A 40,844-nucleotide genomic window follows, 5' to 3' on the forward strand; every position below is an offset into this window, starting at 1 on the left:
CGGTGCGGACCACGTCGTGTTTGATGCGTTCGCGGTTGATCACCCGCTCGACTCCGGCGATGAAGCCGCCCTCTTCGGGGGACAGCTTGGCGATGACGCTGCCATTGGCGTCGAGCACGGTGGCGCGGCCACCCATGTCGCCGGAGAGGAACATCTGCCGTTCCAGCACCACCGGGCTTTGGGGCGGGGTGGAGACGAGCGGCGCGTCGGTGAAGCGCGCGTAGCTGACGATGGCCAGTACCGACAGCACCAGCACCAGCATCGCGCGGACCATCATCCGGGGGACAAGGTCGCGGTCCTGCGGGGTCTTGTATCTCGGGGCGCTTGCGTCAGTCATCGTCTGGGCCTCCTCGTGTTATTCCGCCGCCATCGCGGGTTGCGGCGCGGTGCGCTCAACGCGCGGCGTGGCGATGCGGGTCTCGGCCGCCTCGGCGATCAGCGCGGCGATCTTGTCGGCCTCGGGAATGCAGCGCAGCGCGGGCTGCGTGCGGCGCATCACCCAGGGACGCACATGTGGCCAGCACACCAGATACGACAGGCGCGTGTCGCCCATCAGATCAAAGGTAATGGTGCCGGTGCCGCGCTTGCCGGGTTTGAAATCGGCACGTCCGATCTGGGTGTAGGGCAGGTTGAGCGTCACCGTGAGCGCCGCCCCGATCCGCATCGCCACGCGGCGATTGGTGATCGTGTAGACGGTGGCGCGGGCCTGCACATAGCCCACGACCATCAGGATCGCGCAGACCACCGCGCCCATGATCAAGAGCGGCGCGGAGGCGGCAAAGGCCCCTGTCAGCGGCATCTGGTCGATGAGTGTGATGAATCGCCAGGCCGCGAGGAAGACGAAATAGCCCGCGATCCAAGTCAGGCTCAGCGACTCGACGCTGAGCCGCCACCAATCGGGTTTGCCCTGCCAGAGGATATGTTCGCCCTCGGGCGGTCTCTCGGGCAGGCCGGGTACGGGTTCAACGGCAAAGTCGTCATGGCTCATGGTCTTGGTCCTTATCCCAGTTGCGGCTCGAGCCGCGCCTCGGAGGCGTAAAGCGTGCCGCCACCGTAGTAGCCCGCGATCTTGTCCTCTTCGAGCAGTGTCACCTGACGTGGTGAGGCATGCACCGGCACGCCCGCGAAATGCTTGCCGAAGATCGAGCGGATCTGCACGCGGTCAGACCGGATGCGCGCGAAGGTCATCGGCACCAGCCGCTTGCCCTCGCCCCAGGGGGCCTGCAATTCGATCTCGAGATAGCGCACCAGCTGCTCGGGTTCGTCGATCCACATGTCGCTGACGGTGCCCACGACCTCGTGATCGCCGCCCTGCACCTCAAGCCCGCGCGGATCACGCCCTGCGGCCACCACGAAATGCTCGGTCGCCGACATCGGCACGATCTTGGGGTGGCCGTGGCCGTCCAGCTCGGGGATGTCGCGGCGCGGCGCCCAGGAGGCGGGGCCGACACCGTCGGCCATCGCATCGCCCGTTGGCACAAAGGGAAAGCCGTTGCCATGGGCGGTTTTCTCCAGCGCGAGATCGGTGCGGTCGGGGTTCTGGCCCGAGGGCACGGTGACCTCGCCACGGCCATGCGGCAGTTTGAAGGTCTTGTCGCCTGGCACCGGGAACAGGCCCTGATTGGCCGACGGGTTGCCGTCGTCATCCTCGAGCGGGTAGCCCTCGCGCATGTTCTCGCGCTGAATGTAGAAGATCAGCACCACGAAGAAGCCGTAGAACAGCCAGAGCGAGAGGCTCGCGAGGTCGAAATTTCCAAAGAATGGCTCGGTCATGTCAGACTCCTTTCGAGCGAACATTGGTCATGAGGGGAACTCGGCCAGCCCGATGCGGCCGCCCTCCGATTGCGATATGCTGCCGCGCGGGGTCAGCCGAACGAGCGGCCCCAGCACGACAAGGGTGAGAAAGAGAAGCGCGATTTCCGCGTGATAGACGAGGGAATAGCCGGTGGCGTTGGTCGCGAGCGCCTCGCCCCAGGCACCCGAGAGCGCGACGTGATTGACCACATCGCGCAAGGCTCCGCCGATGGCGATCGAGAGGCCCGCCGCCGTGGCCTGTGCGGCACCCCATGCGCCGAGCGCGAGGCCATGGCCGCTGCCGCCCTCACGCGCCAGCCCCATCGCGGCGGTGAGGGTCGAGACCGCAAAAAGCCCGCCGCCCAGGCCGATGAGGCCCGCCCCGGCAAAGAACAGCACCGGCGATTGCATGGGGGCGGCAAAGATCACCGTGGCGAAGGCCACGATCCCGACCAGAAGCCCCGTGCCCGCCATGCGGTAGGTGTTGGCCCCTTTCAGTAGCGCACGCCCGGCAAGGACAAAGCCCGCGAGCGCGCCTGCGGCCCAGATCGCCGTCAGCACCGTGGTGGCCGAGACCGAGAGGCCCAGCACCTCGCCGCCGTACGGCTCGAGCAGCACGTCCTGCATGTTGAAGGCCATGGTACCGAGGAAGACCACCGCCAGCAGCCGCCCCGCCGTACCGCCCTTCATCAGGTCAGCCCACGCGTCGCGGAACTGCGGGCGCGGGGCCTCGCGTTCGGCGCGGCTCATCGGGTTGAGCTTTTCCTGCTTCCAGAGTGCGATCAGGTTGAGGATGATGCCGACCGAGGCCGCGCCCTGCACCACGCGCACCAGCGTGAAGGGGGCGAAATCGCGCAAGAGCCAGCCGATCACGATGGCCGAGAGCGCCATGCCCAGAAGGAACATCACGTAGAGCAGCGCCACGACGCGGGGGCGGGTCTCATCGGTGGCCCGATCAGAGGCGAGTGCCAGACCGGCGGTCTGGGTCATGTGCAGCCCGAGGCCGGTCATCAGAAAGGCGATGGCGGCCAAAACTTCGCCCGCCCATGTCGGGCCGACCTGTTGCTGCCCGCTCAGCACCAGAAGGGCGAAGGGCATGACCGCAAGGCCGCCCATTTGCCAAAGCGAGCCGAACCAGAGATAGGGGATGCGCTTCCACCCCAAGGCGGAGCGGTAGGTGTCGGACCGGAACCCCAGAAGGGCGCGGAAGGGGGCGATGAGGACGGGTAGGGCGATCATCACTGCGACGATGACGGCAGGAACAGACAGTTCGACGATCATCACGCGGTTGAGCGTGCCCAGAAGCAGCACCGTGGCCATGCCGACCGAGACCTGGAAGAGCGACAGGCGCAGAAGTTGACCGAGCGGCAGGCCCTCGCTTGCCGCATCGGCAAAGGGAAGCCAGCGGGTGGTGACCGCCATCAACTGCGCGTTGGTGCGTTTCCAGGCCGGTCCGATCATCCCCGCACCTCCATCGCCTGTGAGATGTAGAAGCCGCGTGCGACCCGGGTCAGGGGCGTGAGCCGTGCCGTGCTGCCTGCCGCGCGCAGGCCCTGTGCCAGCCGTGCTGCCGAATGCGGCACCATGACCGGTGAGCGGTCGGCGCGCGGGAAGAGCTTGCCCACCCGCCACATCGCCATCAGAAGCGGCGTGCGCGGGGCGACGGTAAAGATGATCCCGCCACTGGTGCGCGCTGCGAGGCCGGTGAGCGCGCGGCTGAGGTCGGCGACCCCGTAATAGATCAGGCTGTCCATCGCGAGGACATGATCGAAGCGCCCGAGGTTTTGTGCCAACATGTCGCCGGAGTGAAAGGAAACACGTCTCTTGAGCCGCTCATCAACACGTTTTCGCGCGATGTCGACAAGCGCGGGAGAGATATCCACCGCCACCACATCGGCCCCGCGCGCCGCGAGTTCCGCGGTCATCTGCCCCGCGCCGCAGCCTGCATCGAGGATGCGCGCGCCGCGCAGATCGTCGGGCAGTCGCGCCAGCATCTGTGCGCGCATGACATCGCGCCCCTCGCGCACCGTCTGGCGGATCTTCGACACCGGCGCATCGCTGGTCAGCGCCTCCCAGGCCCGGGTGGCGGTGCGGTCGAAATAGGTCTCGACCCGCGCGAGTGTCTGGTCATAGGACATCAATCGAACCCCAGAAGCTCGAATATATCGCGGTCTTCCATCGGCGAGGGGGCCAGCGGATCGGTGCCGTTCCACAGATGCTGGGCAAGGCCGGTATAGATGTCGCGGACCATCTGCACCTCGTCGTCGGTTTCCATCTCGAAGAGTGTCTTCTTCTTGAGGCGCGAGCGGCGGATGGCGTCGATGTCGGGCATATGCGCGATCCGGTTGAAGCCCACGACATCGCAGTAGCGGTCGACCTCGTCGGTGTCCTTGGAGCGGTTCGCCACGCAGCCCGCAAGCCGCACCTTGTAATTGGCCGATTTCGCCTGCACGGCGGCGATGATCCGGTTCATCGCGTAGATGCTGTCGAAATCATTGGCGGTGACGATCAGCGCCCGGTCGGCATGCTGCAGGGGCGCGGCAAAGCCGCCGCAGACCACGTCGCCCAGCACGTCGAAGATCACCACATCGGCATCATCCAGCATGTGGTGCTGTTTCAAGAGCTTCACCGTCTGGCCGACAACGTAACCGCCGCAGCCGGTTCCGGCGGGCGGGCCGCCGGCCTCGACGCATTGCACGCCGCCCCAGCCTGTCGTGACGAAATCCTCGGGGCGCAGTTCTTCGGAGTGGAAGTCCACATCCTTGAGAATGTCGATCACCGTGGGCTGCAACTGACCCGTCAGCGTAAAGGTGCTGTCATGCTTGGGGTCGCAGCCGATCTGCAACACCCGCTTGCCCATGGCCGCAAAGGCCGCCGAGAGGTTCGACGAGGTGGTCGATTTGCCGATCCCGCCCTTGCCATAGACCGAAAACACCTTGGCGCCCTCGATCTTCATCGAGGCATCCTGATGCACTTGCACCGATCCCTCGCCGTCCTGTCCCCGAAGGTTCGGGATATCGTCGCGCGGGCTCATATAGTCCTCCAATCGGTGGGCCTCATGGCCCCCTGTTTCTTCTGGCCGTAAATATCCCGGGGGTGTGGGGGCTGGCCCCCACGTGCGCCTTGGCCATATGCGCTCCGGTTCGTCATTCTGCCGCCACCCCTTCCATCCGGTCTTCGATCGCGTCGGCGGCGGCGCGCAGGGCGTCGAGCGTGGCCGCATCCGGGCTCCAATAGGCGCGCTCATGCGCCTCGATCAGCCGGTTCGCCATGCGCGAGGAGGCGGCGGGGTTGAGCGCGCTCATCCGCTCGCGCATCGCCTCATCCAGCACAAAGGTCTCGGAGAGGCGCTGGTAGACCCAAGGCTCCACCTGACCGGTGGTCGCGGACCAGCCCATCGTATTGGTCACATGCGCCTCGATCTGGCGCACGCCCTCGGCCCCATGCCCCAGGAGGGCCTCGTGGAATTTTGGATTGAGCGAGCGCGAGCGGGTTTCGAGCGCCACCTGATCGGCCAGCGTGCGAACCTTGCCCGCGCCGCGCGTGGTGTCGGAGATGTAGAGCGCGGCCTCCTGCCCGCCGCGGGCGCGTTTCACCGCGCGGGCGATGCCGCCGAGCGTGTCGAAATAGTGGTCGACCGTGGTGACGCCCAGTTCGATCGATTCGAGGTTCTGATAGGCGAGATCGACGGTGCGCAGCGTTTCCTGCAAGAGGGCTGTCTGCTGTTGCGCCTTGCCGTTGACGCCGTAGGCAAAGCTCTTGCGCGCCTCGTAGGCATCGGCGAGCTCGTCCTCTTCGCCAAAGGCGGAGCTATCGACCATCTGGTTGACGTTCGAGCCATAGGCACCTTCGGCATTGGAAAAGACGCGCAGCGCGGCCTCGTCCATCGTGCAACCGGTGCGCTCGATATGCGCCAGCGCATGGGCGCGGATGAAGTTCATCTCGACCGGCTCGTCGGCTGAGGCGGCCTTGAGCGCGGCCTCGGCCAGCAGGCGGGTTTGCAGGGGCAGCAGGTCGCGGAAGATGCCCGAGAGGGTCATCACCACGTCGATGCGGGGGCGGCCCAGGGTTTCCAGCGGGATCAGGTCCGCACCGCAGAGCCGCCCGAAGGCGTCGAAGCGTGGCGTTGCGCCGATCAGGGCCAGCGCTTGTGCCAGTGGCGCGCCGTCGGATTTGATATTGTCCGAGCCCCAGAGCACCAGCGCCACGCTGCGCGGCAGGCTGTGATGGGTGTCGAGCAGAAGCTGCGCCTGTTTCGCGCCCTCACGGCAGGCGAATTCCGAGGGCATGCGGAACGGGTCAAACGCGTGGATATTGCGCCCGGTGGGCAGGATATCGGGCGAGCGGATCAAATCACCGCCATGCACCGGCGGGGTAAAGCGGCCCTCGAGCGCGTTGAGGAGCGCGGGGATCTCCGTCTCCTGCTGCAGATGCGCGTCGGCTGTCGCACGGGTCTCCGCGTCGGCATCGGCCATCAGGTCGAGATACTCGGCGCGGGCCTCGGCGGTCATCGGGCGGCCCAGAACGTGCAGGCCTTCGGGAATGAGCGCCGCTTCGGTTTCCAGCAGGCGCAGCCAGAGCGCCGCGATATCGCTGCCGTCGAGATCGACCGCTGCCGCCTGCTCAACGATCAGCGCCTCGAGCTCGGCGCGTTCGGGGGCGTCGCCCGCCATCTCGCGCCAGCGGGTCAGGCTGTCTTTCAACTCCGTCAGCCCCTTGTAGAGCCCGGCCACCGCCAGCGGCGGGGTGAGGTGGGTGACGGTGACCGCCCCCGTGCGCCGCTTGGCCAGTGTCGCCTCGGAGGGGTTGTTGGCGGCATAGAGATAGACGTTGGGCATGTCGCCGATCAGGCGATCCGGCCAGCAGGCATTGCCCGGCCCCGCCTGTTTGCCGGGCATGAATTCGAGCGCGCCATGCATGCCGAAATGCAGCAGCGCATCGGCGCGGAAAGCGTTTTTCAGCCACAGATAGAACTGGGTGAAGGCGTGGGTCGGGGCAAAGCCGCCCTCGAAGAGAAGGCGCATCGGGTCGCCCTCATAGCCAAAGGCCGGTTGCAGACCGACAAACACATTGCCGAACTGACAGCCCAGGATATAGACGCCGCGCCCGTCGGATTGCACCTTGCCGGGGGCGGCGCCCCATTGCGCCTCGATCTCGGTCAGCCAGGGCGTGCCGCGGACGATTTCGTCGGCGCTGACATGGGCGGCGATATTGGCCTCCTGCCCGTATTGCGCGGCATTGCCGCCGAGCACCTCGGCGCGCAGATCCTCGACCGTTTCCGGCGGAGTGAGGTCATAGCCGCGCGCGGCCATGGCGTGCAGCGTGTTGTGCAGCGATTGGAACACGTCGAGATAGGCCGCCGTGCCAGCCGCGCCCGCATTCGGTGGAAAGCCGAACAGGATGATGCCGACGCGCCGTTCTGCCACGCGCGAGCGGCGCAGTGCGACCTGCTTTTCGACGCGGGCCGCCAGCACCTCGATGCGCTCGGGGCAGGGGGCCATTTCCTTGACGGTGGACTGCGGCGCGCAGTTGCGCGCGCAGCCCCGGCAGCCCTGTGCGCCGTGGCGACCGGCAAAGACGGTCGGATTGGTCGCGCCGTCAAGCTCGGGCAGGGCGATGAGCATGGTGGTCTCGATGGGCCCGAGACCCTGCTTGGAGCCTGCCCATTGATCGAGGGTCTGGAATTCCAGCGGGTGCGCCGCGACATAGGGAATGTCGAGCCCGGTCAGCGTGTCGAGCGCGGCGGCGTTGTCGTTATAGGCCGGGCCGCCCACGAGGCTGAAGCCGGTCAGCGACAGCAGCGTGTCGATCTTCGGGCCGGTCTCATCGGTGAAGAACGCCTCGATTGCGGGGCGACCGTCGAGCCCACCGGCAAAGGCGGGCAAGACGCGCAGCCCGCGCGCCTCGAGCGTGCGGATGACGGTGTCGTAATGCGCGGTATCGCCCGCCAGCACATAGCTGCGCATCATCAGGAGGCCCACGGTGCCCTTGGCCCCCTCGGGGCTTGGCAGGTCGGCGGGGTCGGTGGTGATGCGCTCGGGCAGGTCGGGGTGATAGAGGCCGGTATCGGGATATTCGATCGGGGCTGGGGCGGTGACACCGCGCCAATCGGCGCGACGGCAGTAGCGCGACAGCAGGAACCGCACCATCGCCTCGATATTGTCGTCCGAGCCACCGAGCCAGTATTGCATGATCAGGAACCAGGCGCGCAGGTCCTGGCTCTTGCCGGGGATGAGGCGCAGGATCTTGGGCAGGCGGCGCAGCATGCGCATTTTCTTGGCGCCGGATTCGGTCGAGGGCTTGCCGGAGCCGCGCAGTTTCTTGAGCAGCTTCATCGCGCCCGAGGCGGGGGCACCCATGTCGAGCGTGCCCATGCGGGTGAGCTTCACGATCTGCGCATCGGCGATGACGCCCGCCATCGCGTCGCAGTCAGCGCGGCGCGCCTTGAGGTCGGGGAGGATGGCGTTGATATGCTCTTCGAGGAACAGCAGGTTGGCGATGACGATATCGCCCTTGGCAATCGCCGCCTTGGCCTCGGCCAGGGCCTCGGGGCTTTCGCCCCATTCGGCGGCGGCGTGGACGCTGAGTTCCAGCCCCGGGAAATCATCCGCCAGACGTTCGGCGACACGTGCGCAGGGGCCTGCCGCATGGGCATCGAGCGTGAGGATCACGACGCGGTAGGGCGCAGGGGCGGATATGTCGCGATCAACGTGCATAATGCGCCTTTGCCTCGTATAGCGTGTCGATGCCGATCTCGTGGACGCCCTGATTGGCGGCGAAGGTTTCGGTGTTGCGCCGGGCCTTGCCGCGCACGAAGAAGGGGATCTTCTTCAATTCACGCTCGGCCTCGTCGAGCCAGATGACGGTGCCGGGTGCCGACTCTCCGGTCGTTTCCGGCTGCTGCGTCTCGGGCGCGGGCGTGGTGTGGTGGCCGCCGTGATGGCTGGCCCCGGCGGCATCGTTGAATTCGAAATCGTCGCGGAACATGTGCAGCAGGTGCTCTTCCAGCCCCATGACCAGCGGATGCACCCATGTGTCGAAGATCACGTTCGCGCCCTCGATCCCCATCTGCGGGGAGTAGCGGGCGGGGTAGTCCTGCACGTGGACGGGGGCCGAGATCACGGCGCAGGGGATGTTAAGGCGCTTGCCGATCATCCGCTCCATCTGGGTGCCGAGGATCATTTCGGGGGCGAGTCCTTCGATGGCGGCCTCGACCTCCAGGTAATCGTCGGTAACGAGCGCCTCGACGCCGTACTCCTTGGCCAGCTTGCGGATGGGGCGGGCCATTTCGCGGTTGTAGCAACCCATGCCCACCACCTCGAAGCCCATCTCGTCGCGGGCGATGCGCGCCGCAGCCGCCACATGGGTGCCGTCGCCGAAGAGGAAGACGCGCTTGCCGGTCAGATAGGTGCTGTCGACGCTGGCCGAATACCATGGCAGGCGCAGGCGGCTCTCGTCGATCTGCGGGGTGAGGCCGGTGAGGGCCGCCACCTCGGCCATGAAGTCGCGGGTGGCACCGACGCCGATGGGGACGGTCTTGGTGAACGGCAGGTCGAGTTCGCGCTCCATCCAGCGGCAGGCGGCCTCGCCGGTTTCGGGATACATCAGCACGTTGAAATGCGCGGCCCCCAGACGGGAGATGTCGGAGGGCGAGGCCCCATAGGGCGCGCAGACATTCACTGCCACGCCCATATCGGCCAGCATCCCCGTCAGTTCGGTGATGTCGTCGCGATGGCGGAAGCCAAGCGCCGTCGGCCCGATCAGGTTGCAGCTGACATGGGCGGTCTTCTCGACTGGTTTTGCGATGGCGCGGGTGATCTGAAAGAACGTCTCATCCGCGCCGAAATTTTCCTTGCGCTGGTAGCTGGGCAGTTCGAGCGCGATGACCGGGACGGGCAGGCCCATCATCTCGGCCATGCCGCCGGGGTCGTCCTGGATAAGTTCGGCGGTGCAGGAGGCGCCGACGATCATCGCTTGCGGTTTGAACCGCTCATAGGCGTTCTGGCAGGCGGTCTTGAAGAGGTTGGCGGTGTCCGAGCCCAGATCGCGCGCCTGAAAGGTGGTGTAGGTCACCGGCGGGCGGTGGTTGCGGCGCTCGATCATCGTAAAGAGCAGATCGGCATAGGTGTCGCCCTGCGGCGCGTGTAGCACGTAATGCAGGCCGGTCATCGCGGTGGCGACGCGCATCGCGCCGACATGGGGCGGGCCTTCATATGTCCAGAGCGTCAGCTTCATTCCGCCGCCTCCAGATGCAGGGCCGCGCGGCGGCGCAGGGGGCGCGAGAAGAGCCCGGCAAGATCGCCCGCCTGTTCGTAGAAATGCACCGGGGTGAAGACCAGCTCGATGGCCCATTTGGTGGTGAGCCCTTCGGCCTCGAGCGGGTTGGCGAGGCCAAGGCCGCAGACCGTGAGATCGGGGCGCGCGGCGCGGCAGCGTTCGAGTTGCAGGTCCACGTCCTGACCTTCGGCGATCTGCGGGCCTTCGGCCAGAAGATCGAGATCGGGGCCGAGGATGGCCTTGTGCAGGTAGGGCGTGCCGACCTCGAGCGCCTCCATGCCGCATTCGCGGGTGAGAAAGCGCGCCAGCGGGATCTCAAGCTGGCTGTCGGGGAAGAAGAAGACGGTCTTGCCGGCGAGCGTTTCGGCGGCTTGCTTGACCGCACGGCGGGCGCGGGCGCGGGGCGCGTCAGTGACGGCATCAAAACGCGCCCGTTCGACACCGAATTCCTGCGCGAGAGCGGCCAACCACGCGGTCGTGCCCTCCTCGCCGAAAGGTAGCGGTGCAGGAACATGACGCGCCCCGCGCCGTTCAAGGGCGGCATGGGTGCCCCCCAGGAACGGCTGGGTGAGGGCGAACACGGTGTTCGGGCCCACAGCAACCGGGTCATCTGCATGGCGCGCAGGCAGGACCGTGACCTTGTCGATCCCCATCTGCGCCAGAAGGTCAAGCGCCTGATCCTCGACCACGTCGGGCAGCGCGCCCACCAGCATCAGCTGGCGTTCATCGGTCTGCGGCAGGGCGGGGACCATCGAGGCGAGGCAGGCATCCTCGCCTTCGGTAAAGGTCGTCTCGATGCCCGAGCCGGAATAGTTGAGCACCCGCACCTTGGGGGCGTGGCGCATGGTCAGCCGTTCGGCGGCGCGGGCGAGATCGAGCTTGATCACCTCGGAGGGGCAGGAGCCGACGAGGAAAAGCTGCCGGATGTCGGGGCGGCGGGCGAGCAGGCGCTCGACCTCGCGCTCCAGCTCCTCCTGCGCGTCCTTGAGGCCCGCGAGATCGGTCTCTTCGAGAATCGCGGTGCCGAATCGGGGCTCGGCGAAGATCATCACGCCAGCCGCGGATTGCAGCAAATGCGCGCAGGTGCGGGATCCGACGACCAAAAAGAAGGCATCCTGCATTTTGCGGTGCAGCCAGATGATGCCGGTGAGACCGCAGAACACCTCGTGCTGTCCGCGCTGTTTGAGGACCGGTGCGTCACGGCAGCCGCGGGTCGGCGGGGGGGCGTCGTGGCGGGTCATACGGCACCCTCCATCTGCCGACGGGCGGCGCGCAGCTTGAGCAGGAACTGCCCGGCATTGATGACGTAGGCGGTGTAGGCGGCAAGCGCGAGGGCCATCAGTTCCACGGGCGGGAGCGCTCCTGTGTAGAGCGCCCAGACATAGGCGGTGTGCAGCGCGATCACCGCGAAGCTGAACACGTCCTCCCAGAAAAAGGCCGGGGCGAAGAGGTATTGGCCGAACACCACCTTTTCCCAGATCGCGCCGGTCACCATGATGAGATAGAGCAAGCCGGTCTTGGCGAGGATCGACAATGTCGCGGCCTCGTAGCCGGTTCCTGTCAGCAGGTAGCGGATAACCAGCACAAGCGACACGAGAAACACCAGGAATTGCAGCGGCGCAAGAATGCCCTGCACCAGTGTCCAGACACTCGCGTCGCGGCGCGCGCGCTGTTCCTCGGTGTAAAGCGCGCCTGAAGCGTTGGTGGTCTGCGCGTGCTGCGCCATTTGTCCCCCCTCACAGGCAAGTTTGTCTGGATTCATGCTAAGTGCGGGACGGGCAAAGTGTCAATTATAATTTACACCTGTAATTTAGCGCATGTCATCCGTTCTGGACGCATCTTCGGGAATCGACCTGTGGCCGCGACCCGTTGAAATTGCCTTGTTACATGTCAGGAAAGAGAAAAGAATGAAGCGCGAATTCAGTGCGCTAGAAGATTTGATTTCAGATATGTCAGAAAATTTTGACATTTGACCTTCTCGCGCGCAAACTAAATTCATCCTAATAGCGTAGGTGCGTGCCATTGCATGCGAGGTCGCTGCGACGGGCTTGGAGGAGGGGACAACATGCGAGATGAGGGACAAGAGGAACAGCCCGGAATATCCGGCGGGCAAGGCAAGGGTATTCGCTTTTTGGTTGAGTCCGCACTGCGATCCGTCGCCTCGGCGAGCCACAGCACCGAACCCAAGACACGCGACGAATGGATCACGCAGCTTTGCGCCGCGCTTGTGTCGGAATCAGAGACCAGCCACAAGGCAGTGATCTCGTCGCTGATCGCCAAGGGTGTGACGCAGCGCGAGGTGTTCCAGTCCTATATCCCCGACGCCGCCCGTGTGCTGGGCGAGATGTGGGTGCAGGATCGCGCCAGCTTTGTCGATGTCACGCTTGGCGCGTCGCGATTGCAGGCGCTGTTCCGCAGCTATGGCGAGGACGGTTTCGATCGCTGGCTCGATCGCAGCATTCCGCTTGGCCAGTCGGTTCTGATGATCATTCCCGAGTTCGAGCAGCATTCGCTTGGGGCCTTCGTCGCGGCGGATCAATTCCGTCGGCACGGGCTCTGGGTTCACATGGGGATCGGGCTTAATCGCGAGGAATTGACCAAGCTTATCTCGAGTGGGCGCTTTTCCATGCTGGGCTTGAGTGTGGCGACGCGGAAAACGGTTGAAAAGGTGACGGAATTAATAGATTACATCCGGGCTGACAATCCTGACTGTCCGCCGATCGTCATTGGTGGCCGCGTCGTGGACGACGCGCGGATGATAGAACGCCGCACCGGGGCGGATCATGCCGTGAAGTCGATCCGCGAAGCGATCGAACGATGCGGTCTGGCTGCGGTCGGACAAGAACTGCCGTTCGACTCGGCTCTGTGAGAGCGGGAGGGCGCGTAAAACCGGAGTATTGGTGTGACCAAGCAGGAACGGACATCGGAACGACTGTGCGCTGGTGCTCTTCCTGATCCGGGGGCTGTCGATAATATCATTGAGCAGGCCTCGGATATCGCCGTGATGGTGGATGAGGCCGGTGTCGTGTCGGGCATTTCGGTCAGCCCGGAATGCCCGTCCCTGGGCTGTCTTGACCATTGGGTCGGGCGCGAGTTCATCAGTTTCCTCACCTCTGAGAGCGAAGAGAAGTTCGCCGCGCGCCGACGTGAGATGCTGGGCGATCCCAAGGCCGTGCCGCGCCCGGTCGAACTCAATCACATCGACAATGCCACATGGGAATTTCCCGTACGCTACACGCTGCACCGGGTCACCGGGCAGGGCGTGCTGTTGTTGGGGCGCGACATGCAACCGGTCGCCGAGGTGCAGCAGCGCCTGTTGCGTGAGCAGCAGGCCCGCGAGCGCGACCAGCAGCGTCTGCGTGGTGGCGAGACCTACTACCGCGTCGTGCTGGAGGCCTCCGAGACGCCGATGGCGCTGGTCGATCCCGAGAGCGGGCGCATTCGCGACATCAACAGTGCGGCGGCGCATCTGCTGGGGTCGAAACCCGACACGTTGGCCGGCACCGCGTTTGCGCAGGCCTTTGAGGGCCGTCGTCGCGGCGAGTTCATGGAGGCGGTGCATGGTGCCGCTCAGGCCAGTGAGACCAAGGGGGTCGAGGTGGTGGCGCGGCGCAACGGCCGCGTGGTCATGGTGTTTCCGGAGTTTTTCCGCGCGTCGGGCGATCTGGTGCTGTTGTGCCGGATCAACCTGGTCGATGAAAAGGATGCCAGCGGACCGGAATTCACCCAAGCCCTTGCGGCGCTCTTTGCGGCGTCCAGCGATGCCATCGTGCTGACCGATGCCAAGGGCATGATCCGCGATGCCAACGAGGCGTTCCTGATCATGGCCGATGCCGCGCAACTGCGCGACGTGAAGGAGCAGTCGCTGTCGGAATTCCTGTCGCGCGGCGCGGTCGATCTCAAGCTGATCCTGGAGACCGCAGCCAAGTCGGGGCGCATGCGCAGCTATGCCGCACAGGTCAAGAGCATCGTCGGCACGCGCGCGCCGGTGGCGATATCCGCCGCCCGGCTGCGCCATCGCGGCGGCGATCTGGGCTTTGGCCTGATCCTGCGCGAGCAGACGCCGAGCGATTACCAGGCCGCCGAAGGTGCGGTCGCGGTCAGTGACGAGGCAATGAAGAACGTCATGGATCTGGTCGGCACAGCGTCTTTGAAAGAGCTGGTCTCGGCCACATCCGATGTGGTCGAGAAGATGTGCATCGAGACGGCGGTGCAACTGACCGGTAACAACCGGGTCGCAGCGGCGGAAATGCTCGGCCTGTCGCGCCAGAGCCTTTATGTGAAGCTGCGCAAGTACGGGATGCTGAACTCCGACAGTGAGGGGTGAGGTTTAGCTCTGGGGGGATGGTTCGGGCTGGGTGTGGCCTGAATCAGTCGTTGCCGTGAGCCGCGCATCGTCGTGCCGCGGTGTGGCGATCCAACGTCAGTTTTGTAGCGCTTTATACCAGCCAAGGCCGAAAAACATCCGGGCGCAGAGCAGGTTGCAGCCAAATCGCCGCGCCGGGGGGCGGCACGGCGATGCGCGGCGGCCTTGGGCCGAGTTTCGCGCAGAGTGCTTCAATCGGATGGCAGCAACAGCCCAAAACTGACAGGCCATATCCCCCGTCACCACAACAAAACCCTTTATCCGACTCGCAATGTATAGTTTAGTTGACACTATGAGTGTCACATATTCATTACGCGACGCGCGCCGCCTGCCGAAACCGCGCGCCATGCTCACGCTGATCAAGCCGATCACGTGGTTTCCGCCGATCTGGGCCTATCTTTGCGGCGTCGTCTCGTCGGGAGTGCCTCTGAGTTCCGCGCCTTGGTTGGTGCTGATCGGGATGGTTCTGGCGGGGCCCGTGGTTTGCGGCATGAGTCAGGCGGCGAATGACTGGTGCGACCGGCATGTGGACGCGATCAACGAGCCTGACCGGCCGATCCCCTCGGGGGCGATTCCGGGCCGGTGGGGGTTGTGGATCGCGCTGGCGATGAGCGGTCTGGCGCTGGTGCTTGGCTCCACGCTGGGGCCGTGGGGCTTTGGTGCGACCGTCTTTGGCGTGCTTGCAGCCTGGGCCTATTCGGCGGAGCCCGTGCGGCTCAAGCGGTCGGGCGTCTGGGGTCCGGGCCTCGTGGGGCTGTGCTATGAGGGTTTACCGTGGTTCACCGGGGCCGCCGTGCTGGCCGCCGGTGCGCCTGCGGCCGAGGTCGTGATCGTCGCGGCGCTCTATGCGCTTGGCGCGCATGGCATCATGACACTCAACGATTTCAAGGCGCTCGAGGGCGACCGGCAGACCGGGGTCAACTCGCTGCCCGTCACGCTCGGGCCCGAGCGCGCGGCGCGGGTGGCCTGCGTGGTGATGGCGCTGCCGCAACTGGCGGTGATCGGCCTCTTGCTGGGCTGGGACCGTCCATATCATGCCGCCGCGATCGGTTTGCTTGTTTTGGCGCAACTCTGGGCGATGCGAATTCTGTTATCCGATCCCAAGGGCCGCGCGCCCTGGTATAACGGCACGGGCGTCACCGCATATGTCTCCGGCATGATGATCGCCGCCTTTGCCATTCGCACGATCGGAGGGGCGGGATGAACCTGAGCTGGCTGCAAATCTTTCGCATGGGGCTGGTGCAGATGTGCCTTGGCGCGGTGGTGGTGCTCACGACCTCGACGCTGAACCGGCTGATGGTGGTGGAACTGGCGTTACCCGCGGTGCTGCCGGGGCTGCTGGTGGGACTGCATTACGGGATTCAGATCACCCGGCCGAATTGGGGCTTTCTGTCGGATACCTCGGGCAACCGCACCCGCTGGATCATCGGCGGCATGGCTGTGCTGGCGGCGGGCGGCTGGCTGGCGGCGCTCGGTGTGGTGATGATGGAGACGCAGTTCGGCGCGGGGCTGGCGCTGTCGATCCTGGCCTATGCGCTGATCGGTCTGGGGGCAGGGGCCTCGGGCACGTCGCTTCTGGCGCTTCTGGCCACGGCCTGTGCGGCACGCCGCCGGGCGGCGGCGGCAACGATCACCTGGCTGATGATGATCGCGGGGATTGCGATCACGGCGGGCACGGTGGGTGCGTTTCTCGATCCCTATACACCTGCGCTGCTGCTGCGGATCGTGGGCATCGTGAGCCTTGGTGCGGTGGTGCTGACCGCGCTGGCGATCTGGGGCATCGAGGCGCGCACCGGTGCGCAGCCGCTCAAGGCGGATGGGCCGGTGCGGTTCCGCGAGGGGCTGGCAGAGATCTGGGCCGAGCCCGAGGCGCGCAATTTCACGATTTTCGTGTTTCTCTCGATGACCGCCTATTTCATGCAGGAACTGATCCTCGAGCCTTATGCCGGGCTGGTCTTTGGCATGACGCCGGGACAGTCGACGCAACTGTCGGGCGCGCAGAACGGGGGGGTTTTTCTTGGCATGCTGACGGTGGGCATCGCGGCCACAGGGCTGCGGCTCGGCTCCATCCGGCATTGGGTGGTGGCGGGCTGTCTTGGCTCGGCGATGTCCTTGGGGCTGATCACTGCCCTCGGGGCGTCGGGCGTGGCGGCGGCGCTGGTTCCGGCGGTTGTGTTGCTGGGGTTCTTCAACGGCATGTTCGCGGTCGCCGCCATCGGCGCGATGATGGCGCTTGCGGGGCAGGGGCGCGGATCGCGCGAGGGCACGCGCATGGGCCTGTGGGGCGCGGCGCAGGCCATGGCCGCAGGTTTTGGCGGGCTCGTTGGTGCGGCGGCGGTCGATGTGATGCGCCGGGTGATGGTGGCGGATGCCCCCGCCTTCGGCGCGGTCTTTACCTTCGAGGCCGCTCTTTTCGTGCTCTCGGCGCTTCTGGCGCTCAGGGTGATTGATCACGGTCGTGACCGCGGTGCTGCGACCCTCGTTCCGGGAGAATGAGCATGTATGATGTTGTTGTCGTTGGCGGTGGCCCCTCGGGGGCTACGGCAGCCGAGGATCTGGCGCGCTCGGGTCACAGCGTGGCGCTCTTGGATCGGGACGGGCGGATCAAGCCCTGTGGCGGGGCGATCCCGCCACGCCTGATTGCCGATTTCGATTTGCCCGATGAACAGCTTGTGGCCAAGATCAGCACCGCGCGGATGATTTCGCCCACCGGGCGACATGTGGATATCCCCATCGAGAACGGCTTTGTCGGGATGGTGGACCGCGAGCATTTCGACGAGTTTCTGCGCGCCCGCGCGGCATCGGCGGGGGCCAAGCGGGTCACTGGCACCTATCTGCGGATCGACCGCGCGGGCGCCGCGCCCGCCGTGATCTACCGTGACAAGGCGAGCGGCGAAGAGCGCCGCCTTGAGACCCGTTTGATCATCGGTGCAGATGGTGCGCGTTCGAACGTGGCGCGGGACGAGGTGCCGGGCGGCGACAAGATACCCTATGTCATCGCCTATCACGAGATCATCGAGGCACCGCAGGCCACCGGGGCCTATGACCCGGCGCGCTGTGACGTGATCTATGACGGCGCGATCTCGCCCGATTTCTATGGCTGGGTGTTCCCGCATGGCAAATCGGCGAGCGTCGGTATGGGGTCGATGGTCAAGGGGGTGGATCTGAAGCAGGCGACGGCGGCGCTGCGCGTTTCCAGCGGGCTGGCCGATTGTCCGACCATTCGCCGCGAGGGTGCGCCGATCCCGCTGAAGCCGCTCGATTGCTGGGACAATGGCCGCGACGTGGTGCTGGCGGGCGATGCGGCGGGGGTGGTGGCCCCGTCCTCTGGCGAGGGGATTTACTACGCGATGGTCGGTGGACGGGTGGCGGCGACGGCGGCGGCCGCGTGCCTTACGTCGGGGCGGGTCAAGGATCTGCGGCTGGCCCGGCAGCTTTTCATGCGCGAGCATAAAACCGTGTTTCGGGTGCTGGCCTCGATGCAGAATGCCTATTACAAGTCGGATGAGCGGCGTGAGCGTTTCGTCTCGCTCTGCCATGATATCGACGTGCAGCGCCTTACTTTCGAGGCCTATATGAACAAGAAACTGGTGAAGGCCCGCCCGATGGCGCATCTCAGGATCGGATTGAAGAACCTCGCGCATCTGACCCGGCTGGTTCCGGCGGTCTATACATGAGCGTGATGATCCCGACATGGGTGGGCGGCGATCTGGTCGCTGTCGAGAAGCTGGAGGTGCATCGGCGCGGGCTGCGGCACAAGGCGGTGTCGGTCTTCGTGATGTGTGGCGAGCGGGTGTTGTTGCAGCGCCGGGCCCTGGGCAAGTATCACACGCCGGGTCTCTGGGCGAATACCTGTTGCACGCATCCGCATTGGGGCGAAGAGCCTGCGGAGTGCGCCCGCCGTCGGCTGGATGAGGAATTGGGGATCAGCGGGCTGCGGCTGAGCTATCGCGACCGGGTGGAATACCGCGCCGATGTGGGCGGTGGTCTGATCGAGCATGAGGTGGTCGATATCTTTACCGCCGATGTTGCGTCGCCCATCCCCGTGCAGCCTGATCCGGATGAGGTGATGGAGGTGGAGTGGTGCGCCATGGACGATCTGCGCGCGCGGATCGCGGATGATCCGTCGCGGTTTACGCCGTGGCTGCGGATCTATCTCGAAGAGCACCGGGCGCAGATTTTCGCGTGACGCCGGGTGGGGTTACTGCCGCGCCTTTTCGATCGCGGGGAGGATGGTTTTTTCCATCACGCGGTCGGTGATCGGCCCGGCAAAGCGCAGCACAATCTTCCCGTCGCCGTCGATCACGTAGGTCTCGGGCACGCCGTAGACGCCCCAATCGAGCGCCATGCGACCCTGAGCATCGGCCCCAAGCGCCGTGTAGGGATTGCCCAGTTCTTCCAAAAAGCCGAGCGCATTGCCGGGCTTGTCCTTGTAATTCACCCCGTAGACCGTGAGGCCGCTTTCGGCCAGATCCTCGAGGTTGGGATGTTCGACCCGGCAGGGCGCGCACCAGCTGGCCCAGTAATTCACCAGCGTAACATCGCCCGCGCGCAGATCGGCATCGGTGAAGGGCGCGCCCTCGCCCAACGGGGTGACCGCCACCGCCGGTGCCGTCTTGCCCTGCAAGGCAGAGGGCAACTCATTGGGGTTGTCGCGCCCCAGCCCGACGAGGGCCAACCCCGCGAAACCGGCGAAAATCACCAGCGGTGCGATCATCAGAGGTGACAGCTTAGCCATTGGATTTCACCTTGGTTTCAACCTCTTCCAGCTCTTTCTTGATGCGTTTGGAGCGGCGCAGGCTGAGCCAGACGATCAGCGCCAGCAGCGCCAATGAAACGGCATAGGACGACAGCACCGCGTCGGCGTATTTTCCCAGGTCCGGCATCATGCGCTCATCCTTTCACGGGCCAGCAGCGCGCGCATCCGGCGGGCGCGAATTTCCGTGCGGGTGCGCATCAGCACCAGTGCGATGAACAGCAGCACAAACCCCGCCATCGCAACCAAGAGCGGATACCAGAACACGTCGGCCACGTTCTCTTCCTTGTCGAGGCTGAGTGATGCCCCCTGATGCAGCCCCTGATTCCAGAAATTCACCGCGTAGCGGCTCAGGAGCGCAAAGACCGAGCCCACCAGGCACAGGATCGAGGTGAGATCGGCGGCGGTGTCGTCATTCTCGATCGCCTCCCACAGGGCGATATAGCCGAGATAGAACAGGAACAGGATTAAAAAGCTTGTGAGGCGCGGGTCCCAGGCCCACCATGTGCCCCACATCGGCTGACCCCAGATCGCTCCGGTCAGCAGCGCGATCACCGTCATAATCATACCCACAGGGGCGGCGGCGCGGGCGGCAAGCGCGCTGACATGATGACGGCGCACGATCCAGACCAGCGAGGTGACCAGCATCATCAGCCAGGCATTGATCGCCATCAGCGCCGCAGGCACGTGCAGGTAGATGATCTTGACGGTGGACCCCTGCCGGTAGTCATCCGGCGTGAAGAAAAAGCCCCAGACCAGGCCCACCACAAGCGTCAGCGCCGCAGACCAAGCAAACCACGGCAAGACGCGGTCGGTGGTCTTGATGAATTTCTTGGGATTGGCATATTCCCAGAGCGCATTCAGGCTCATCCCGTTTCCTTTGTTCATCGCAGGTTGACCCTCAATACCGCAGCCGAGGCGAAAGGCAAAAGCGCGATGGTGCCGCAGGTGATCCCCGCGAGTAACAGCAGCGGCGTGGTGTTTTCAAACCCTTCCGCGCCGCGCCGGGCCATCTCGGCTCCGAAAATCAATGTAGGCACGTAAAGCGGCAGCACAAGCAGGCTGAGAAGCAAGCCGCCGCGTTTGAGGCCCACGGTCAGCGCCGCGCCGAACGTGCCGATCACGCTGAGCGCGGGGGTGCCGAGGGCGAGCGAGAGCGTGAGCCAGAGAAAGCCAGCCTCGGGCAGGTTCAGCAGCACGCCCAAGACCGGCGCCACCAGCACCAGCGGCAACCCGGTCGTGAGCCAGTGGGCGAGCGCCTTGACGCTCACGATCCCCTCCATCGGCAGGGGCGACGTGGCGAGCAGGTCGAGGCTGCCATCCTCCCAATCGAGCGCGAAGATGCGGTCGAGCGACAGCAGGCAGGCCAGAAGCGCGCCAAGCCACAGGATGCCCGGTGCAATCTTGGAGAGAAGCGCGCTTTGCGGGCCGACGCCGAAGGGCACAAGCACCACGACGATCAGGAAGAACGACAGGCCAAGGCCAAAGCCGCCCCCGGCGCGCATCGCCAGCCGGATATCCCGCATCAGCAGCGCAATCACAGGAAGGCCCCGTCGAAATCTTCGATATCGAGCGGCTTGGCCCGAAACGGGCCGACATCGAGCACCTGCGCCTCGGAGAGGCCAAGGTCGATATGCGTGGCGATCAGCGTGGCGCCGCCCTGTGCCAGATGGGCGCGCACGGCGGCGGCGAACATTGCCACGGCATCGGTGTCGAGCGACACGGTCGGCTCGTCCAGCACCCAGATCGCGCGGCCCGTCACCAGAAGCCGCGCCAGCCCCAGCCTGCGTTTCTGCCCGGCCGAGAGCGCACCTGCGGGACGCGCGGCGAGGGGCCCGAGGGCGAAGGCGTGTATTGCTGCGGAAATATCATCATTGCCAAAGGCTTGCGCCCAGAAGTTGAGGTTTTCCGTCACCGTCAGCGTCGGTTTGATCCCGTCGGCATGGCCCGCATAAACGAGGCTTTCGGGCGTCACCTCGACACGACCCGAGAGCGGCGGCTGCAACCCGGCGATGGTGCGCAGCAGCGTGGTCTTGCCGATACCGTTCGGCCCGCGCAGGACCATCGCCTGACCGGCCTCGAGCGTCAGGTTCAGCCCTTCGAGGACGGGAATTCCGCCGCGCGCTATGCTCAGATCGGTTACAGTCAGCATCATGCGCCCGCTTTAGCCCAAAGCCGGGGGCGCGAAAAGCGCGAACGCTGCGCGCATCGTCACACCGGCAATGCGGCCACCGCCACGCGCCGCCCCTCGGAGAGGAGCACGTTATAGGTGCGGCAGGCGGCGGGGGAACTCATCGTCTCGACCCCGACATTGGCCTCTTCCAGCGCGTGGCGCAGATCGGCGGGGATATGCGCCACCTCGGCGCCGGTGCCGATGAAGATCACGTCCACCTCCTGGGCAAGGTCCAACAGGGGTTTGGTATCCTCGAACCCGCCCCAGCCTCGCGCCGATTGCACGGTCACGAGGATCGGGCCCTCCATGACCTCGCCCGCAACGCGGAAGAATCCCGGACCGTAGCCGTCGATCGGCGTAGCCCCGGCAAAGCTGATTTCGGTCATCTGCATGGCAGCGTCTCCTTCACGTCCAGAGTGGCAGGCCGCTCAGCACGGCAAGGCCGATCACGGCATAGGCCGCCCAACGGTAGAGCCGCTCGTGGCGCGGGTCAAACAGCGCCTGTCCGATCAGCGAGGTGATCAGATAGGGCACCGCCAGCACCAGCGCGAGCGTCACCAAGCCAGCCGTGACAGCCCCGCGAAAGAGCAGGTTGGCCACGATCACGACGTCGAGGGCGGCCAGAAACAGGATCGTGTTGGCGCGCACCCGCTGCGCCACCGATTGTCCGGCAAGGTAGAACAGGATCACCGCAGGCCCGGTGAGCCCGGTCAGCCCGCCAATGCCCCCCGCCGCGGCCCCGATGCCCGCAAGCTGCGGACGGTTCACCCGGCCCGAGAACCGCCAGCCCGAGATCAGTGCGGCCAGCGTGATGCCGGCGATCACCGCCACGCACCAGCGGATCAGCACCGGATCGAGCCGCGTCATCAGCCAGAGGCCAAGCGGCACGGTCAGCACTGCGGCAAGCGCCAGCAACCCGACCTCGCGCCGGTCCGCCTGCCCCCAGGCACGCGGCAGAAGGGCTGCCGAACTGACCAGACCGGTGAGCATCATCACCCCAACCACGACCTGCGGCGCGAGGAATATTCCCGCCACGGGGACAAAGATCAGCGCCGTGCCAAAGCCGGTAAAGCCGCGCACGATCCCTGCCACGCCGATGGCCAGCAAAAGCCAGGGCAGCCCCGGCGTGGCAAGGGCCGCGCCGAATGCCTCAGGCATCTACATTGGCGAATTGTGTGCCGGCATTGGCGTCGGGCTTGGACCAGTCGCGTTTGACCCCGAGCCACATCAGCACGGTCGAGGCCACGAAGATCGACGAATAGGTGCCGACGATCACGCCCCAGATCATCGCGAAGACAAAGCCCCGGATCACGTCTCCGCCCAGGAAATAGAGCGCGAAGAGCGCCAGCAGGGTGGTGACCGAGGTCATCATCGTGCGGCTGAGGGTTTCGTTGATCGAGATGTTGAGCACTTCGCGCAGCGGCTTTTTCTTGTACTTGCGAAGGTTCTCGCGGACCCGGTCAAAGACCACCACCGTGTCGTTGAGCGAATAGCCCACGATGGTGAGAAGGGCCGCGATGATCGCCAGATCGAACTGGATCTGCAATTCCGAGAAGACGCCCACCGTCAGCGCCACGTCATGCACAAGGGCGATCACCGCGCCGACGGCGAACTGCCACTCAAACCGCAGCCAGATATAGACCAGCACCGCCCCGATGGCGAGCGCGACGGCGATGATCGCGGCCTGAATAAGCTCTCCCGAGACCTTGGGCCCGACGCTCTCGACCGAGGTGAACTCGATATCCGGAACCGCCGATTGCAGCGCCGCCTCAACCTCGGCGATCACTTCCGGTGTCACGCTCTCGGTGTCGTCCTGCGCCTGGATGCGGACCATGGCGACGTTTTCATCGGGGCCGAAGGTGGGGTCGAAGACTTCGGTGATGCTGATGTCGCCTAGGCCCAGACTGCCGACCGCGTCGCGGTATTGGCCGACATCCACCGGCTCGGCGCTTTGCGTGCGGATCGTGGTGCCGCCTTTGAAATCAATGCCGAAGTTCAGCCCCTGAAGCCCGAAAGATCCGAGCGCCACGAGGATCATGACACCGGAAATGCCCAGCCATAGCTTCCACCGGCTGAAGAAGTCGATGGAGGTCTCCTGGGGGACGAGACGTAGCGCGCGGCCTTGCAGCACGCTCTTGGGGCGTTTGCGTTCGAACCACATTACCGCAATCAGACGCGTTACGAAAAGTGCTGTGAAAACCGAAGTGATGATGCCGAGGCCGAGCGTGATCGCAAAGCCGCGCACCGGACCCGAGCCCATGGCATAGAGGATGAGGGCCGTGAGGAAGGTGGTAATGTTGGCGTCCACGATGGCGCTCATCGCCTTTTCATAGCCAAGCTCAATCGCGCGGGCGGCGCCCTTGGCGGTCTTCATCTCTTCCTTGATGCGCTCGAAGACCAGCACGTTGGCATCCACCGCCATGCCGATGGTCAGCACGATCCCGGCGATCCCGGGCAAGGTCAGCGTGGCGCCGATCAGGCTGAGCAGGCCGAAGATCAGCCCGACGTTGATGATGAGGGCGATATTGGCGAAGATGCCAAAGCGCCCGTAGGAGGCCACCATATAGGCCAGCACGAGGACAAAGGCGACGATACAGGCGAGTTTGCCCGCCTCGATGCTGTCGGCCCCGAGTTCCGGCCCGACGGTGCGTTCTTCGAGGAAGTCCAGCCCCGCAGGCAATGCGCCCGCGCGCAGGAGCACGGCAAGCTGGGTGCTTTCCTCGACGGAAAAGTTGCCGGTGATGATGCCTGAGCCGCCGGCGATGTGGCTCTGGATCACCGGGGCGCTGATCACCTCGCCATCGAGCACGATAGCGAAAGGATTGCCGATATTGTCGGCGGTGTAATCGCCGAATTTGCGTGCGCCGGTGGGGTTGAAGCGGAAGGACACCGCAGGCCGTCCGTTCTGGTCAAAATCGGGCTGCGCGTCGACCAGTTCTTCGCCGGTCACGACAGGCGAGCGTTCGAGGATGTAATAGACGCCGTCCTCGTCGAGCGAGGGAAGGATTTCATTGCCCACGCCGGGGTTTTCATCGGCGCTGGAAGAGCGGCTGACGACGGGCTGGAAGGTGAGTTGCGCGGTGGTGCCGATCAATTCCTTGAGCTCGGCGGCCGAGCCGATGCCGGGCACCTGGATCAGGACGCGGTCGGCCCCCTGACGCATGATCGTTGGCTCTCGGGTGCCGGTCTCGTCGATGCGGCGGCGGATGATTTCGAGCGCTTGACGCACGGTGCGCTCATCGGTGGCGCGTTGTTCGGCCTCGCTGAGGCGGACGATCACGTCGGCCCCGTCGGTGGTGACGTCGATATCGGTGGAGCCCGCGCCGGTCAGACTGGTAACCGGACGGGCTAGGCCGCGTACGAGGCTTGCGGCCTCGTCGGCCATCTCGGGGCGTTCGACCAAACGGACACGAAGTTCAGCGTTTTCAGAGTCTTGCAGGCGGATCGGGCCGACGCGATCGCGCTCTTCGCGCAGGAGATCGCGCACCTCGGGCCACATCCCCTCGACGCGTGCGGCATAGACATCCTCGACCTGAACCTCGGCCAGCAGGTGGGCGCCGCCGCGCAGGTCGAGGCCGAGATTGACCAGATCGGAGGGCAACCAGTCGGGCCAGAGGGCCAGTTCGTCCTGAAGCGCCTCCGGGTCGGCGCCGGCCTCGATGGCGGCGGCTGCGTCATTATGCGTCTCGACCCGGGGGTAGAAGGCGTTGGGCAGCGCGAGCAGCAGCCCGAGCGCGACAATGCCCCATATGGCAAGGCGTTTCCACAGGTCGATTTGTAGCATAATATTGCCTTTTCAGAGGGTTAGGCGCGCAAGTGAAGGTGGGGCTCAGCCCTCGGCGGGCTCGGTCTTGGACAGGACCTGCGCGATGGTGGAGCGCACGACGCGGACCTTGACGCCCTCGGACAGCTCGACCTCGATCTCGTTGTCGTCCTTGACCTTGGCCACCTTGCCGATCAGCCCGCCTTGGGTGACGATCTGATCACCGCGGCGCAGCGCATCGACCATCGCCTTGTGTTCCTTGAGTTTTTTCTGCTGCGGACGGATCAGCAGGAAATACATGATCACGAAAATCAGGATGAGGGGAATGAACTGGCCGAAGGCTTCCATTGGGTGCTGTCCTTGTCTGATGAGCCGGGGCGGAGACCCCGCGAATTGAGCGGGAACCTAAGGTCGGGGCGGGGCATTTGCAAGGCGGGAAAGGCGGGCTGTATCGCGTCGGTATTCCGTCGGTATCGCGTCGGTGCGGGGGGTGGGGTGCCAATTCGGTGACTGTCGTCCGAAATCACCACCAAGGGTTTTGTGATCGCCGGTTTTCCGGACTAGGCTGGGCGGGTGTTCGAGGCTGGGGAGCGACCGGGTGAGTGAAAATGACAAGCGCGGATTGGCGGGCTGGCTCGGGCTTCGCGAACCGTTCGATTATTCCAAGGCGCGGTGGCTGGGACCGGTCGCATCGGTTCTGTTGTTGCTGCTGTTCATTCTCGCCATCGCGAGCGCCGTCAAGATGCTGGGCAGCGCGGTGTTCGGCAGCGCGTCCCTGACACCCGGCAGCAGCCTTGGGGTGGGGGCCGTGACCGTCGCTCTGATCGGTGCACCCTTCGTGATCTGGCGGTCGGTCGTGGCACAGAAATCGGTCGATGTGCAGGAGCAAGGCCAGATCACCGACCGGATCAACAAGGCGGTCGAGGGGTTGGGGGCGGTCAAGGAAGTTAATCGACTCGGGCGCAACAGGCATTACGTAATTCAGCACGAAACGGGCACGAAGCTCCGCGAAACTGACTTTGAATGGAGAGGCGAGCCATTCGCTTGGCCCGAAGGCTCGCTCGTAGCATCTGATATTAGCGGTCAACAGCTAGAAGAATGGAAACATGTTAGCCTCACTGAACCTAATATTGAGGTTCGGATCGGGGCTATATATGCGTTGGAGCGGATTTCTCAGGACAGCGCGCGGGATCATATCCAGATCATGGAAATCCTCTGTGCCTATATCCGGCAGAATGCGGGGCGTGAGGATGTGCCGCTGCCTGAAGGTGAGCCGACGCCGGAAGAGTGGCAGGAATGGGCTAGGACGGGCCGAGAGTATCTCCGACTGGATGTTGATGTGGCGCTGAAGGTGATCGAACGGCGTGGGGAGGACCGGAAGCGACTGGAGCGCGACAAAGGTTATTGTCTTGGCTTGGAGCGAGTGTCGCTACGCAAGACTATACTCTCTTGGCGCGATTTGACCGGCGCGGATTTAAGGAATGCCGATTTGCGAGGCGCGGACTTTGTGGGTGCGAGGTTAGAAAAGGCGAATCTAGCGGGAGCGAATTTGCAGTGGGCGAATCTCGAGAAAGTAGAGTCAAGGTGCGCGCAGCTAGGGCGCGCGAAACTACGCGGGGCAAACCTAGGCGAAGCGGAATTTCAATTTGCGAACCTCAGCCGCAGTGAGCTCCAAGGTGCTTTTCTTGGGAATGGTGATTTTCAAGGTGCAGATCTAAGTGCTGCAGACTTAGAAGCGTCGGATCTAAGGTGTGCGAATTTGGAGGGCGCAACTCTTATGCTTGCCAGCTTGAAGGACGCGCACCTTGGAAAGGCGCGGTTGGATGCGGCAACCGACTTCACATTTGCTTTCCTCGGAGGAGCCGCGCTGAATTTCGCGGATTACACCGAAGTGCCGCAACTTTTCGAGCATCTGTCCGATATGTTTGGCGACGGGTCAGTGAAACTCCCCGGGGGCCATGGCCCACAGCACGAAAGCTGGCCTGCGCATTGGCCGAGGTTTGAGTTGGGGGTTAAACCGAGTACAGTTGGTCAGTTTGTAAATTGCTATGAAAAAGAATGGCGCAAGTGGCAGGCGGACCCGGAGACTTATGTGCCGCCCGAGGCACCCGAGGAGGGGTGAGGCGTCCGCCTCTGCCGCCTCTACCTCTCCACCTCGCAATGCTGCGCGGCCTCGGCGGCGGCCGGGAGCGGGCAGGGGGCCTTGTGGTCGCTGTCGCCGTAGGCGCCGATCACCGCGACCATGCTGATGAACGCGGCCTGCGCGAGGATGACGATGGTTCTCATGGCTGCACCTCTTTTTTCTGCTCTTTTTTCCAAGATGGGCGGGGCGGCGCGGAAAGTAAGGGGGAAGCGGCGCGCAAATGCGTCATCCTTGCGTGATCGGCGGAAATCCGTGCAGATGCGGAGCGGACCGGCCAAAACTTGCGCATGTCGTGAAAGAGGGGCGGGCCCGCGAAAGGCCGCCGCTTGCAGGACATGATACACTTGAGACCCCGCAATGTGCCCGGGGCGCCGTGACCGTTTCGCGCCCAGACTGTCGATTGTGTTGGAAACGAACCTCGGCTTGCCCTGGACTTGAGCAGTCGTTGCCGTTATGCCCCTGCGCGGAATCAAGGGCGAAGCCCGCCGCGCATCGCCGGGCCGCCCCCCGGCACGGCGATTTGGCTGCAACCTGCTCTGCACTTGGATGTTTTTCGGATTAGGCGGAAATAAAGCGCTACAAAACTGTGGTTGGATCGCCGCACCGCGGCCCGTCGATGCGCGGCTCACGGCGACGGCAGCAACAGGCCAAATTGCCGACCTTGATCCCGACTCTCACCAAGAGCAACTTGCGCCCCCCATGTAATGCAAAGGGGCGGCCCCGCGAGAGGCCGCCCCTTTGGCTCAGGTGATCGCCCGCTCAGGCGGCGGATTTGGCGAGGTCGCGCAGCACGTAATGCAGCACGCCGCCATGTTCGACATATTCCTTCTCGATGGCGGTATCGATCCGGCATTTGAGCGTGATCTCTTTCTCGGTGCCATCGGCATAGGTGATCACGCAGGGCACCTCCTGCTGCGGTTTCACAGCATCAAGGCCGTGGATCGAGACGCTTTCATCGCCGGTGAGGTTCAGCGTCTTGCGGGTATCATTGCCGGTGAACTCGAACGGGATGACGCCCATGCCGACGAGGTTGGAGCGGTGGATGCGCTCGAAGTTCTCGGCGATGACGGCCTTGACGCCCAGAAGGGCGGTGCCCTTGGCGGCCCAGTCGCGCGACGAGCCTGCGCCGTATTGCTCACCGCCGAAGACGACGAGGGGCGTGCCCTGCTCCTGATACGCCATGGAGGCGTCGAAGATCGAGGTCTGCTGCCCGTCCGGCCCCTTGGTGTAACCGCCCTCGACCCCGTCCAGCATCTCGTTGCGGATGCGGATATTGGCGAAGGTGCCGCGCATCATCACCTCGTGATTGCCGCGGCGCGAGCCGTAGGAGTTAAACTCGCGCACCGGGACCTGACGCTCGCGCAGGTATTGGCCCGCGGGGGTGGTTTCCTTGAACGAGCCTGCGGGCGAGATGTGGTCGGTGGTGACCATGTCGCCCAGGAGGGCGAGGATGCGCGCGCCCTCGATATTGGAGATGGTGCCGGGGTCGCGGGACATGCCCTTGAAGTAGGGCGGGTTCTGGACGTAGGTCGATTGCGCGGGCCAGTCATAGGTCTCGCCCTCGGAGGTTTCGACCTCCTGCCACTTGTCGTCGCCCTTGAAGACATCGGCATATTTCGACTGGAACGCCTCGCGGGTGACCGTGCGCTCGACCAGTTCGGCGATCTCGGCCTGGCTGGGCCAGATATCCTTGAGGTAGACCGGGTTGCCGTCCTTGTCATGGGCGAGCGGATCCTGGCTGATGTCGATATTCATGTCACCGGCGAGCGCGTAGGCCACCACGAGCGGCGGCGAAGCGAGGTAGTTGGCGCGCACATCCGGAGAGATGCGCCCTTCGAAGTTGCGGTTGCCGGAGAGCACGGAGGTGGCGATGAGATCGGCCTCGGCGATGGCCTCGGAAATCTCCTTTTGCAGGGGGCCCGAGTTGCCGATGCAGGTGGTACAGCCGTAACCCACGAGGTTGAAGCCGATGGCGTCGAGATCCTCTTGCAGGCCGGCGGCCTCGAGGTAGTGCGAGACCACCTGAGAGCCGGGGGCGAGGGAGGTCTTGACCCAGGGCTTGCGGGTGATGCCCAGTTCGCGCGCCTTGCGGGCCACGAGACCCGCGCCGATCATCACGTAGGGGTTGGAGGTGTTGGTGCAGGAGGTGATCGAGGCGATCACCACCGAGCCGTCGCGCAGTTCGTAGTCCTCGCCCTTGACGGGGGTGGATTTGCGCGGGTCGATGAGCGCGTCGGGGGCCGGGCCCTCGGCGGCCATGTCGGTGGCGTCGGCGCCTTCATCCTCGCCGCGATATTCCGAGACGACATCGAAGAATTTCGACGCGGCCTGATCGAGGGCGACGTAATCCTGCGGGCGCTTGGGGCCGGAGATGGCCGGAACAATCGTGCCCATGTCGAGGCTGAGCGTGTCGGTATAGACCGGCGCGTAATCGGCGCTGCGCCAGAAGCCGTTTTCCTTGGCATAGGCCTCGACCAGCTCGACGCGGGCCTCGTCGCGGCCGGTGTTGCGCAGGTAGCGCAGGGTTTCGTCGTCGATCGGGAAAAAGCCGCAGGTGGCACCGTATTCGGGGGCCATGTTGGCGATGGTGGCGCGGTCGGCGAGCGGCAGGTGATCGAGGCCTGAGCCGTAGAATTCCACGAACTTGCCGACCACGCCCTTCTGGCGCAGCATTTCCACGACCTTGAGCACCAGATCGGTGCCGGTGGTGCCTTCCATCATCGCGCCGGTCAGCTCGAAGCCGACGACCTCGGGGATCAGCATGGAAATCGGCTGGCCGAGCATCGCGGCCTCGGCCTCGATGCCGCCGACGCCCCAGCCGAGCACGGAGACGCCGTTGATCATGGTGGTGTGGCTGTCGGTGCCGACAAGCGTGTCGGGATAGGCCACCGTCTCGCCGTTTTGGTCCTCGTCGGTCCAGACGGTCTGGGCGAGGTATTCGAGATTGACCTGATGGCAGATGCCGGTGCCGGGGGGCACGACGCGGAAATTGTTGAAGGCACCCTGACCCCATTTGAGGAACTGGTAGCGCTCCATGTTGCGCTCATACTCGCGGTCCACGTTCATCTGGAACGCGCGGGGGTTGCCAAACTCGTCGATCATCACCGAGTGGTCGATCACCAGATCCACGGGGTTGAGCGGGTTGATCTTTTGCGCGTCACCGCCGAGCGCCTGAATGCCGTCGCGCATCGCGGCGAGGTCAACGACCGCCGGCACGCCGGTGAAATCCTGCATCAGCACGCGGGCCGGGCGGTACGCCAGCTCGCGGTTGGCGCGGCCGCCATTCGCGGCCCATTCGGAGAACGCCTTGATATCGTCCACGGTGACGGTCTTGCCGTCCTCGAACCGCAACATGTTCTCGAGCACCACCTTGAGGGCGGCGGGCAGGCGCGAGAAATCGCCGAGACCGGCGGCCTCGGCGGCGGAGATCGAGTAATAGGCGACGCTTTGGTCGCCGACGGTGAGGGTCTTGCGGGTCTTTGCGCTGTCTTGTCCGACACTGATGGGCATGAGGGCCGTCCTTTCATGGTCGAGGCTGGATAACTTGCCCTGCTTCTGACCGATTTGGCGATGCCGATCAAGAGGGCTGGGCCGGTTTTTGTATACTATTGCACACAATTGGGTGTGATTTCAAGATTTCAACGCTGTCTCTCGAAACCTTGATTGGTTATCATGGGGCGATCGGACTACATCAGGGATACACTGATACCGAGACGATCCGCTGGAGTGACAGACGCGATGCGACAGATTTTCACCACTGTGCTGGCCGGTTTTCTGGCGCTGGCCGCAGCTCCGGGCCTGGCGAATGAGCGCCCTGTGGTTGTGGAGTTGTTCACCTCGCAGGGCTGTTCGTCCTGTCCGCCCGCCGATGCGTTTCTTGAACAACTTGCGGTACGCGACGATGTTCTGGCGCTGTCGCTGCATGTCGATTACTGGGATTATATCGGCTGGACCGATACGTTCGCCAGCCCGGATCACACCGCCCGACAGCGCGGCTATGCCAAGGCGAACGACCGCAAGATGGTCTATACGCCGCAGATGATCATCAACGGGGCCGATCACGCGGTGGGCACACGGTTCAAGGATGTCAGCGAGTTGATCGACAAGCATCTGGCCCGGTCGGGGGGCGATCTGTCGGTGGACCTGGCCGAGGAGGACGGGATGGTCCACCTGACCGCGCGCACGCCGAGCCCGCGCGCGATGCCGCTGGCGGTCTATCTGGTGCGCTACCTGCCGGAAGAGACGGTGGAGATCGAGCGCGGCGAGAATGCGGGAAAGACGATCACCTATGTCAATATCGTGACCGGGATGCAGACGCTGGCGCGGTGGGACACGGTCGAGCCGCTTGAGCTGAGCTTTGAGCGGCCGAAAGATGCGGCGGCAAGCGCGATCCTGCTGCAATATGAGGGCCACGGCACGATCGAGGCGGTGGCACGCCTGCCGTGAGCGGGGCAATCGCTTTGAAAAGCGTTAATGAACGTTAGCAAACTAAAACTGAAATGGGACAATGAGCGTATTGAATAAGTGATAGAATCTATTGCTCAGCGTTACGCTGCTGACGAAAACTAGCAAACTGCCGCCGACTCTGTTTTTCGACTATCATTCGATCGTACCAGTTATAGAGGCGATCTGCATCCATAACGATTAGAAGCCCTGATTTTGAAGGGACTAATCGCCGCTCTGAATTCAGAAGTCTAAGGTATGTACCGCAGATATAATCTGCAACGCTCATCGAAGGACGTTCGCCTTTTGGAACAGCATCAAAGCCAGCCAGCCTGTGCGCGTGCTTCGCAGGTTTCCATTTGCCAGTCATCTTAGAAACCGATTGATAAACCTTGTAAGCTCCTGAAGACCACGGACCGTCTTCAACCATTACAGACAAACGGCAATTTGGGTCCAGATTTTGCGCGATATCTTCACATGCCCGGAACATCAGGGCGCGAATTCCGAGGCTATAGTCGGAGTCGGGAGAAAACCCCTTAATACCACGCATTCTTTCTTTTACTTCATCATGAGCCATTTTGTTTACGCTAACAGCGCAGCGGAACATTGTGTTCTTCTTGATTATTTCATCCTGCTGTTTTGCAAACTTCCTTTTTTTATCCGGTGGCCAGCGAGAGAATGGTTTCCTATTTCCGATCCAGTCCTTCCACTGAAAGTCTTCCAATTCATACATAGATATCAGTTTTGCCCATTTTCGCTCCAGATTATCCCATTGATCCGCAGTCGCTACAGCGCCCCCGACTATGGTCACGTCGGATAATCCGTCGGTTCCAGTTTCATCTAACCGCATACTGTACAGCATAAATAAGTCCGGCTCCTTCGCGTTTTCAAACGGCTTTGAACGCCCTTGCAAGGGCGTTCCGGGCTACGCCCCTGCCGCTTGAGCCTTGAGCACCGTTTCCAGATCGCCGTAGCCGGTCCAGCGATATTCGAAGTCGAGGCCGAGGCGCGCCGCGCAGTCGCGGGCGCGGGCGGTGAGCGCCGGGTCGTCGGTCTGGGCCTGGTAGACCAGCTTGGTGTAATGCCCGAAGATCATGTCGCGCAGTTCGGGATGCTTGTCGAGGCCCATGGGTTTCCAGACGAAGGCGTCGAATTGCCGGACCAGAAAATCGGTGAGGTAGAAGGCGGTGATCTCGTCCTCATGTGTGGCGAAGCGTTCATTGCCTTCGAAGAAGGAATAGCAATGCGGCCCGGCCACCATCTCGACGCCCAACTCGGCGCATTTCGCCTGTAGCTGCCCGCCGGTGCCGCAATCGGCATAGACCACGAAGATGCGGTCATAGGCGCCCCGGTGTTCGGCCACCGCCTTTTCCACCTCTGCGGTGATCTGGTCCGGGTAGAGGTGCAGCTTGGCGGGCAGGCATTGCAGGTCCATGTGGTCCCAGCCGTTGAGCCGTTTCAGTGCCAGAATCTCACGGGCGAGCGCGCCGCAGGCGATGAGCAGGATGGAGCCGTGCCCCGCGGGGGCGAGCCCCTGCGTTGTCAGCGTGGCCGTGGCGGGCATGCTCTGGTCGTTATCAGTCACGTGTTTTGACCTTTTCGTGTCATGCTTGCAGCATTCATTGCGCATTCGGCGATGCGACGACACCTGCGCGTCACGATCACCGTTTAGCCTCAACCAAGGACATAGCCGAATGACCACGTCAACCGACCATACCTCCGCACTCGCCCCCGGATTTGCCCAGACCCTTGGTCTGATGTTCGTCGCCGGGTTTTTCGCGACCGCCGCCTTCGATCTTTGGGGCCAGATCCTGAGCCCCGCGCTCGGCTTTGCCAACCTGTCGCCGCATGGCCTGGCGAAAAGCCTGCTGGGGACGTTCGGCCTGCCCAATGGCGATTTCGCTGGTTATTTCGTGCATTTCTATCTTGTCGGCCTGATCGGGTATCCGGTCGGCTGGCTGTTCATCTTTCGCCCGGTCTGGACCCGCATCCTGGGTCAATCGACCGGCTGGTTCATTCCGTCCGCCGTCTACGGGTTTGGCCTCTGGGTCTTTGCGATCGGCGGTATCACGGCGATTGCCGGGCTGCCGTTCTTTCTGAATTTCAGCGGCATCACCTGGGTCGCGCTGGTTGGACATGTCCTTTACGGCATCGTCATGGTGGCGGTCATGCGTCTGGTTTCGGCGCGCTGATCGCATCTGCGCCTGAAACGCAAACGTGCTTGCCGAGCGGATCGGCAAGCACGTCGCGCCTCAGGCATGAGGGCAGATGGTCCGGGCTTACCCGGCGGCCAGCTTGTTGTGCTTGCGCGCCATGTACTCCTTGGCGGTTTCCACCGCGACGGCGGCATCGCGGCAATAGGCGTCGGCACCGATGGCGCGGCCGAATTCCTCGTTCAGCGGTGCGCCGCCGACGAGAACGACGTAGTCATCGCGCTTGCCCTGTTCAATCATCGTGTCGATCACGACCTTCATGTAGGGCATCGTCGTGGTCAGCAGGGCGGACATGCCGAGGATGTCGGGCTCTTCGGTTTCCAGCGCCTCGAGATAGTTCTCGACCGGGTTGTTGATGCCGAGATCGACCACTTCGAAGCCCGCGCCCTCCATCATCATCGACACGAGGTTCTTGCCGATGTCGTGGATGTCGCCCTTCACCGTGCCGATCACCATCTTGCCGACGCGCGGCGCGCCGGTTTCGGCGAGCAGCGGCTTGAGGATGGCCATGCCGCCCTTCATCGCGTTGGCCGCCAGAAGCACTTCGGGGACGAAGAGGATACCGTCGCGGAAATCCTTGCCGACGATGGTCATGCCGCCGACCAGTGCCTCGGTCAGGATCTGGTAGGGCTGCCAGCCCCGCTCCAGAAGGATGTTGACGCCTTCCTCGATCTCTTCCTTGAGACCGTCATAGAGGTCGTCGAACATCTGCTGGACAAGTTCTTCGTCGTCCAGTTCCGACAGGATGATGTCGTCTTCTTCGTCAGACATGGGGGGAATCCTTGCTTGCTCTGCGCGCGCGCATCTTTGTTAAGTCTGGCGCAGCTTTCGTCAATTTGTCGCATCGCCACTTTCCGAATTGCGACGCTGGTCGCGCCGCAACCGACCTATAGCCGGGATTTGCGGGGGATGTGACTGAATTATCGGCATGATCATTATCGGATTGTTGCAAGCGTTCGCGTTATGTTCCATATTTTGGAGCATGACCGAGGATGCGACTCTGCCCCATGATCTGCGCCTGCGGGCGCGCGGTGCCGCGAGCAATGCGGCGGGCCGGTTCGAGGCGCATGGCGTGCGGTACGAGTCGGATGGCTGGGACCGCGAGGAGGAGGCGCGGGTGCTGCGCACGCAGGTCTCGGAGGAGCGGCCGCGCCGGATCATCAGCTACAACCGCTCGCCCGATCTGCCGTTTGACCGGTCGGTCAATCCCTATCGCGGCTGTGAGCATGGCTGTGTCTATTGCTTCGCGCGGCCCAGCCATGCCTATCTGGGGCTGTCGCCCGGTCTGGATTTCGAGACCCGGCTGATCGCCCGGCCCGAGGCCCCGGCGCGGCTGGAGGCGGAGTTGCGCGCGCGCAGCTACCGGGTGGCACCGATTGCCATCGGCACCAATACCGATCCCTATCAGCCGGTGGAGCGGGAGTTTGCGATCACCCGACGCTGTCTTGAGGTGCTGTCGCGGTTCAATCATCCGGTGGCGGTCGTGACCAAGGGCACGCTGATTGAGCGTGATCTGGATATCCTGTCGGATATGGCGGCGCGGGGTTTGGCGAAGGTGGGGGTGTCTGTCACCACGCTCGATGATCGGCTGGCGCGGCTGCTGGAGCCGCGCGCGCCGTCGCCTGCGCGGCGTCTGGCGGTGATCCGGCGGCTGAGCGACGCCGGGGTGCCGGTGCGGGTGATGGTGTCGCCGGTCATTCCGGGGCTGAGCGATCACGAGATCGAGGCGATTCTGGAGGCCGCGCGCGAGGCCGGGGCCGGGGCCGCAAGCTGGATCATGCTGCGGCTGCCGCGCGAGGTGTCGGGGCTGTTTCAGGAGTGGCTGGCCGCGCATTTCCCGGACCGCGCGGGGCGGGTGATGAACCGGCTGCGCGAGATGCATGGCGGCAAGGATTATTCCGCCGACTGGCATCGGCGGATGCGCGGCGAGGGGGTGTTTGCCCGGATGATCGCGCGGCGGTTCGATCTGGCGGCGCGGCGGATGGGGCTGGATGCGGGGCAGGGCGATCTGCGCTGCGATCTCTTCGAGGTGCCGCTGGCGCGGGGGGATCAGATGGCGTTGTTTTGAGGGGGGGCGCGCGCGGGGCCTTCGGTGCGTTTCGCGCGGGAGGTGCGTTAGCCGGCTCGACCCCTCACGCCCGTCTGCGGCGGGTGCGTCGGGGGGCGGGGACGTCGTCGCCGGTGCCGTCGGCCGCCGAGGAGAACGCGCCGAGCGCATCGGTAATCTGGTCGAGCGTCGGGCGCGGGCCCTTGGGCTGCTCTTCCAGCGCGGCGCGCATTTTCGACAGATGCTCGGGCATGGTGCCGCAGCAGCCGCCGATGATCGTGGCGCCTGCGTCACGCGCCAGAACGGCATATTCCGCCATCAACTCGGGCGTGCCGTCATAGTGGATGTGGCCGTCGTGATATTTGGGGATGCCGGCGTTGCCCTTGGCGATGATCGGGCGTTCGGAGCCTTGGGCGACAAAGCCCAGCACGGTGCGCAGGAGGTCGGAGGCCCCGACGCCGCAATTGGCCCCGAAGGCCAGCGGCGGGTTGCCCAGTTTTTCGACCATCGTCGCCATGTCGGCGGAGGTCAGGCCCATCATCGTGCGGCCCGCCGTGTCGAAACTCATCGTGCCGCACCACGGCATATCGGCGAGTTTGAAGGCCTCGGCGGCGGCCTTGTATTCTTCCTGCGCGGAGATCGTTTCGAGCCAGAGGACGTCGGCCCCGCCTTCCTTGAGGCCCTCGGCCTGTTCGTGGAATATCTCGACGGCGAGTTCGTGGGTGAGCGCGCCCATCGGGGCCATGATCTCGCCGGTCGGGCCGACCGAGCCTGCCACGATCACCGGGCGGTCATAACGGTCGGCCACGCTGCGGCCGATCTCGGCGGAGATGCGCGACAATTCGCGGGCGCGTTTCTGTGCGCCGTGCAGTTTGAGCCGCGCCGCGTTGCCGCCGAAGGAATTGGTGAGAAAGAGGTCGCTGCCCGCATCCACCGCCTGTTTGTAAAGCAATTCGATCCGGTCGGGATGTTCATCGTTCCACATCTCCGGCGCGTCGCCGGATTCGAGCCCCATGTTGAACAGGTTGGTTCCCGTGGCCCCGTCGGCGAGGATCCAGTCGCGCGAGGCCAGGAGTTTGGTGAGGGCGTTGGTCATCGTGATATCCCGCGTTTATGACCGCGCAGGTTTGGCACCGGATGCGGTGCTGCGCAAACTCATATTTCTCATGTAAATAGTGAGGCGCGTTTGATCTTGGCGCGCGCCACGCAAAAACGACGCGCCGGAGTGCGGCGCGCCGTCGTGAAAAAACGTGCCGGGGTCAGGTTTCCTTGACCAGCTGGCCCTTGGCGATCTTGAGCAGCTCGTCCATCTTGGCGCGGATCGTGTCGGCATCGGCGATGTCGCCGAGGTCGCCTGCGACCTTGCGCACCACGTCCTCGTGGCCGGCCTCTTCGAAATCGGCCTTCACGACCTCGCGGGCATAGGCGTCGGCGTCGTCGCCGGTCTTGCCCATAAGCTCGGCGGCCCAGAGGCCCAGAAGCTTGTTGCGGCGGGCCACGGCGCGAAAGGCCATTTCCTCGTCATGGGCAAACTTGTTCTCGAATGCGCTTTCGCGATCGTCGAAGGTGGTCATCGGGCCGGTCCCCTTGCACTGCGTTGCGGTTGCCCCCGATATGCCGCCTGACGCGACAAAGAGCAAGAGGCGCGCCGGTGTTTCGGCGCGTCTGCTCGTCTTGGTCGCACCTGCAGGGGTGCCGGATCAGCTATCGGCCCCCTTGGGCAGCACCCGCTCGAAGCGGTTGCCCTCGGTATCGGTGGCCATCACGCGCAGGTCGGTCGATCCGTTGTCGTTGTAGGAGAAGCGGAACACCGGGTTTTCCGAGATCGAGATGCCGCCATCCATGGTGAAGAGCAATTCGTCGCCCTGCCAGACCTCCATGTGGTCGATGAAATGAGCGGGGATGAACAATTGGGTGATCTGGTCGCGCTGCAGTCCGGAATAGTTCGGGTGGCGCACCATGATCTGCGCCTCGCGGCGCGGGGTGGATATCTGTGTCGCGGGCAGGAAGCTCTTGAGTTTCATCTTGCCCATCGCGGCAAGCGCCACCTCGGGGTCACGGCTGGCGGGGGCCGAACAGCCGCCCGACGCCTTGACGAAGCGCCCGGTCATGTGCAGGCCATCGTCGGTTTCGGCGATGACGCGGACGTTGGAATACTGGTTGACGCGCACGCGCAGCTCAAAGTCGAGCGGGGCCATCGCGTCGGAAAAGCCGAGTTCCGCAGCCACCGGGGCGGGGTTTTCGTCGATCACCACGGTCGCCTTGCGGATGCGGGCGCTGGTGTCGGTCTGTTTGAGCAGGATCGGCACGGTCGCCGCGTCATGGGCGCGGTAGGGGGCGTCGAGCGTCAGCAGGTCGCTGCCGTCATGGATCGGGGCGGTGCCGACCACATCCTCGCGCAGCATGTCCCACATCTCGCTGTCGGTGAGCGGGTTCTGTACCTGGTCACCGGCCTGCGCCGCGAAGGCCAGTGAGGCGACGAGCGCCGCGAGCGGCAGGACTTTTCCGGCAAATCTTCCGGCCATGGTCTTTCCTCCTCCCATGGGTGCGCGTGAACTGTAGCATAATACCGCGCTGACGCGAAGTCATACCAAAGTTGGCGTGGATCACGGCCCTGTGTAGGATGAGGCTGGGCGTGTTCAAAACGCAGTGGTGGTGCGATGTTCGAAGCGATCCTGACCCTGTGCCTGATGGGGGCCGAGCCGGTGTGCCGGGAGCGGCTGCTGCCCGGATATGCGGCGGCGCGCGCGGCCGGGTGCCGCGCGGCGCTGGCGGACAATCCGCCCGATCTGGCGGGGTTAGCGGAGGGGCTGGAGGTTTCGGGCCCGGTCTGCCGGGCGGCGGGTGAGGCGCTGGAAATGGCCGAGGTCGCGCCGGGGGTCTTTGCGCATCTGGGACAGGTGGCGGAACCGGATGCGGCGAACCGGGGTGATGTCAGCAATCTTGGGTTTGTCATCGGTGAAGAAGGTGTGGCGGTGATCGACACCGGCAGTGCGCCCTGGATGGGCGAGGCGCTGTGGCGGGCCATTCGGACGCGCACGGACTTGCCTGTCACGGATGTGATTCTGACGCATATGCACCCCGATCACGTGTTTGGCTCCGGCGTCTTCATGGAGATGGGTGCGCGGGTCTGGGGGCATGCGGGCCTTGTGCGGGCGCTGGCGGACCGGCAGGCCAATTACCTAGAAAGCCTGCGCGTGCTGGTGGGCGAGGCGGAGTTTGTCGGGGTGCGGGTGCCCGGGGTGACGGACCCGGTGGCGGAGCGCGCCGAGATTGATCTGGGGGGCCGCGTGCTCGATCTGCGGGCCTGGCCGGTGGCGCATACCGGCAACGACCTGACCGTGCTGGACCGGGAGAGTGGCACGCTATTCTCGGGCGATCTGGTGTTTGACCGGCATACGCCCGCACTGGATGGCAGTCTGCGCGGCTGGCGCGCTGTGCTGGAGGACATGCAGGCGATGGCGGTGGCACGGGTCATTCCCGGGCATGGCGGCCCGTCGCTGGACTGGCCCATGGGCGCGCATCCGCTGGCGCGCTATCTGAAGGCGCTGGAGCGCGACACCCGTGCCGCTATCGACCAAGGCGCGCGTCTGTCAGAGGCGGTGGAGGTGGTGGCGCGGGGCGAGGCCGGGGCGTGGCAGTTGTTTGACGCCTATAATCCGCGCAACGCCACGGTGGCCTACACGGAACTGGAATGGGAATAGGGCCGCTCAGCCCGGCTCTTTGATCTGCTGTTGCAGGATCTGCGCGATCGAATAGAGCCGTTTTTCGATCAGCGTCGGGGTTTCGCAGAGATAGGTGATCGTGCTCTGGCGGTCGGTATAGATCACCTGATCCCAGTCAAGCTGTTCCTCGAGCGCATCCATCCGGTCGTAATCGGGATCTTCCGCGTCGGTCAGGCGGGTCATCTCGGCGCGGGCGGTGTCGATGCGTTCGCTGAGCGCGATCTGGCTGAGCGAGAATTCCTCGATCCCAGAAATCACCCGGGCGCGGCGGGTCGAGAGGGTGGTGAAGACCCGCTGGAAGACGTGGCCGAGGATGTCGGGCGCGCCGTCATGGCGGGCGGCGAACTCTTCTATATCGGGGCGCAACGCCTCGACCTCGAGCCGTCGCAGCGCCAGTTTGGCGGCGAGGCGGTCGATGTCGCGTTTCAGGTCCGGGTCTGTCTCGGGCGCATCAGGCAGGGGATGTGTCCACATCAGCCCGACCGAGAGCGTGGGCACCTTGCGCTGGATGCAAGGCCATGTCGGATCGGAGAAATCGGCGGCGTGGCCGCTGCCCGCTGCAAGCATCAGCGACAGGGCGATCCCCAGAGATTTCGAGCGTGACATGCGGCCTGACATCGGCTGAGCCTCCCTTGACTACGACTATGGTCGAGCATGCGGGTGCTGTCCAGCGAACCCAATACCCACCAAGGTATGAATTGTTTGGAACGGTAGCCCGCCCGCATACTCGTGTGGACAAATCGCCGCATCGTGATTCCCGAGACGGGAATGGCGTGGCCGAAATAAAAGAGGAAGTTGCATGCGCACACGTGCTGCCGTGGCCGTTGAGGCCGGGAAACCGTTGGAGATCATGGAGGTTGAGCTTGACGGCCCGAAGGCGGGTGAGGTTCTGGTGGAGATCAAGGCGACGGGGCTGTGTCATACCGACGAGTTCACCCGCTCGGGCGATGACCCGGAGGGGATCTTCCCGGCCATTCTGGGCCATGAGGGGGCTGGTGTGGTCATCGAGGTCGGCGAGGGGGTGACGAGCCTCGAGGTGGGTGATCACGTCATTCCGCTCTATACGCCTGAATGCCGCGAATGCGACTATTGCCTGCATCCCAAGACCAACCTCTGTCAGGCGATCCGCTCGACCCAAGGGCAG

40 protein-coding genes (1 of these 40 running past the window's edge) are annotated in these 40,844 nt (G+C 64.4%); 12 read left to right on the plus strand and 28 right to left on the minus strand.

Annotated elements, in window-relative coordinates; all coding sequences use genetic code 11:
• The 10 genes from puhC to bchF all read right to left on the minus strand — a co-directional run.
• Window positions 1-337, minus strand: the 5' portion of a protein-coding gene (gene puhC, locus RID11_RS02025; protein ID WP_350135530.1) for a photosynthetic complex assembly protein PuhC. 131 nt of this gene lie to the left of the window's left edge; only the first 337 of its 468 coding nucleotides appear in the window; its start codon is at window positions 335-337; its stop codon lies beyond the left edge, outside the window.
• 18 nt (window positions 338-355) lie between these two features.
• Complete coding sequence (puhB, locus tag RID11_RS02030) at window positions 356-988, minus strand: photosynthetic complex putative assembly protein PuhB (protein ID WP_350135532.1); 633 nt, start codon at window positions 986-988, stop codon at window positions 356-358.
• 11 nt (window positions 989-999) lie between these two features.
• Window positions 1,000-1,773 carry a photosynthetic reaction center subunit H gene (puhA, locus tag RID11_RS02035; protein ID WP_350135534.1) on the minus strand — a complete coding sequence of 258 codons (774 nt, stop codon included), beginning with the start codon at window positions 1,771-1,773 and terminating at the stop codon, window positions 1,000-1,002.
• 27 nt (window positions 1,774-1,800) lie between these two features.
• Window positions 1,801-3,255, minus strand: coding sequence for a PucC family protein (locus RID11_RS02040; RefSeq protein ID WP_350135536.1), 1,455 nt, complete (start codon window positions 3,253-3,255; stop codon window positions 1,801-1,803).
• The gene (bchM, locus tag RID11_RS02045; RefSeq protein WP_350135538.1) at window positions 3,252-3,932 is read right to left on the minus strand and encodes a magnesium protoporphyrin IX methyltransferase; all 681 of its coding nucleotides are present in this window, start codon (window positions 3,930-3,932) and stop codon (window positions 3,252-3,254) included. Before bchM ends, RID11_RS02040 begins: the two co-directional genes overlap by 4 nt.
• A complete protein-coding gene (bchL, locus tag RID11_RS02050; protein ID WP_350135540.1) occupies window positions 3,932-4,828 on the minus strand; it encodes a ferredoxin:protochlorophyllide reductase (ATP-dependent) iron-sulfur ATP-binding protein in 897 nt (298 codons plus the stop codon). Before bchL ends, bchM begins: the two co-directional genes overlap by 1 nt.
• Before the next feature lie 112 nt (window positions 4,829-4,940).
• Entirely contained in the window at window positions 4,941-8,510 is a 3,570-nt protein-coding gene (locus RID11_RS02055) for a magnesium chelatase subunit H (RefSeq protein ID WP_350135542.1), read from the minus strand.
• On the minus strand, window positions 8,500-10,029 hold the full coding sequence (gene bchB / locus RID11_RS02060) for a ferredoxin:protochlorophyllide reductase (ATP-dependent) subunit B (RefSeq protein ID WP_350135544.1): 1,530 nt from the start codon (window positions 10,027-10,029) through the stop codon (window positions 8,500-8,502). The genes RID11_RS02055 and bchB overlap by 11 nt, the downstream gene beginning before the upstream one ends.
• Window positions 10,026-11,312, minus strand: coding sequence for a ferredoxin:protochlorophyllide reductase (ATP-dependent) subunit N (locus RID11_RS02065; RefSeq protein ID WP_350135546.1), 1,287 nt, complete (start codon window positions 11,310-11,312; stop codon window positions 10,026-10,028). Before RID11_RS02065 ends, bchB begins: the two co-directional genes overlap by 4 nt.
• Window positions 11,309-11,797, minus strand: a complete 489-nt coding sequence (gene bchF / locus RID11_RS02070) for a 2-vinyl bacteriochlorophyllide hydratase (RefSeq protein WP_350135548.1) — start codon at window positions 11,795-11,797, stop codon at window positions 11,309-11,311. Before bchF ends, RID11_RS02065 begins: the two co-directional genes overlap by 4 nt.
• A gap of 339 nt (window positions 11,798-12,136) precedes the next feature.
• Between bchF and RID11_RS02075 the strand changes: the two genes are divergently transcribed.
• The 6 genes from RID11_RS02075 to idi all read left to right on the plus strand — a co-directional run bounded on the left by RID11_RS02075 (window position 12,137) and on the right by idi (window position 18,626).
• Window positions 12,137-12,940, plus strand: coding sequence for a cobalamin B12-binding domain-containing protein (locus RID11_RS02075; RefSeq protein ID WP_350135550.1), 804 nt, complete (start codon window positions 12,137-12,139; stop codon window positions 12,938-12,940).
• A gap of 33 nt (window positions 12,941-12,973) precedes the next feature.
• The gene (gene ppsR / locus RID11_RS02080) at window positions 12,974-14,398 is read left to right on the plus strand and encodes a transcriptional regulator PpsR (protein ID WP_350135552.1); all 1,425 of its coding nucleotides are present in this window, start codon (window positions 12,974-12,976) and stop codon (window positions 14,396-14,398) included.
• 331 nt (window positions 14,399-14,729) lie between these two features.
• Window positions 14,730-15,641: a chlorophyll synthase ChlG gene (chlG, locus tag RID11_RS02085; protein WP_350135554.1), complete on the plus strand. Its 912-nt coding sequence runs from the start codon at window positions 14,730-14,732 to the stop codon at window positions 15,639-15,641.
• Complete coding sequence (locus tag RID11_RS02090; RefSeq protein WP_350135555.1) at window positions 15,638-16,933, plus strand: BCD family MFS transporter; 1,296 nt, start codon at window positions 15,638-15,640, stop codon at window positions 16,931-16,933. The genes chlG and RID11_RS02090 overlap by 4 nt, the downstream gene beginning before the upstream one ends.
• Window positions 16,934-16,935: 2 nt before the next feature.
• Window positions 16,936-18,114, plus strand: a complete 1,179-nt coding sequence (locus RID11_RS02095; RefSeq protein ID WP_350135557.1) for a geranylgeranyl diphosphate reductase — start codon at window positions 16,936-16,938, stop codon at window positions 18,112-18,114.
• Window positions 18,111-18,626 carry an isopentenyl-diphosphate Delta-isomerase gene (idi, locus tag RID11_RS02100; RefSeq protein ID WP_350135559.1) on the plus strand — a complete coding sequence of 172 codons (516 nt, stop codon included), beginning with the start codon at window positions 18,111-18,113 and terminating at the stop codon, window positions 18,624-18,626. Before RID11_RS02095 ends, idi begins: the two co-directional genes overlap by 4 nt.
• Before the next feature lie 12 nt (window positions 18,627-18,638).
• On the opposite strand, the gene RID11_RS02105 is transcribed toward idi, so the two are convergent.
• The 9 genes from RID11_RS02105 to yajC are packed head-to-tail and all read right to left on the minus strand — an operon-like array spanning window position 18,639 to window position 25,477.
• Window positions 18,639-19,175, minus strand: a complete 537-nt coding sequence (locus tag RID11_RS02105) for a DsbE family thiol:disulfide interchange protein (RefSeq protein WP_350135561.1) — start codon at window positions 19,173-19,175, stop codon at window positions 18,639-18,641.
• Window positions 19,168-19,326, minus strand: coding sequence for a heme exporter protein CcmD (gene ccmD / locus RID11_RS02110; protein WP_350135563.1), 159 nt, complete (start codon window positions 19,324-19,326; stop codon window positions 19,168-19,170). The genes RID11_RS02105 and ccmD overlap by 8 nt, the downstream gene beginning before the upstream one ends.
• Window positions 19,323-20,063, minus strand: a complete 741-nt coding sequence (locus RID11_RS02115; RefSeq protein ID WP_350135610.1) for a heme ABC transporter permease — start codon at window positions 20,061-20,063, stop codon at window positions 19,323-19,325. The genes ccmD and RID11_RS02115 overlap by 4 nt, the downstream gene beginning before the upstream one ends.
• Before the next feature lie 14 nt (window positions 20,064-20,077).
• Window positions 20,078-20,734: a heme exporter protein CcmB gene (ccmB, locus tag RID11_RS02120; RefSeq protein WP_350135565.1), complete on the minus strand. Its 657-nt coding sequence runs from the start codon at window positions 20,732-20,734 to the stop codon at window positions 20,078-20,080.
• The gene (gene ccmA / locus RID11_RS02125) at window positions 20,731-21,348 is read right to left on the minus strand and encodes a heme ABC exporter ATP-binding protein CcmA (protein WP_350135567.1); all 618 of its coding nucleotides are present in this window, start codon (window positions 21,346-21,348) and stop codon (window positions 20,731-20,733) included. Before ccmA ends, ccmB begins: the two co-directional genes overlap by 4 nt.
• Window positions 21,349-21,404: 56 nt before the next feature.
• Window positions 21,405-21,758, minus strand: coding sequence for an Mth938-like domain-containing protein (locus RID11_RS02130; RefSeq protein ID WP_350135569.1), 354 nt, complete (start codon window positions 21,756-21,758; stop codon window positions 21,405-21,407).
• Between the two features lie 13 nt (window positions 21,759-21,771).
• Window positions 21,772-22,524 (minus strand): sulfite exporter TauE/SafE family protein, encoded by a 753-nt coding sequence (locus RID11_RS02135; RefSeq protein ID WP_350135571.1) that lies wholly within the window; start codon window positions 22,522-22,524, stop codon window positions 21,772-21,774.
• On the minus strand, window positions 22,517-25,150 hold the full coding sequence (gene secD / locus RID11_RS02140; protein WP_350135573.1) for a protein translocase subunit SecD: 2,634 nt from the start codon (window positions 25,148-25,150) through the stop codon (window positions 22,517-22,519). The genes RID11_RS02135 and secD overlap by 8 nt, the downstream gene beginning before the upstream one ends.
• A 45-nt stretch (window positions 25,151-25,195) precedes the next feature.
• Window positions 25,196-25,477, minus strand: coding sequence for a preprotein translocase subunit YajC (yajC, locus tag RID11_RS02145; protein ID WP_050661171.1), 282 nt, complete (start codon window positions 25,475-25,477; stop codon window positions 25,196-25,198).
• 250 nt (window positions 25,478-25,727) lie between these two features.
• Between yajC and RID11_RS02150 the strand changes: the two genes are divergently transcribed.
• A complete protein-coding gene (locus RID11_RS02150; protein WP_350135576.1) occupies window positions 25,728-27,251 on the plus strand; it encodes a pentapeptide repeat-containing protein in 1,524 nt (507 codons plus the stop codon).
• Window positions 27,252-27,271: 20 nt separating this feature from the next.
• Here RID11_RS02150 and RID11_RS02155 read toward each other — a convergent pair whose 3' ends face one another.
• Window positions 27,272-27,415, minus strand: a complete 144-nt coding sequence (locus tag RID11_RS02155) for a hypothetical protein (RefSeq protein WP_175477347.1) — start codon at window positions 27,413-27,415, stop codon at window positions 27,272-27,274.
• Between the two features lie 616 nt (window positions 27,416-28,031).
• Window positions 28,032-30,782, minus strand: a complete 2,751-nt coding sequence (gene acnA, locus RID11_RS02160; protein ID WP_350135578.1) for an aconitate hydratase AcnA — start codon at window positions 30,780-30,782, stop codon at window positions 28,032-28,034.
• A gap of 228 nt (window positions 30,783-31,010) precedes the next feature.
• Here acnA and RID11_RS02165 point away from each other — a divergent pair, with 228 nt between their 5' ends.
• Window positions 31,011-31,718: a DUF1223 domain-containing protein gene (locus RID11_RS02165; protein ID WP_350135580.1), complete on the plus strand. Its 708-nt coding sequence runs from the start codon at window positions 31,011-31,013 to the stop codon at window positions 31,716-31,718.
• An 88-nt stretch (window positions 31,719-31,806) separates the two neighbouring features.
• Here RID11_RS02165 and RID11_RS02170 read toward each other — a convergent pair whose 3' ends face one another.
• The gene (locus RID11_RS02170; RefSeq protein ID WP_350135582.1) at window positions 31,807-32,577 is read right to left on the minus strand and encodes a hypothetical protein; all 771 of its coding nucleotides are present in this window, start codon (window positions 32,575-32,577) and stop codon (window positions 31,807-31,809) included.
• A 63-nt stretch (window positions 32,578-32,640) separates the two neighbouring features.
• Window positions 32,641-33,279 carry a DUF1638 domain-containing protein gene (locus RID11_RS02175; RefSeq protein ID WP_350135612.1) on the minus strand — a complete coding sequence of 213 codons (639 nt, stop codon included), beginning with the start codon at window positions 33,277-33,279 and terminating at the stop codon, window positions 32,641-32,643.
• Between the two features lie 130 nt (window positions 33,280-33,409).
• On the opposite strand from RID11_RS02175, the gene RID11_RS02180 reads away from it, so the two are divergent.
• Window positions 33,410-33,907: a hypothetical protein gene (locus RID11_RS02180; protein ID WP_350135584.1), complete on the plus strand. Its 498-nt coding sequence runs from the start codon at window positions 33,410-33,412 to the stop codon at window positions 33,905-33,907.
• Between the two features lie 87 nt (window positions 33,908-33,994).
• On the opposite strand, the gene RID11_RS02185 is transcribed toward RID11_RS02180, so the two are convergent.
• Window positions 33,995-34,699 (minus strand): cobalamin B12-binding domain-containing protein, encoded by a 705-nt coding sequence (locus RID11_RS02185; RefSeq protein WP_350135586.1) that lies wholly within the window; start codon window positions 34,697-34,699, stop codon window positions 33,995-33,997.
• 211 nt (window positions 34,700-34,910) lie between these two features.
• Here RID11_RS02185 and RID11_RS02190 point away from each other — a divergent pair, with 211 nt between their 5' ends.
• The gene (locus tag RID11_RS02190) at window positions 34,911-35,996 is read left to right on the plus strand and encodes a PA0069 family radical SAM protein (RefSeq protein ID WP_350135588.1); all 1,086 of its coding nucleotides are present in this window, start codon (window positions 34,911-34,913) and stop codon (window positions 35,994-35,996) included.
• A gap of 64 nt (window positions 35,997-36,060) precedes the next feature.
• Here RID11_RS02190 and bmt read toward each other — a convergent pair whose 3' ends face one another.
• The 3 genes from bmt to RID11_RS02205 all read right to left on the minus strand — a co-directional run bounded on the left by bmt (window position 36,061) and on the right by RID11_RS02205 (window position 38,500).
• Window positions 36,061-37,071: a betaine--homocysteine S-methyltransferase gene (gene bmt / locus RID11_RS02195; RefSeq protein ID WP_350135590.1), complete on the minus strand. Its 1,011-nt coding sequence runs from the start codon at window positions 37,069-37,071 to the stop codon at window positions 36,061-36,063.
• A 163-nt stretch (window positions 37,072-37,234) separates the two neighbouring features.
• Window positions 37,235-37,549 carry a DUF1476 domain-containing protein gene (locus RID11_RS02200; protein ID WP_350135592.1) on the minus strand — a complete coding sequence of 105 codons (315 nt, stop codon included), beginning with the start codon at window positions 37,547-37,549 and terminating at the stop codon, window positions 37,235-37,237.
• A 126-nt stretch (window positions 37,550-37,675) separates the two neighbouring features.
• Window positions 37,676-38,500, minus strand: coding sequence for a quinoprotein dehydrogenase-associated SoxYZ-like carrier (locus tag RID11_RS02205; RefSeq protein WP_350135594.1), 825 nt, complete (start codon window positions 38,498-38,500; stop codon window positions 37,676-37,678).
• 135 nt (window positions 38,501-38,635) lie between these two features.
• Here RID11_RS02205 and RID11_RS02210 point away from each other — a divergent pair, with 135 nt between their 5' ends.
• Window positions 38,636-39,679 (plus strand): quinoprotein relay system zinc metallohydrolase 2, encoded by a 1,044-nt coding sequence (locus RID11_RS02210; protein ID WP_350135596.1) that lies wholly within the window; start codon window positions 38,636-38,638, stop codon window positions 39,677-39,679.
• Between the two features lie 6 nt (window positions 39,680-39,685).
• On the opposite strand, the gene RID11_RS02215 is transcribed toward RID11_RS02210, so the two are convergent.
• Entirely contained in the window at window positions 39,686-40,306 is a 621-nt protein-coding gene (locus RID11_RS02215; protein WP_350135598.1) for a hypothetical protein, read from the minus strand.
• Between the two features lie 193 nt (window positions 40,307-40,499).
• On the opposite strand from RID11_RS02215, the gene RID11_RS02220 reads away from it, so the two are divergent.
• A partial coding sequence (locus tag RID11_RS02220; protein ID WP_350135600.1) for an alcohol dehydrogenase catalytic domain-containing protein occupies window positions 40,500-40,844 on the plus strand: 345 nt, incomplete at its 3' end.

The sequence above is a fragment of the Roseovarius sp. genome, from assembly GCF_040219995.1.
Classification (GTDB): domain Bacteria; phylum Pseudomonadota; class Alphaproteobacteria; order Rhodobacterales; family Rhodobacteraceae; genus Roseovarius.

Bases quoted from the DNA above. Each gene is read 5' to 3' on its own strand.
- puhB (WP_350135532.1), bottom strand. From the start codon at position 988: ATGAGCCATGACGACTTTGCCGTTGAACCCGTACCCGGCCTGCCCGAG.
- puhA (WP_350135534.1), bottom strand. From the start codon at position 1,773: ATGACCGAGCCATTCTTTGGAAATTTCGACCTCGCGAGCCTCTCGCTC.
- RID11_RS02040 (WP_350135536.1), bottom strand. From the start codon at position 3,255: ATGATCGGACCGGCCTGGAAACGCACCAACGCGCAGTTGATGGCGGTC.
- bchM (WP_350135538.1), bottom strand. From the start codon at position 3,932: ATGTCCTATGACCAGACACTCGCGCGGGTCGAGACCTATTTCGACCGC.
- bchL (WP_350135540.1), bottom strand. From the start codon at position 4,828: ATGAGCCCGCGCGACGATATCCCGAACCTTCGGGGACAGGACGGCGAG.
- RID11_RS02055 (WP_350135542.1), bottom strand. From the start codon at position 8,510: ATGCACGTTGATCGCGACATATCCGCCCCTGCGCCCTACCGCGTCGTG.
- bchB (WP_350135544.1), bottom strand. From the start codon at position 10,029: ATGAAGCTGACGCTCTGGACATATGAAGGCCCGCCCCATGTCGGCGCG.
- RID11_RS02065 (WP_350135546.1), bottom strand. From the start codon at position 11,312: ATGACCCGCCACGACGCCCCCCCGCCGACCCGCGGCTGCCGTGACGCA.
- bchF (WP_350135548.1), bottom strand. From the start codon at position 11,797: ATGGCGCAGCACGCGCAGACCACCAACGCTTCAGGCGCGCTTTACACC.
- RID11_RS02075 (WP_350135550.1), top strand. From the start codon at position 12,137: ATGCGAGATGAGGGACAAGAGGAACAGCCCGGAATATCCGGCGGGCAA.
- chlG (WP_350135554.1), top strand. From the start codon at position 14,730: ATGAGTGTCACATATTCATTACGCGACGCGCGCCGCCTGCCGAAACCG.
- RID11_RS02090 (WP_350135555.1), top strand. From the start codon at position 15,638: ATGAACCTGAGCTGGCTGCAAATCTTTCGCATGGGGCTGGTGCAGATG.
- RID11_RS02095 (WP_350135557.1), top strand. From the start codon at position 16,936: ATGTATGATGTTGTTGTCGTTGGCGGTGGCCCCTCGGGGGCTACGGCA.
- idi (WP_350135559.1), top strand. From the start codon at position 18,111: ATGAGCGTGATGATCCCGACATGGGTGGGCGGCGATCTGGTCGCTGTC.
- RID11_RS02105 (WP_350135561.1), bottom strand. From the start codon at position 19,175: ATGGCTAAGCTGTCACCTCTGATGATCGCACCGCTGGTGATTTTCGCC.
- ccmD (WP_350135563.1), bottom strand. From the start codon at position 19,326: ATGATGCCGGACCTGGGAAAATACGCCGACGCGGTGCTGTCGTCCTAT.
- RID11_RS02115 (WP_350135610.1), bottom strand. From the start codon at position 20,063: ATGAGCCTGAATGCGCTCTGGGAATATGCCAATCCCAAGAAATTCATC.
- ccmA (WP_350135567.1), bottom strand. From the start codon at position 21,348: ATGATGCTGACTGTAACCGATCTGAGCATAGCGCGCGGCGGAATTCCC.
- RID11_RS02130 (WP_350135569.1), bottom strand. From the start codon at position 21,758: ATGCAGATGACCGAAATCAGCTTTGCCGGGGCTACGCCGATCGACGGC.
- RID11_RS02135 (WP_350135571.1), bottom strand. From the start codon at position 22,524: ATGCCTGAGGCATTCGGCGCGGCCCTTGCCACGCCGGGGCTGCCCTGG.
- secD (WP_350135573.1), bottom strand. From the start codon at position 25,150: ATGCTACAAATCGACCTGTGGAAACGCCTTGCCATATGGGGCATTGTC.
- yajC (WP_050661171.1), bottom strand. From the start codon at position 25,477: ATGGAAGCCTTCGGCCAGTTCATTCCCCTCATCCTGATTTTCGTGATC.
- RID11_RS02155 (WP_175477347.1), bottom strand. From the start codon at position 27,415: ATGAGAACCATCGTCATCCTCGCGCAGGCCGCGTTCATCAGCATGGTC.
- acnA (WP_350135578.1), bottom strand. From the start codon at position 30,782: ATGCCCATCAGTGTCGGACAAGACAGCGCAAAGACCCGCAAGACCCTC.
- RID11_RS02165 (WP_350135580.1), top strand. From the start codon at position 31,011: ATGCGACAGATTTTCACCACTGTGCTGGCCGGTTTTCTGGCGCTGGCC.
- RID11_RS02170 (WP_350135582.1), bottom strand. From the start codon at position 32,577: ATGCTGTACAGTATGCGGTTAGATGAAACTGGAACCGACGGATTATCC.
- RID11_RS02175 (WP_350135612.1), bottom strand. From the start codon at position 33,279: ATGCCCGCCACGGCCACGCTGACAACGCAGGGGCTCGCCCCCGCGGGG.
- RID11_RS02180 (WP_350135584.1), top strand. From the start codon at position 33,410: ATGACCACGTCAACCGACCATACCTCCGCACTCGCCCCCGGATTTGCC.
- RID11_RS02185 (WP_350135586.1), bottom strand. From the start codon at position 34,699: ATGTCTGACGAAGAAGACGACATCATCCTGTCGGAACTGGACGACGAA.
- RID11_RS02190 (WP_350135588.1), top strand. From the start codon at position 34,911: ATGACCGAGGATGCGACTCTGCCCCATGATCTGCGCCTGCGGGCGCGC.
- bmt (WP_350135590.1), bottom strand. From the start codon at position 37,071: ATGACCAACGCCCTCACCAAACTCCTGGCCTCGCGCGACTGGATCCTC.
- RID11_RS02200 (WP_350135592.1), bottom strand. From the start codon at position 37,549: ATGACCACCTTCGACGATCGCGAAAGCGCATTCGAGAACAAGTTTGCC.
- RID11_RS02205 (WP_350135594.1), bottom strand. From the start codon at position 38,500: ATGGCCGGAAGATTTGCCGGAAAAGTCCTGCCGCTCGCGGCGCTCGTC.
- RID11_RS02210 (WP_350135596.1), top strand. From the start codon at position 38,636: ATGTTCGAAGCGATCCTGACCCTGTGCCTGATGGGGGCCGAGCCGGTG.
- RID11_RS02215 (WP_350135598.1), bottom strand. From the start codon at position 40,306: ATGTCACGCTCGAAATCTCTGGGGATCGCCCTGTCGCTGATGCTTGCA.